The sequence below is a fragment of the Sphingobium sp. MK2 genome (genome assembly GCF_040170545.1).
Lineage (GTDB): Bacteria > Pseudomonadota > Alphaproteobacteria > Sphingomonadales > Sphingomonadaceae > Sphingobium.
Genome location: NZ_JAZDXA010000041.1, coordinates 1 through 48000, shown reverse-complemented (window position 1 = coordinate 48000; position 48000 = coordinate 1). Strand labels below are relative to the sequence as shown.

Here is a 48000-nt window from a genome sequence, read left to right as displayed (position 1 = left end):
GCTCGTCACCTCCAATGGCTACCCAATCAATGAATCACGAATAACCTAAATCCGCCAGAGTTTTTGCGGGTGTCCAGCTATGCGGGCAATGGATTCGACCTGATATTTGGCGGCTTCTATAACGATTTCTCTTTTGAGCGCGTTCCCAATGGTTCGCAGCCTTTCGTTTTCGGCGCTACCGGCGAGGCTGACCGTATCGGGTTCAGCGTATGCCGACTGAATGGCACGCCTTGCGTCAGAGCGCCCGTCTTCACCCGCGAACTAGCATCAAATCGCACTATTTCCGGATTTGTCGATGCGACTTTTGCCGTCGCCGACAACATCGATATCTTTGGCGGGTTGCGCTACGATGACTTCAAGAATAGAACCCAGATCGGCCTGAATACACTTACGCCAACACAGTCATTTACCATTACCGATAATGCCGTTTCCGGTCGTATCGGGGCGAGTTATCAGCCGTCTTCGAACAGTAATCTCTACGCTTCCTATGCGCGGGGATATAAACCACCAGCAGTCGGCACCAATCCGCTTGGCATTCTATTCGAATTGGAAGCTGAGAAATCCGACGCATTTGAGATCGGTGCGAAGATGGATATGAATGGTATCCAGCTCGCCGCGAACGCTTTTTATAACAAACTGAAGAATTTCCAGGGGCAAGCAAATGTAGCGGATCCTGCATCAGGTCAGATTATTTCAACCCCTCTCAACTATGATGAAGTAGTATCGAAAGGCCTTGAATTCACAGCTTTTGGCAATCTGTCTCGTTCGTTAAGTTTTAATTTTGGATACCAGTTCAATATTGTAAAATATCCAGATAATTTTCTAGGGGATGATGGACAGGACATAGGCGGACGTCAGTTTTTACTGGCACCAAAGCATAAAATTACACTTTCCGGCGAGTATAAGCAGCCAATATCGTCGAATCTTGAGGCCTTTTTTAACGGCAACGTCATTTACAAGAGTGCCGTGCTAATGACCAGTCGCGCTGATCCGCGCTATGTATATCCCGGCCATGAAATTATCAATGTGGGCATGGGTATCCGCGATCAAGATGGCCGATGGAATGCCTCAATCTATGTCCGTAATCTCACCAAGGAACGCGAGCCATTGGGCTTGCTGCCAACGGCCTTTGCCGGGCAACTGGATGGCGGCATATCGTCGAGGCCGGTTGGTGGCCTGACCGCCCGTGTCGTTGGCGTCAGGGCTGGCTTCGCTTTTTAAATCACCTTCACCAACCGTTTTGAAAAGGTTGAACGTCTGGGGCCTGTATATTCCAGGAATCCTAAGGCTTGGTGATCCCCTAGTCGTTCGCCACCAACATATAAGGAAGAATGAACATGTCGAATGTTGCGGGAATTTATGATTGCGTCGCCAAATCCCCGGTGGGCGATCAAAAATCCGTGTTGACCGTGATTGTCGATGGCGACATCTTCACCGGGTCAAATGCTGGTGCGATGGAATCGATGGAGATCGAAAATGGCAAGGTCGAGGGCAATCGCCTGACCTGGGACATGCGCATGACGATGCCCATGCCGATGAAACTGGAATGCCAGGCGACCGTCGATGGCGACACGCTTACAGGTACAATCAAAGCCGGAATGTTTGGAGCGATGGAAATGTCCGGCACACGGCAAGGTTGATACATAAGCCACACGCCCGTGACGACGCGATATGTAACGTCAGTTCCAATCATCGCTGTCTGTTAAGGCCTCATGCGCGATGAGCGGCAGGCTGTGCCTGCCGCCCGTCAGCCCGGTATAGACGCGCCGAAGAGCAGCATGGGGTCGCCCGGTGGCGACAGGGCGATCTCGCCACCTGCGCCGGTGACCAGTGCGCGCACCATCCAGGCCGCCGCCGTCCGCGATGCCAGTCCCTCGATCGGCAGGGTGCCCGCCAGCGCCGCGCGCAGATCAGGGTCGAGCACGACCTTTGGTCCTTCGCCGCGCACCACAATCTCGGTCACGCCCGGTCGCGCTTCCGCGCCAATGTCGAGCTGGCCGCCGCGCACCAGGGCATCGCCCGCAATCAGCGCCAAATTGAGTAGCACCTTGACCGCCAGCTTGCTGAGCATCTGTTCCTCGACCATCCAGCCGACCTTGACCCGGCCAGTGGCGACGAACATGCCTTCGATCGCGACGCGCGCTTCATGCGGCGGCACCTTGTCGCCGAATCCGCCCGCCGAACCGAAGGCCAGACGGAAAAATTTCAGCTTGTTCGCGGACGTTCGCGCGCTGTCGCCAAGCAGGTCGAGGCAACGCTGGCGCATTTCCGGGTCCGTCTCGTCCGCCATCAACTCAAGCCCATTATTGAGCGCGCCGACGGGACTGAGCAAGTCATGGCACAGGCGCGAACAGAGCAGGCTGGCAAATTCGATGCTGTCGGTCGGGTCGGTCATGCGGGGTCTGGATCGCCGGATAATGGTCAGGACAAGTTTCTCGCACGGCTAATGCGCCGCTGCGCCGCGCGATGCAAGCCCGGCTCGGCCCCTTTCCCTCACCTTATGTCGAGCATCCCCTCCTTGAAAGTCACCTGCCCGGCCTCTCCCGCCTGTGCGATCCACAGCCGCGCTTCGTTGCCCGCCACGATCAGCCACAAGCTGCCATCAGGTCTGGCGCAGGCCGCGTCGGTCGCGGAAGGAATGGCCACGCCCGATGGATGCGAATGATAATGGCCGATCACGTTGGGGCCACCCGACCGCGCCGCCCGGTGCGCGGCGATAAGCGCCGCCGGGTCCAGCTCGAAATGACGCGCAGGGTCAGCCGCGACATTGGCGGCCGGGGCGATCGCCATGATCTGCCCAGCCGCCGCCCCCAACAAGAGACCGCAAACCTCGTCTTCCGCCGCCGCCGCGAGCGCAACGATCCGGTCGAGCAGCAGGCTTGCAATCATCACTCTCATGCCTACATCCCTAGCCAATGGCCGCGGGGGTTTCCATCATCGAAGCAATTATCGACGTGGCGCAGCACGGCCAGAGACTGGACCGCGCACTGGCGGATCTGTTGCCCGATCTCTCCCGCGAACGACTCAAGGCGCTGATCGGCGAAGGCCATGTGTGCGCGCAAGGCCAGAGTTTGAAGCTGAGTGCCTCGCTGAAGGTCGCGAGCGGACAACGCTTCACCATCACCCTCCCCGCCCCCGTGGCGCTGGATGCGGTGGCGCAGAATATTCCGCTGACCATCGTTCATGAAGATGCCGACCTCATCGTCGTGGACAAACCCGCCGGGCTGGTGGTCCATCCTGCGGCAGGCAATCTCGACGGCACGCTGGTCAATGCGCTGCTGCACCATTGCGCGGGGCAATTATCAGGCATTGGCGGCGTCGCCCGTCCCGGCATCGTGCATCGCATCGACAAGGATACATCGGGCCTGTTGGTCGTTGCCAAGACAGACCGGGCGCATGAAGGCCTGGCGCTCCAGTTCAAGGATCACAGCATCGACCGACTCTATGCCGCGATCGTCTATGGGCATCCGGTGCCGCCGACCGGCACGGTGGATGCCTGGGTCGGTCGATCCGACGCTGATCGAAAGAAGATGGCGGTTCATCGGGAAGGACGCGGCAAACATGCCGTCACCCATTATCGGATGGAGGAGCGATTGCGGGGCGCGGCGATGGTCGAATGTCGGCTGGAAACCGGGCGGACGCATCAGGTTCGGGTGCATATGGCCCATATCGGCCACCCCTTGATCGGAGATCCGGTTTACGGTAGAGACAGAAAAGGTTTCAAATCAATACTGGAAACGCTGGGTTTCAGAAGGCAGGCATTGCACGCCAAAACTCTGGGGTTCATACATCCGGTAACAGGTTCGCCCCTGCTGTTCCAAAGTGCATTACCCATGGACATGCAGGAACTGTTAAGCGAGCTTAGAGTATAGGTTTCGACAAGTTTGCGACGGTGGATCGGACGCCTCTTCTGGGTCCCGCCGCGCATGAAAGGGAAAGGTGAAGCGACATGGCCAACAAGAGCAATGTCCCCGCGGTTCCGGCGCTGGGCGGTGAAGCCAGCCTCAACCGCTATCTGTCGGAGATTCGCAAATTTCCGCTGCTCACCCCTGAGCAGGAATATATGCTGGCGAAACGCTATGAAGAGCATCAGGACCCAGAGGCGGCAGCGCAACTGGTGACGTCGCATCTGCGCCTCGTGGCGAAGATTGCGATGGGCTATCGCGGCTATGGCCTGCCGGTCAGCGAACTGATCTCCGAAGGCAATATCGGCCTGATGCAGGGCGTGAAGAAGTTCGAGGCCGATCGCGGCTTTCGACTGGCCACTTATGCCATGTGGTGGATTCGCGCCTCGATCCAGGAGTTCATCCTGCGGTCCTGGTCGCTCGTGAAAATGGGCACGACCGCTGCGCAGAAGAAGTTGTTCTTCAACCTGCGCCGGATGAAGAATAATATCGAAGCGTTCGAGGATGGCGACCTTCGCCCCGAAGATGTGACCAAGATCGCCACCGATCTGGGCGTTTCGGAGGCCGACGTCATCTCGATGAACCGGCGCATGGCGATGGGGGGCGACACCTCGCTCAACGTGCCGATGCGTGAAGATGGCGAGGGCCAGTGGCAGGACTGGTTGCAGGATCATGATCCCTTGCAGGACGAGCGCGTTGCCGACGAGCAGGAGCGCCATCTGCGCCATGAGATGCTGGAAGAGGCGATGACCGACCTTAATGATCGCGAGAAGCATATCTTGGCCGAACGCCGTCTGGCCGAGGAACCCAAGACGCTGGAGGAACTGAGCCAGGTCTATGGCGTCAGCCGCGAACGGGTGCGCCAGATCGAGGTGCGGGCGTTTGAGAAGCTGCAAAAGGCGATGATGCGGATCGCCGGTGATCGTATCGGACAGATGGCGCGCTTCGCCGCCGCCTGACGGATTAGATCGCGACAATTACGAGGCTCCGGCGTTTTGCGCCGGGGCCTTTTTTATGTGCGCGGCTTGAGCGGCGCGGCGGGAGTGCGTTACGCTCCTGCCATGACCGCAAAATCCCTCCGCTCTCCCCGGCGCCGTTCGCGCTGGATCGTCCTTCCTTTCAAGATTATTCTCGGCTTCGTCGTCCTGTCGTTGCTGATGGTGGTGGTCTATCGGTTCGTGCCGCCGCCTGTCACGCTTACCATGCTGCTTGATCCCAATGGCATTACCAAGGACTGGATGCCGCTGGACGAAATGGACCCCGACATGGCACGGGCGGCGATCGCGGCGGAGGATGGCAAATTCTGTTCCCACCATGGGTTCGATGTCGATGCCATCACCAAGGCCGCGTTGAACAATGCCAGCGGCGGACGCATCCGGGGCGGATCGACGATCAGCCAGCAGACGGCAAAGAATGTGTTCCTGTGGCAGGGCGGCGGATTTGTGCGCAAGGGGCTAGAGGCCTGGTTCACGGTGCTGATCGAGGCGATCTGGGGCAAGCCGCGGATCATGGAAGTCTATCTCAACGTCGCCGAAACCGGTATCGGCACCTATGGCGCGCAGGCGGGCGCGATCCGCTATTTCAACCATGGCGCGGCCCAGTTGACGCGCGCCGAAGCCGCGCGCATCGCCGCCGTCCTTCCCCTGCCCAAGAAGCGCGCCGCCGTTGCGCCATCGGGCTTTACCCGCCGCTACGGTAACACGATCGCCGCGCGGATCGGCGTGGTGCAGCGGGATGGGCTGGATAGCTGTTTGCGGTGACGCATCCTCTTAACTTCGCACATTTCCCGCAGATTTCGACATAAAGTTGCGCAGGGCTGATCCTATCGGCAAGTGCGACCTGATGGGTGATCTCCTTTTATAGGCGGGCGTAGCCAAGTAGGACAGCGCGATTGCAGGCATAGAAAAAGGGCAGGGATTGCTCCCCGCCCTTTTCCCGATTTCTGATTGTCTGGACTTAGAAGGCCACGACCATCGATGCGCTGATCGCGCGAGGCGCACCGAAGTTGACGTTCGTGCTCGATGCGGTGGTCAGGCCGCCGCTGAACGAACCGATGTAGAATTTGTCGAACAGGTTCGACACGTTGACCTGAACGAAGGTCTTTTCCAGACCCAGGTTCGCCAGATTGTAGCGCAGGTCGAGGTCGACAATCGTGTAGCCAGCGACCTTGAACGTGTTGATGTCGTTCAGGTAGCGCGAACCCGTGCGCTTGATCTGTGCACCCAGATCCACCGGACCCAACGTACCCTGCATACGACCACCCCAGAGATAGGCAGGCGCGCCGCGTTCGCGGTTGCCCTTGGTCGCGGCGAATGTTGTCGGGCCGGTCTGCACGTCGGCACCGATTTCGGAGTCGATGTAAGAACCAAAGGCGTAGATCAGCAATTCAGGGATCGGGCGAACCGAGACGCTGCCGTCGATGCCATATTTCTTCACTGCACCCAGGTTGGTGTCGATGCTGCAGTCGCAGACATCGTTGAAGGCCGATGCGATGCGATTCTTATACTTCGCATACCAGCCGGTCAGCGAGGCCTGAACGATGCTGGTCTGATAACGCAGACCCAGATCGAAGCTGTCGGACGTTTCAGCAACCGGCTTCGACGCACTGCTGTTACCGGGCAGGTAGATCGAATTATACAGCGTGTCGGTGCCAGGAACCGAAATATTGGCGGCATAGCTACCGGCCAGGCTGATTTCCGGCGTGAGTTTGAACACCGCACCGACGTTCGGCAGCAGCTTGTCATACTTGTAGGTGCGCGACTGCGGCGGGGCAGCGCCCGACGGCGTGCCGTTGGCATTCACTGCATAGGGGTTGGCCGCAGCATAAGCCGCGACATTGCCGCCCGCAACGCAGTTCACATTGCCGTTAAGCGCGGTCGTGAAGCAATATTGGTTCAGGTCGCGCTGGAAGAAAGGTGCGCGCACACCCAGCGTAACGGTCAGCATATCCTGGAAGAACTGACCGCGATATTCACCGGCGATCTGGTTGAGCGTCGCATAGGATTTGCGATCGCGCTTTTGCAGGATGTTGCCAGCGCTATCGGTCAACGGATCGTTCATCGGGAACACGTCAAACGGCTCGCCGCTGAGTTGTAGCAGGCCACCTTCGCCGGTCTGGCGATGGCGCGCGCGATCATAGCTGTAGGACAGACGGACGCGGTTGTTGTCGTCAAAGTCATAGGCGAGGTTGGCGATGCCGATCCAGCGGTTCGTCACGGTCTGGCTGGGGTTCAGCAGCGTGAAGCGATCCGATTCAGCGCCCTGGATCAGGCCGTTGCCGTTGGTGTCCACACCGAGCGTGCCATCGCCGTTGATGTCACGACCGAAATAGGCGCTGCCGCCGAAATAGCCGGTCAGCGGCGTGGTGCCCTGATAGAAGAAGCCTTCATAAGCAGAGGTCGTGCCGCCGCCATTGGCCTTCACATATTGATAGCCGCCGTCCACCGAGAGGGTCAGCTTGTCGGTCAGCGTGAAGCGCGAGTTCAGGCGAACATTGCCGGTGTTGGACGGGTTGTAGCGACGCTCAAACTGCGTGCCGCAGGTGTTGGTCTGATCGGCTACGCCCGGATTGGCCGCCGTGCTGATCGTGCAGGGGTAGCCGACGCCGCCGATATTGTAGAAGCGCGCGCTCTTGTCGCCCGCGAAAGCCGCAGCGGAGCCAGGCGAACCGCCAAAGTTATTGCGGTTGACGTTCAGATGGCCAGCGACCGAGATGAAATCGCCGCTCGCGCCGATCGCCTGATATACCTTGGCGTTATACTGGGCCTTTTCGATCTTGCCGTAGTTGGCGAAGCTCGCTTCGTTATAGGCCCGCGACGCCGACAGCCAAGCCTTGGTGCCGTGGCCGGTCAGATCGCCGGTGTTGACCATGCCGAACACGCGATGGAAGGGACGGTCGCCCGAACCTTCAGCAACGATGTTACCATAGCTGACGCTCGCCATCGCGCCGAAATCGTCGGTCGGCATCAGCGTATTGATGTTGACGGTGCCGCCGACGGCCGCAGCCGTGGGGCTGTCAACGTCGGTCGAACCCAGGTTGACGTTCACCGACTCGATCAGTTCAGGATCGACCTGCTGGTTGGTGTAGATGGCGTAGTTGCCGGAGTCGTTCAGCGGCAGGCCGTCAAAGGTCTGCGAAATGCGGTCGGACGAAAAGCCGCGAATGGTGAAGCTACCGCCGCTCGAACCCCAGGGATCGTTGTTGGTGAAGCTGACACCCGGAACCAGGTTGATGATTTCGTTGACCGACTGACCAGGGCGCTGACGCTCGATCAGTTCCTGGGTCAGGACGACCTTCGCCTTGGGCGAGTCGGGGATGCGAACGCCGCCGACGCTCTGATTGGTCCGCGCGCCGGTGACGACGATGGAATCTTCGAAATCCTGCGAGCCGGTCGACTGCGCGAAGGCGGCGCCGGGAATGGCGACGGCGATGATCGCGGCGCTGCCCATTAGAAACTGTTTCATTTGACCCTTTTCCCTTTTTCAAAGGTGGCGCGTGGGCGCCTGTGCTGTGCTGTTCTCTCAAGCCGGGACCGCATTTGGCGGTTACTGGCGACGGCCCTGTGATGCTCTGATTGCAAATTTGTTACAATGCAGCATCACGACTGTCACATTCCTCCACCACCCCGCGCCGTTGCGCTTGGGGACGCCTCGCCTCTGGCCACAAATCATTGCATTTTAGTGACTTAGGGGCCTATTAGAGCGTTAGTTTGACAGTGGTGCAATTTTGCAACGCAGCAGGAATTTTTGTGCACTGCACCTGTGGATCATGAAAAAGGGGCCAACGATCGCGCGTCGGCCCCTTGTTATGCGGTCAGATGGAGTCGGATCGTCAGGCGGCGTCTTCGGCCCGCTTTTGCTTCTCGCTGAACACCCGCACCGGCTCTTTCTTACCCGCGACGACATCCTTGTCGACCACCACTTCGCCGACACCCTGCATCGAGGGGAGATCGAACATGGTGTCGAGCAGGATCGATTCGAGGATGGAGCGAAGGCCGCGCGCGCCGGTCTTGCGTTCGATCGCGCGCTTGGCGATCGCGGTCAGCGCGTCGTCGGTGAAGCTGAGATCGACATTCTCCATGTCGAACAGCTTGCCATATTGCTTGACCAGCGCGTTCTTCGGCTCGACCAGAATCTTGACCAGCGCGGAGACGTCGAGATCTTCGAGCGTCGCGATGACCGGCAAGCGCCCGACAAATTCGGGAATGAGACCGAACTTGAGCAGATCTTCCGGCTCGCTCGACCGCAGCAATTCGCCGGTCTTGCGCTCTTCGGGCGCAGCGACATAGGCACCAAAGCCGATCGACTTGGCTTCCAGACGGTCGCCAATGATCTTTTCCAGACCCGCGAATGCCCCGCCGCAGATGAAGAGGATGTTGGTCGTATCGACCTGGAGAAACTCCTGCTGCGGATGCTTGCGCCCGCCCTGCGGCGGCACCGACGCGGTGGTGCCCTCCATCAGCTTGAGCAGCGCCTGCTGCACGCCCTCCCCCGACACATCGCGGGTGATCGACGGGTTTTCGGCCTTGCGGCTGATCTTGTCGATTTCGTCGATATAGACGATGCCGCGCTGCGCCTTTTCGACATTATAGTCGGACGCCTGGAGCAGCTTGAGGATGATGTTCTCGACATCCTCGCCGACATAGCCCGCTTCGGTCAGCGTGGTGGCGTCGGCCATGGTGAAGGGCACGTCGAACGTCTTGGCCAGCGTCTGCGCGAGCAAGGTCTTGCCGCAGCCGGTCGGCCCGACGAGCAGGATGTTGGACTTGGCCAGTTCGACCTCGCCCGGCTTGGAGCCGTGGTTGAGGCGCTTATAATGGTTATGGACCGCGACGGAGAGAACGCGCTTCGCCCGGTTCTGGCCGATCACATAATCGTCCAGCACATCGCAGATTTCCTGCGGGGTCGGTACGCCACCATCCTTCCGCCCGACGAGACCGCCCTTGGTCTCCTCGCGAATGATGTCGTTGCACAGTTCCACGCATTCGTCGCAGATGAACACGGTCGGCCCCGCGATCAGCTTCCGCACCTCATGCTGCGACTTGCCGCAGAAGGAGCAGTAAAGCGTGCTTTTTGAATCGGAGCCGGTAAGCTTAGTCATTCGCCATTCTTTCTTCCCTGCCGCTTTGACGACCTACCTGATCGCATCGGCGAGGGATATTCTGGTCCAAAGGCCATCCTAGACCGTGGCGCGCCGTTTCCACAAGGGGAGAAGTGGCGCGCCGCGGCAAAGTCAGCCATCAACTATCCGACGGATCGGCCAGGGAAGGCCGCTGGTCGAACACTTCATCGACGAGACCGAAGGCCTTCGCCTCGTCCGCTTCGAGGAAGGTGTCGCGATCCATCGCCTTTTCGACTTCCGCCAGCGGACGGCCGGTATATTTGGCATAAAGATCGTTCAGGCGACGGCGGATGCGCAGGATTTCCTTGGCCTGGATCTCGATATCGCTGGCCATGCCCTGCGCGCCGCCGGACGGCTGATGCACCATGATGCGCGCGTTCGACAGCGCAATGCGCTTGCCCGGCTCGCCCGCAGCCAGCAGGAAGCTGCCCATCGAGGCGGCCTGGCCGATGCAGACGGTGCCGACCTGAGGCCGGATATATTTCATCGTGTCGTGGATCGCCATGCCGGACGTCACCACGCCGCCAGGCGAGTTGATATACATCCAGATGTCCTTCTTCGGATTTTCCGATTCGAGGAACAGCAGCTGGGCAACGATCAACGAGGCCATATGATCTTCGACCTGGCCGGTCACGAAGATGATCCGTTCGCGCAAAAGGCGCGAGAAAATGTCGAAGCTGCGCTCGCCACGGTTCGACTGTTCGATAACGATGGGGACCAGCGCGGCCATGGGGTTGGTCATGATATCGGTCATTATGCTCTTTCAGTCATCTGCTTCTGCCCGGCCCTACATCGTCACAAAAGGCGGCAGGTTCAAGGGGGAACAGGTACAGCGGGATCGGGCTAGTCGCGCGCGGCGTAATCGGACGGCGCGCGGTGGGCGAGATAGGCCAGACGACGCACCTCGCGGCGGCCCCGCACGACGGTATCGAGGATCAGGCCGCACATGGCCGAGAGGGTAGAGAGGATCACCAGCCCGGTCACCAAAATGGCGGTCGGAAAGCGTGGTACGAGGCCCGTTTCCATATAGGTAACGATCAGGGGCGCGGCGAGGCCGAGCGCCAGCAGCGCCAGGAAAGCGGCGATGATGCCGAAGAACAGCACCGGCCGTTCGATGCGATAGAGGGTGATGATGGTGCGCAGGATGCGAAAGCCATCGCGATAAGTGCTGAGCTTGCTGACCGATCCTTCGGGTCGCGCGCCATAGGCGGTGATGACTTCCGACACCGGCATGGCGAGTTCAAGCGCGTGGACGCTGATCTCGGTTTCGATCTCGAACCCGGCGGACAGCACCGGGAAGCTTTTGACAAAGCGGCGCGAAAAGACGCGATAGCCCGACAATATGTCGGTGAAGCTGCGCCCGAACAATTGCTTGAGCAGGCCGGTCAGCGCCCAGTTGCCGAGGCGATGGCCGGGGCGATAGGCTTCTTCGGCCTCGCTCTTGCGACAGCCGACCACCATGTCGAGATTGTCGGCCAGCATGGCGGCAACCATCGCCGGGGCGGCGGCGGCTTCGTAGGTCGCGTCGCCATCGGCCATGATGTAGATGTCGGCATCGACGTCGGCGAACATGCGGCGCACGACATGGCCCTTGCCCTGTTGCGACACGCGCCGGACGATGGCGCCCGCTTCGGCAGCGAGATCGCGGCTGCCGTCGCTGCTATTATTGTCGAAGACGTAGATGACCGCCTGCGGGAGCGCGCGCCGGAAATCGGCGACGGTCTGCACGATGGCCCCGGCCTCATTATAGCAGGGCAGAATGACCGCGATGCGCGGCGATCCGGCGGCAGTATCGCTGGCGAGAGCCATATCCACGGGCGGAAATTCCTTCATCGTCAGCCTATCCTCTGGTCGTCCGCGCGCCAAGACATGGACCGGCAGGGTTAATATTTCCTCTGCCATAATGGCCCAGACATGAAAAGCGCCCGTGCTTCACGAGGAAGCCGGGCGCTCTTTTCATCGGGCAATGGCCTTATTCGGCCTTGGCAGCGGCCTTTTTGGCGGGTGCCTTCTTCTTGGGCGCGGCCTCGGCGGCGGGGGCCTCCTCGGTTGCAACCGCATCCTCGGCGACATCCTTCTTGGCGGCAGCCTTTTTCGGTGCGGCCTTCTTGGGCGCGGCTTCTTCAGCGGCAGGCGCTTCGTCGGCTACCGGGGCGTCTTCCGCCTCGGCCTTCTTCTTGGGCGCAGCCTTCTTGGCCTTCGGCTTTTCGTCATGGTCATGACCGCAATCGGGGCCATGGACATGCGGCTTGAGGTCGCCGTCCTCGGCTTCGATCGCCGCTTCCAGCTCTTCCTTGGTCACGGTGCGTTCGGTGACTTCGGCCTTGTCGAACAGATAATCGACGACCTTGTCCTCATAGAGCGGGGCGCGCAGCTGAGCGGCGGCCATCGCGTCCTGGCGGACATATTGCACGAACCGCTCGCGATCCTGCGGGCTGTACTGCTGCGCCGCCTGCTCGATAAGACGCCGCATTTCCTGTTCCGACACGGTGACGCCATTGGCCTGGCCGATTTCCGAGAGCAGGAGGCCAAGGCGGACACGACGCACGGCGATGGCGCGATAGTCTTCCTTCTCGGCTTCCATTTCGGCAAGCGCGGCGGCGGGGTCTTCTTCATGACCCGCTTCATGCTGAAGCTGCGCCCAGATCTGCTCGAATTCGGCTTCCACCATGCTCGGCGGCACGTCGAAGTCGTGCGAGGCAGCGAGCTGATCAAGCAGCTTGCGCTTCATGTGGGTGCGGGTCAGGCCGTTATGCTCCTGCTCGATCTGCCCCTTGAGCAGGTCGTTCAGTTGCGCGAGGCCTTCCAGGCCCAGCGACTTGGCGAATTCATCGTCCAGCTTGGGCTTGTCGCCATCCAGGATCGACTTGACGGTGACGTCGAAGGTCGCCGCCTTGCCGGCCAGATGTTCCGCGCCATAATCTTCGGGGAAGGTGACCTCGATGGTCTTCTCTTCGCCCTTCTTCACGCCGGTCAACTGTTCCTCGAAACCGGGGATGAACTGGCCTGCGCCGATCTTGAGGCGGATATCTTCGGCCGAGCCACCTTCAAAGACTTCGCCATCGACCTTGCCGACGAAATCAATGACCAGCGTATCGCCGTCCTGCGCGACATGATCGTCGGCATGTTCTTCCAGCGCGCCCTGCTGCGTGGCGATACGACCGGCCGATTCCGCGACCTGCTCGTCGCTCACGGGAATGGTCAGGCGCTCCAGCTTGAGGCCATCGATGCTGGGGGCGGCGATTTCAGGCAGCACTTCCAGCGCGACCTTGATCTCGGCATCCTTGCCGAACTCGAAACCCTCGTCCAGCTCGACCGAAGGCTGCATCGCGGGGCGCAGCTTCTGGTCGGCGATCAGCTTCTGGATGCTTTCCTGGATGCTGTTGTTGAGCGCGTCGCGCTGCAAAGCCTCGCCGTGCATCTTCTTGACCAGGTTAGCGGGCACCTTGCCGGGACGGAAGCCAGGCATCCGCACCTGCGGCGCCATGGTCTTGACTTCCTTTTCCACTCGCGCGTCGATATCCTTCGACGTGATGGTTACGGTGTAGGCGCGCTTAAGGCCCTCGTTCAACGTCTCGACAGTCTGCATCTCTTCTCTCAAACGCTTTCTTCAGCTGAATTTCGGTGGCGCCTGCGATGGGCCGGGGCCTGGCGCACTGGTGCGGGCGAAGGGACTCGAACCCCCACATCTTGCGATACCAGAACCTAAATCTGGCGCGTCTACCAATTTCGCCACGCCCGCATCGGTCGCCGGTCGGCGCGGCATAGAGAAAAGCGTGGGAAGAGGCAAGGGATAGTGGAACGAACCGGGGAACCACGTCGGCGCGCCATGCGTAGCCTATCCACCAACCTATATAGGAGTGCCGCAGCCATGGCTACCCAGCCCGATCCCAATCCCGACGGCCTGCCCCCACCCGACATCATCGAGCCGCAGTCGCCCGATGAAATGCCTGCACCCGCGACTCCGGTCGAATTGCCGGTGACGGAGCCGGACGAAATCGTGCCTGTCGGCCCGGATTACGACCAGCCGGACCGCGCTCCAGCAGAATTCCCGCCGGACTGAGTAACGAACCGTGCGGTAAAAACCACATATCCACAATTTTCTTACTCAAAGACGGAACTTTTTGGTCGATCGCAAAAATATCGTCGCCGCGCCGCTGGACAGCCCCCTGCAAGCATGATTGAACCATGACAGAAAAAAGAAATCGGGAGAGGCGCGGCTGACAAAAAAAGGGGGTCGACGTGCATAAGGTTCGCGCCAAGCTGGACTGGTTCAAAACCGTGATATTGCCGCAGGAGGCCGCGCTACGCGGTCGCCTTCGCCGTATTCTTCCATCCACACACGAGTTGGAAGATATGTGCGCGGAAGTCATGGCCAGAGCCTATGCCACCGAAAATTGGGAAAATGTAACGACAGGCCGCGCCTATCTGTTCACGATCGCCCGCAACCTCGTCATCGACACGGCGCGACGCAACAAGATCGTCAGCTTTGAAACGATCGCCGATCTGGAATTGCTGGGCGGCGATAACGGCATTGAAGCCCAACTTCATGCCCGCGAAGCGCTAAGGCAGATCGAAACCATCGTCGAGTCATTGCCGACCCAATGTCGCCGTGTCTTCATTCTCCGCCGCATTCATGAAAAATCCATGATTGAAATAGCGGAGGACATGTCTCTATCCGTCTCAACTGTTGAAAAACATCTAGCCAAAGCAATCGCAATAGTTATGCGGGCCTGGGCGGAACGTGAGGAAACGGATTTCGAGCGTGCAGGCTTCGGGGCCAACTTCAAGCAGCGGTCCCAGGGACGCGATAGAAGCGGAAGCCGCGCGCCTGCTGGCTAAGCTCAATAGCGATCCGACACCGCAGGAAGAAGCGGACATTTGCGACTGGGTCGAAGCCGACCCCCGCCACGCCGTCGCCTTTGCCAGAGCCGAAGCCGCCTGGGAGGCCGCAGAACGCCTCAAGAGCGCCGCTGCCGACGTCACCCTACCCTCGCTGCCGCAAATTGTCAGCGAGGAACATCAGCGCCGCCTGTCGCGCAACATCATGATCGCCGCCGCCGTTGCGGTGCTGCTATTCATCGTCGCCGCGATCGTCACCGTGCGGACATTCAGCGGGGTGGATCATTATGAAACGGGCCTGGGCGAAATTCGCGATGTGACGCTCGAAGACGGCTCCATCCTCCATCTCAATAGCGACAGCGAAGCCGAAGTCCGCTTCACAGGCCATGGCCGCAAGGTTCGCATCGTCAAGGGCGAAGCCGCTTTCGATGTCGCCCCCGACAGTGAACGCCCTTTTGACGTCGAGGTGCGATCAGCGCTGATCCGCGCGGTTGGAACGACGTTCAATGTGCGAATCCGTCCCGCCCTGGTCGAACTTACCGTCACCAAGGGCACGGTCGCGGTTCATTGCGGGCATGATTCCGAACGGCGGGTCAGCGCGGGCAATGGCGCGGTGATCCAGCCAAGAAGCATCGCGCTCACCAGCTTGGGCGACAAGATCGTAAGCCAGCGGGTCGCCTGGCGCGATCAGATGCTGTTGCTCGATGGCGAAACCATCGAGCAGGCGACCGGAGAGTTCAACCGCTATCGCAAGGCACCGATATTGATCGGCGACACCCGCGTATCCGCCTTGCGGATCGACGGTCGCTTCCACATTGGCGACAGCCGCAAATTTCTCGCCACGCTGCAACTCCATTATCCGGTGCGCGCGGTGCAGGGCGAAGACGGATCGGTCATGCTGCTCTATCGCGACAAGGAGCCGGAGCAGGCCCTGGCCAACGCGGCGTTGTAACCGCCTTGCGCGCGGTTTTCGCTATTCCAGCAGGTGTCGGACGAGATGGGGCACCAATAGGCTGGCTGGTCCCAGCCGTGTTTCGTCGAAATAATCGCTGCCCGCCGAAGGATCGAGATTGAGTTCCAATGTCCGGGCACCGGCATGGCGCGCGGTCTGGACAAAACCCGCGGCGGGATAGACCGCGCCCGATGTGCCGATCGACACGAACAGGTCGGCGCGGCGCAAGGCTTCGTCTATCACATCCATCTGATAGGGCATTTCGCCGAAGAAGACGATGTCAGGGCGCAAGCGGGGCTGCCCGCATCCGGTGCAGACCGTCCCCGGCGGCAAGGCTTGCGTCCACGGCACCGCTTTGCCGCAGGCGGCGCAGAGCGCGGATTGCAGTTCGCCATGCATGTGGATCAGCCGTTTCGCCCCGGCGCGCTCGTGTAGATCATCGACATTCTGCGTCACGATCAGCAATTCGCCGGGCCAGGCCGCATCCAGCGCGGCTAGCGCTTCATGCGCCGGATTGGGGGAGACGGTTGCCAGCTTCGCCCGGCGCTCGTCATAGAAGCGATGGACCAACGCGGGATTGCGCGCCAGTGCCTCCGGGGTGCAGACATCCTCCACCCGATGCAAAATTGGAACACCGTTTTCGTCTGTGGTTTCCCAATAGCTGACCGCGCCCTTCGTTCTGAAGGTTGCGATGCCGGATTCGGCCGATATGCCCGCACCGGTGAGGATGACGATGTTCTGGATATCCTGCCTCACCATTCGCGCCATTCGTCTATTTCATCCACAAGCGCCTTTTGCCGCGCGCAATGAGCCATCTCCTCCAACACCGCACAGATGTCTTCACGCTCCTCGGTTTCGATCACGCCACCGGCTTTGTCGTCAGCTACATTGAACCAGATGATAGTTTTCTTGAGGATCGCCCGAACATCTGCCTTTTTCGGTTTTGGACCGAGTTCCTTGAGAGCGGCACAAGCATCGCGGATCGTTGCGCGTGCGGCTGTTGTGAATTCTTCCGGTGGAAATGGCGGTGATGGCGACCATCGCTCGAAGGGCGTTTCGGATTGAAGCTGGTCCCATGTGAGTTTGCTCAATCGTGTGCGATATCGCTCTTCCTTTGCCGCTCGGTCAGCAGCATTCTTGGCATCCTTTTTCTCATTTTCGATGATGAAGGCTTCACGATCGTTGGCCCAGCGCCATTCTCCCTCCGCTGCATGATTGGCAGCACGTAATGTGGAGAAGCGTGATCCCGCAGCATAAGTCGCAATCTCATGGGCGAACTGCTGTTCCCCACGGGATACGGCTTGCATACCTACGAAGCTGAATTCGTCCAGATCGCCTTCCCGCCGCCACCAATCATGGAGGACGCCGAATACAGCAGCCCTCCCGGTATGGGCAAAGCGATGCTCATTGATAATGGACGAACGTCCAACCTCAGCGATGCTCGGAGGCGTAGCCCAGATGCCATCCAGCACAGCGACCGCGACGTGCTTATCATCAACGCCTACCACTTTGATTGCCGCATAGCGATCAGTCGCCGGTGGAGAAAATTCCGAATCTGGCCGGGTGCGGAAGGAATATATTTGCCCGCCTACCGGCTCGTTCGGGAAAGGAGCAAATCCAGTGGCGCTCACAGGCACGGTTGACCTCTCCGCCCTGCCGTCTGAGATACCTCGGAAAAGCCGCGTCAGAAAATCCTTCATGCTACCTCGCAAAAACGGAGAAGACGGGCAGAGCATTCCTCCTCGACGCGATGCCCCTCCCAGAGGCCATCTGGTCCGCGAAAGGTGGCAAGGCCGCTTTCGGCGGAAATGCCCGCGCCGGTGAGGATGACGATGGTCTGGATGTCGGGCTTCATGGCATGACTATAGATGAAATTGCTTGGACGAGAATGGGTGGGGAGTGGAATTTCAGTCGCTGCCCATACGCCTGCAAAAGCGGGTACATATCCTAGCCGTCATACCAGCGCAGGCTGGCATCTCAGGCGGAGGCGTGGAACAGTCGGGCTTGGCACTTGCCGCAACGCCTTCGCGCCATCTCCTGAGACCCCAGCTTTCGCTGGGGTGACGATAAGGGGTGGGTGGAGGAGGATCAGATTAGCAGGCGCCAATGCCGTAGAACGGACTTAAAATCCACCGTCACCCCAGCGAAGGCTGGGGTCTCAGGCGGCGACGCGCTAGGGTAGGACATGGCGCGAGGCGGCTACACATATATCATGACCAACAAACCGAGGGGCGTTCTTTATATCGGCGTCACAGCCGATATCGCCGCGCGCGCCGAACAACATCGAAACGGCACCGGCTCCGCTTTTTGCAAGAGATACGGGCTGACCCGCCTCGTTCTGGTCGAGCCACATGATGACATCGCACTCGCCATTGCTCGCGAGAAGGCCCTCAAAGCCTGGAAACGCGAATGGAAAATCCGGCTTGTGGAAGAAGGCAATCCAGATTGGCGTGATATGACAGACGTCATCCTCTGACGCCTGAGACCCCAGCCTTCGCTGGGGTGACGATGGGAAGAATGGCCGCTTCCAAGCAATGGCACCGCATAGTCTAAAGGCAAAGCGTGGCGAGAGACCGTCTATCGCCAAGCCAATGACATCCGCGTTACGCCGCCAAGTGTCGCGCCCGGTCCCGCCATGTTTCCGCCAGGACCGGCATGTCGGCCAGTTGCGCCACCGCGTCGCGGTCGACCTTGTGCCCGCCGCCGATCAATAGGCGAAAGACCCGCGCGATGGGCCAGTCCGGCAAGGGGCGGTCGAGCAAGGTCATCCGCTCGCCTGCTTGCGCCTCGCCCTCGCGGATCACGCGGAAATATAGGCCGCTGCGGCCGGTCTTGACGATGGTGGCCATGACATCGCGCGCGCCGAAACGATGGTCGAGTTTCCAGCAGGGTTGGCGACCATGGCTGACCTCCACGATCGCGCTGCCTAGCGTGAAGCGGTCCCCTAAGCAGATCGTCTCTTCGGTCATGCCACCCGCGGCGATATTTTCGCCAAAGGCGCCGGGCGCGTCCAGTAGTGGATGGCCGGGCTTTCGGTCGCGCCACCAGGCATAATGGTCTTGCGGGTAGAGATGGATCGCCTTGTCCCAGCCGCCATGATGGATGGGGTCGGCGACCTGATCGCCCTCCAGGCCGCCCCAGCCGATCCGCACCGGGCCGGTCACGGGGGTCTTGGCGATGGCGCTATAATCAAGGCCGCGAAAGGGGGCCGGTCTGCCGACGAGCAAGGCATCGACTGTCATGAAGGGCGTATCCATGCCGCCATGTTGCCATGGCTGCGGACCGCTGGCGAGGGCCGATCGGCGGCAGGTGGCGTCAGGCCGGGCTGATTTCAGACCGCAGCTTGAGGACTTCGCCGCCATTGTCGGAATGGATCAGGAAGGCGGGATCGTTGGGCGATCCGTTGCGACGGATCAGCGACCCTTCGATCGTGCGTTCGACATGGCGGTCGAACCGTTCCGTGATGTGACCCCGGCCGACGCCCTGCCCCCAGTTCCACTTGACCCGCTTTCCCTTGCGAAATGTCTCGGTCATCAGGGCATCCTCTTCCTGTCGGGCGCATGCTGCGCCAGCCGGTTTACATGACAAGCGAAGGTCAAAATTCCCAAGGGCTTAAGCGGTTCCCTTGGGTTTTACATTCTCTTGCGCTAAGGGGGCGCGATGGATGTTTCCGGCCTTCGCGTTGCCCTGTTCAGCGGCAATTATAATTATGTCCGCGATGGTGCGAACCAGGCGCTCAACCGTTTCGTGGGCTATCTGTTGCGGCAGGGCGCGGCAGTGCGGGTCTATTCGCCGACCACCGACACGCCTGCGTTCGAGCCTGCGGGCGACCTGGTCAGCACCCCTTCCTTTCCAGTACCGGGGCGCAAGGAATATCGCGTACCCCACCGCATGTCCGCGCAGGTTCGCCGCGATCTCAAGGCGTTCCAGCCCAATCTTATCCATCTTTCCAGCCCCGATCCGCTCAACCATCGGGCGCTTAGCTGGGCGCGGGATCATGGCCTGCCGGCGGTGGCATCGGTGCATACCCGGTTTGAGACCTATCCGCGCTATTATGGCCTCGCCTTTCTGGAGCCACTGATCGAATCGATGCTGCGGCGCTTTTATCGCCGCTGCGATGCGATCGTCGCACCGTCCGATTCGATGGCGCAATTGTTACGCGAACAGCGGATGAGCTATGATGTCGGCATCTGGACGCGGGGCATTGATCGCGACATCTTCAACCCCGACCGCCGCAGCCCGGAATGGCGGCAGTCAATGGGCATCACCGACGATGCGCCGGTGATCGGCTTTATCGGGCGGCTGGTGATGGAGAAGGGACTGGACGTCTTTTCCGACGCGATCGACCAACTGGCGGCGCGGCAGGTGCGGCATCAGGTGCTGATCGTGGGCGAAGGCCCGGCGCGCGAATGGTTCCAGAACCGGTTGCCGAACGCCGTCTTCACCGGCTTTCAGGGCGGGCCGGATCTGGGGCGCGCGGTTGCCAGCATGGACATGTTGTTCAATCCGTCGGTTACGGAGACCTTCGGCAATGTGACACTGGAGGCGATGGCCTGTGGTTTGCCCACGGTCGCGGCGCGGGCGACCGGCAGCGAAAGCCTGGTGACCGACGGTGTTACCGGGCGGCTGATCCGCCCCGGGGCTATCGGCGATTTCGCCGATGCGCTGCAACAGTATTGCGACGATAGTACCGCGCGCGCACGGGCCGGCGAAGCGGCGCGCGCACGGGCGGAGCGCAATGGTTGGGATCAGGTCAACCAGGCGCTGGTCGACACCTATCTGCGCGTGATCCGCCAGCGGGCGCAGGGCATGGTGCTGCGATCCAGCCCCGTTCCCTGAGCGCCCTGCCCTCCCTATATAGACCGCATGGCTGACCTGTTCGCTTCCGACGATGCTGCGCGTGATCATGCGCCCCTGGCCGACCAGTTGCGGCCGCGCACATTGGCGGAGGTGGTCGGGCAGGAGCATCTGACCGCCGCAGATGGCGCGATCGGGCGGATGGTGACGGCAGGACGGCTGTCGTCGATCATCCTGTGGGGACCGCCCGGCACGGGCAAGACGACGATCGCGCGGCTGCTGGCCGATGCCGTAGCGATGCGGTTCGAGCCGATTTCGGCGGTGTTTTCCGGCGTGGCGGACCTCAAGAAGGTCTTTGCGGCGGCGAAAGATCATGCACGGCAGGGCGCCAAGACTTTGCTGTTCGTGGATGAGATTCACCGGTTCAATCGCGCCCAGCAGGATAGTTTCCTGCCCTTCGTCGAAGATGGCACGGTAACGCTGGTCGGCGCGACGACGGAGAATCCGAGCTTCGAATTGAACGCGGCTCTGCTGTCGCGGGCGCAGGTGTTGATCCTGCGGCGGCTGGACGCAGCGGCGCTCGAACAATTGCTTGATCGGGCGGAGGCGTTGACGCAGCGGTCCCTGCCGCTCACCGCCGCCGCACGCGATGCGCTGCTCGCCAGCGCCGATGGCGACGGGCGCTTCCTGCTCAACCAGGTCGAGACGCTTTACGCGATCGACCTGCCCGAACCGCTCGATCCGGCGGGGCTGTCCGCCCTGCTCCACCGCCGCGTCGCGGTCTATGACAAGGATCGGGAGGGGCATTATAATCTTATTTCGGCGCTGCATAAATCGCTGCGCGGTTCGGACCCGCAGGCCGCGCTCTATTATTTGGCGCGGATGCTGACGGCGGGCGAACAGCCGCTCTATGTGCTGCGTCGCCTCGTACGCTTTGCGACCGAGGATATCGGCCTCGCCGATCCGCAGGCGGTGGTCCAGTGCCTGGCGGCCAAGGATGCCTATGAATTTCTGGGCAGCCCCGAAGGCGAACTGGCGATCGTGCAGGCCTGTCTCTATTGCGCGACCGCGCCCAAATCCAATGCCACCTATGCGGCGATGAAGGCGTCGTTCAAATCGGCGCGCGATACCGGATCGCTGATGCCGCCGATGAACATCGTCAACGCGCCCACCAAGCTGATGAAGCAGGTGGGGTATGGCAAAGGCTACCAATATGACCATGATACGGCCGAAGGCTTTTCCGGGGCTAATTACTGGCCGGAGGAGATGACCCCGCAGACCTTCTACGCGCCGACCGATCGCGGTTTCGAGGCGCGGATTGCCGAGCGCATCGCGCACTGGAACCGATTGCGCGCCGAGCGGCAGGAGGGATGACGCCGCGCTTCGAGCGCTTCGTTGCCATCGACTGGTCGGGCGCGAAGGGGGTGCGGCACAAGGGCATTGCGGTGGCGGTCTGCGATGCGGGCGATGCGGCACCGCGCCTGGTCGAACCCGCCGCGCGCGTCTGGTCGCGCGAGGCGGTGGCGGATTGGCTGATCGAGGCTTGCGCGCGCGCGCCGACGCTGTTCGGCTTCGATTTCAGCTTTGCGCCACCCTATGTCGCGCGCGGCGGCTATCTGCCAGGCGACCCGGTGCCGCAGGATGCGCCCTCCTTCTGGGCCTATGTCGAATCGGTGTGCGATGACGCGGATCTGGGAGCGGCCAGCCTGTTGGAGGTTGCCCATCGCCGCCATTTCTATTTCGGCAAGGCAGACGGGGTGAAGGCCGACTATATGTACAATCGGGCCTGCGAAGCCCATTATAATGCGGGCGGCGGGGGCAAGCCGTCCACCGTCTATGACGCGATCGGCGCGGCGCAGGTCGCCAAGGCCAGTTTTGCGGGTATGCGGCTGTTGCACCATCTGCGCCCGCATGTGCCGATATGGCCGTTCGATCCCCTGCCAGCCACCGGCTCGCTGATCGTTGAAATCTACACCAGCATTGCGGCCCGCGCGGCGGGGCGGCCCAAGGGGCGGAGCAAAATGCGCGATCTGGAGGCGATCAACGCTGCGTTGGCGGTGCTGGGGTCTGCGCCCTATGCCGAATCGCTGCCCGATGACCATGGCGCGGATGCGATCGTCACGGCGGCCTGGATGCGGCGGGCGGCCATGGAGCCGTCGCTTTGGTCGCCCGCGCCCCTGACGCCGCATATCGCCGCAACAGAGGGCTGGACGTTCGGCGTCATCTGATAGTAAGGGCGTTCGGCCCGATGGGCGCGCCGGATTAGCACAGGGGTAGTGCAGCGGTTTTGTAAACCGAAGGTCGCGGGTTCAAATCCTGCATCCGGCACCATTTTCCGCCCGATCAGACCCCGAACAAAAATGGGGACCGGCATTGCTGCCGATCCCCACGTCCGTCGGGTCAAGCGATCCGCGTCCCTGGCAGGATGCGATCATCGGCCCGGCGTTTGCGATCCGACCGCCTTCCCGAAGAAAGACTGCCGCATCGGTTGCTTCGGGGTGAGCCAAGGGCTGCTTTCCCGTCGCTGGTCGTACCTGTCCCGATGCCCGACGTTCACTTTCGCGCGTACCCGGCAGCGGCCCTGACGACCGATCCGGCTATTGGCTGCGCCCTTGCGGGTTTGGCCTATCGCCGAACCATCAGCCACATATGTAAAGCCTTGATTGCTCAAGGTTTTTGAAATGGATCGCTCCGTTTCCACGTGCGCCGATAGAGAGATGGTCTCACCTCGTCCGAGTCGCTCAAAGCGAAATCGGACAAGATGATGACAGTCGAGCCTGCAAATCCGGGGATAAATCTGTGGATAACTATGGATAGATTTTCGGTTGGCGGTCAGATCGGCACCCAATCAGGAGCAGCCAGCGTAAAACCTGCGAAATCGAAGGCCGGCGTCACCGTACAACTGACCAATGTCCAGCCCCCAAGCGGTGCCGCCGCCTGCCAATGATGCGCGGGCACCCTGCCCTGCGGCATTTGCCCCGCCATGATGTCCGGGCCGAGGTGAATGATTTGCACGGGTTCGCCCTCGACCGCGAGCGATAGCCGTAATGGCGCGCCCGCATGCCAGAACCATAGTTCGTCGGCGTCCACCTTATGCCAGTGCGAGGATTGATGGGCCTCCAACAGGAACAGGATCGCTGTTCCCGCCGCCCGGTCGCCCTCTTTCGCGGCAGCGCGCCATGTTTCCCGATACCAGCCACCTTCAGGATGGGGCGTGAGGCCAAGCGCGGCAATCAGCGCCCGCCCATCCTGTTCGTCGTCCGCGCGCATCCGCTCACCTCAACTTTTATGGATTTTAATACAATCGCTTATGTCGTTGTCGAACGTTAATGCAACCTCGATCAATATGGAGGGGTTGAAGCACCAAGTCACGCAAATGGAGGAGAATTTCATGCGTAAAGCAATAATGGCCCTGGCGGCCGTCTCGATGGCGATCCCGATGTCGATGGCTATCCCGATCGAAGGCGCAGAAGCGCGCAAGAATCATCGCTATAAGGAATGGCGCGGCCGCGACGGGCGCACCTATTGCCGCAAATCCGACGGTACGACCGGCCTGATCGTAGGCGGCGTCGGTGGTGCCTTGGTGGGCCGTGCCATCGACACACGCGGCGAACGCACGACAGGCACATTGCTAGGTGCCGCTGGCGGCGCGCTGCTCGGCAAGGAAATCGACAGCAAGCGCACCTGCCGCTGATACAAAAAGGGCGGCGTCCCGTCGGACGCCGCCCTTTTTATTCGACGGATCGAAAGATCAGTTCGACGCTGCGCCGCGCGCTTCATCGACCTTGAAAGCGACATTCTGGCCGCCCGACACACCCGAAACCTTGCCGTTCTTGACGGACAGATTGAAGGCTACGGCATCGGGGAAACGACGACCGGAAATAACTTTGCCGGTTTTCGTGTCCTTCACTTCATACACATAGGTATAACCTTCGTGCGTGAAGCGCTGCTTACCGGCTTCTTCAGCCTGGGCAGGGGCAGCAAGGGCAACAAAAGCGCTCAGGGCGCTGGCGGCAACAAACTTGGACAGCATTCGCATGGGTTTTCTCCTTGTGAATGCCGATCAAACACCTCTGTATATTCTTGTTCTGTTGACGACGCTTCTATGTTGCAGCGCGGCATGACAGCAATCGCAAAAGACGCCTGTGCGGTTGCGCGGAACGCAACCTGAACAGATGTTAGCGCTTAATCCTTTGACATTGCGACAATATGTTGGAACTGCGCTTGCGTGAGCGGCGACACCGACAGGCGGGATTGGCGTAACATCACCATGTCGGCCAAGGCCGGATCGGCTTTCATGGCCTTGAGCGTCACCGGGCGATCCAGCTTTTGATGCGGCGCGACATGCACCGCGATCCATTTGCCACTATCGTCGGTGCTGTCGGGCGCGGCTTCTTCGACGATCGTCATGATGCCGACCGCTTCCACGCCGATATTGCTGTGATAGAAGAAGGCGAGGTCGCCCTTGCGCATCGCCTTCATATGCCCCTGCGCCGCGTGGTTGCGCACGCCGTCCCATTCCGCCTTCCCCTTGGCGACCAGGTCGTCATAGGAAAAGACATTGGGTTCCGATTTCATCAGCCAATAGTTCATTCTGCCTCCTTGCATCAGCGTCGCTGGCCGATCAAGGATGGCGTCATATGTTGCCGCGCCGCCATGGAGGCGCGCGCGCTCAGGATTTTTTGGAGATAATGACGTGTCGCAGACGATGATCGACCAAGTCCCGGTCCTGTCCATGGCCGAGTTGGACAAAGCCGATTTTGCCCAGGCTTTTGGCCGGTCCTTCCAGCAGTTCGGTTTCGCGATGGTGCGCGACCATGGGATGGACCAGCAGTTGATCGACGCGGGATGGGCGATGGCGCGCGAATTCTTCGCCCTGCCCGACCCCGTCAAGCGCCTTTATGACGCCAAGAATAATGGCGGGCAGCGCGGCTATACCGCGTTCGGCACGGAAATCGCCAAGGGCGCGAGCGAGAATGACCTCAAGGAATTCTGGCATGTCGGCCGTGACCTGCCTGCAGGCGACCCGCTGGCGCAAACCATGCCGCCCAATGTCTGGCCGGACGACATGCCGGAGTTCAAGGCCGTGTTCGCCCCGCTCTATCGCGAGTTCGACCGGGTGGGCGCGGAATTGCTGTCGGCGATCGCGCTCTATCTGGACTTGCCCGAACGCTGGTTCGACGGGCCGATCGACAAGGGCAATTCGATCCTGCGCTTGCTCCACTATCCGCCGGTGTCGCCCGAAGCACCAGGCATTCGCGCGGGCGCGCATGAGGATATCAACCTCATCACCCTGCTATTGGGCGCAGAGGAAGGCGGACTGGAGTTGAAAGATCGCAATGGCAACTGGCTGCCGGTGGTGCCGCCGCCCGGCGCGCTGGCGATCAATGTCGGCGACATGCTGCAGCGGCTGACCAACCATCTGCTGCCGTCGACCAGCCATCGCGTGGTCAATCCGCCGCCAGAGCGGCGCGGCCATTCGCGCTATTCGATGCCCTTCTTCTTGCATCTGCGCCCCGATTTCCTGATCGACGCGCTGCCGCAATGCGTCAGCGCCGAGAATCCGCGCCGTGATCCACCGATCACCGCGCATGATTATCTGACCGAGCGGCTGATCGAGATCGGGCTGATCAAGAAGGCCTAGAACCGGGCGGCAATTATTTCCGCCCGCGTCCGAGCGTGATGCCGATTTCTTCGCCACGCTCGGACAGCGCCAGCTTGACGATCTTGACCTCGACATGGCTGACCATCACATCCTGCAGGAAAATGGTGTCGATGATATGGTCGGCGACCGCCTCGATCAGCGTGAAATGCACGCCTTCGGGCAGCGCGGTGGACGCGGCATGTTTGAGGTCCATGTAATTTTTGGACTGGCTGAGCGGCGTATCGGGCGCATAATGATCGGCGATCTTCAGCCGCGCGCGGATGGAAATGCGCAACGGCTGGGGGAGATGCGTCTCCTCCGAATAGATGCCGGTCAGCACGTCGACATGGAGATCATTGACCTCCAACGTCAGAAAATCGTCAAATCCAGTCTGCATGGTCCGCCATATGCAGCCCGTTGCTGCTGTTGCGACGGGCCTCTTTAGTCTTTCATTTTGCGACGCGAGCGCTAAAGCCCGCCGCTTCCGGCGCGGTCCATGCGCCATTGATGGCGGATCGGCAAGACGTGTCTCAGATTGTTCCCTTGAATAGTCAGCCTGCCATGGCGATCGAGGCGCTGCTGGACGCCGCCTTCGGGCTGGATCGGCACGGTCGCACCGCCTACCGCATCAGGGATGGGATGCCCTGGCTGCCCGACTTGTCCGTCGCCACGCTGGACGCTGACGGGGCGCTGATCGGATCGCTGCAAAGCTGGCCCGTCGCGCTGACGCAGGCGGATGGCACGCAAATGCCGCTCATCATGATTGGCCCGGTTGCGGTTGAGCCAGCCCATCAGAAGGGCGGCCATGGGCGCGCGATGATGAACGCCGTGGTCGATGCCGCCCGCGCCCGGCGCAGCGAGCCGTTGATGATGATCGGCGACCCGGAATATTATGGCCGCTTCTGGGGTTTTGATGCGCAGGGCACCGGCGGCTGGGCCGCGCCCGGCCCGTTCGAGCCGCGCCGCCTGCTGGCTTTGTCGGTCGATGGTCGTCCGGTTGGTGGGATCGGGATGCTTGGCCCCAGAATCGCGGTCGCGGCCTGATTACCCCTTTGCCTTCGGGCAAGGCCGTGCCTATCTCGATCTCATGCCCATGGAGCCCCTCCCCGACCTCGCCACCCTGTCCCTCGCCGATATTGCCCGGCTGGCCGATGAAAAACGCCTGCCGCCGGTGGAGCAATGGAATCCTGCCCATTGCGGGGACAGCGAGATGCGGATCGCGCGCGACGGCACCTGGTTTCATCAGGGATCGCCGATCGGACGGGAAGCGATGGTGCGGCTATTTTCGACGATCCTGCGTCGCGAGCCGGATGGCAGCTATGTGCTGGTCACGCCGGTCGAGAAGCTCGATATCGTGGTGGAAGATGCGCCGTTCGTCGCCGTCGAATTGAAGAGCGAGGGTGAAGGACGGGACCGTGCGCTCGCCTTTCGCCTCAACACGGGCGATCTTGTCGCAGCCGGGCCGGACCATGCACTGGTGGTGCGCGAAACGGCCGATGGTCCCCACCCCTATCTCCATGTGCGGGGCGGGCTGGAAGCGCTCATCAACCGCAGCGTCTATTATGAGATGATGAACATGGCGCTGGAGGAAGCGGGCGATCGGGTCGGCTTGTGGAGTCATGGCATCTTTTTTCCGTTGGATGGGACGGCATGACGCTGGCGGAGCGATTGCGCGCTGCACTGAGGGAAGGGCATCAGCGAGACATCGAACCGTTATTGTCGGACACGCGCGATCCACGCATCGATGGAACGCTCACGCTCGCGCCGGCAGCGGTACTGGTGGCCGTCACGGATCGCCGCGAACCGGGCCTGATCCTCACACAACGGTCCGCATCGCTGCGCAAACATGCGGGACAGATTGCCTTTCCGGGCGGCCGCGTCGATGCAGAGGATGCCGACGAGATTGCCGGTGCCTTGCGGGAAGCGGAGGAGGAAATAGGCCTGCCGCGCCATGTACCGAAGGTCATTGGTACGTCGGATCGCTATCATACTTTCACGGGCTTCGACATCGTCCCGGTGCTGGCGGTAGTGCCGCCCGACCTGCCGCTGCGCGCGCAGGAAAGCGAAGTGGCCGACTGGTTCGAACTGCCGTTGGCCTATGCGCTCGATCCAGTTAACCGTAACCGCCATGTCGTGGAATTTGATGGGGTTATGCGCCATTATTATGAGATTATCTGGCAGGAGCGTCGCATCTGGGGCGTGACCGCTGCCATTCTCGCCAATCTTTCGCGCAGGCTGGGCCATGACCATCCTGCTGCCTGACGCCGAATGGCGACACCGGCCGGGCCTGGATGGCCTGCTCGACGCGCTGGGCGCAGCCCAGGGTCAGGCGCGCTTCGTCGGCGGGGCGGTGCGCGATGGGCTGCTGGGGCTTCCGGTCAACGACCTGGACATAGCCACCACGCTCGATCCGCATGACGTGGTTGATCGGCTCAAGGCGGCGGGAATCAAGGCGGTGCCGACCGGCATCGACCATGGCACCATCACCGCCGTCATATCAGGCTGGCCAGTGGAGATCACCACGTTGCGCCGGGACGTCAGCACCGACGGCCGCCGCGCGACCATCGCCTATACCGACGACTGGCGCGAAGATGCGGCCCGGCGCGATTTCACCATCAATGCGCTCTATGCCGATCCGCTGAGCCGGGAGGTGACGGATTTCTTTGGCGGTGTCGCCGATCTGGAAACCCGACGCCTGCGCTTCATCGGGGACGCAGCCGCGCGCATTGCCGAGGATCATCTGCGCATCCTGCGCTATTTCCGTTTTCTCGCCCGCTATGGCGGCGATGTCGTGGATGATGAGGCCTATGCCGCCTGCCGCGCCGCGGCCAACAGCCTGATGGCGTTGTCGCGCGAGCGGATTGCCGATGAGCTGATCAAATTGCTGGGGGTTGCCGCGCCCGTCCGTGCGCTGCGGCTGATGGTCGATGGCGGCATATTGCGGGCGGTCCTCCCCGAAGTCGATATGGCAGGCATCGACCGGGTGGAGGCGTTGATGGCGCGCGAGGCAGCTTCGGGGACGTCAGCTTCGGCGCTTCGGCGACTGGCCGCCCTGTTGCCCCCCGACCCGGCTACCGTGGAGCAGATCGGTGCCCGGCTCAAACTATCGAACAAGGCACGCAAGCGACTGGTGCTGGCGGTTGAACCGGGACCAGCGGATGAAGCGCCGCGTGCCTTGGCCTACCGTGTGGGGCCGGAAAGCGCGATCGACCGGCTCTTGCTTGATGTCGACCGGCCCTTGTCGGCGCTCGGTTCGCTTGACGGATGGACGCCGCCAACATTGCCGATCAGCGGCGGTGCGCTGATCGCGCGCGGTCTGCCCCCCGGCCCGGACGTCGCCAAGGCCTTGCACGAGGTGCAGAGAATCTGGGTGGAAGAGGGTTTTCCCGATGCAGCGCGGGTTGAGGCTATTGCCGATCAAACGGTTTCGAAATTCCAGCGCGCACGCCAATAATCAAAGGCATCCGCCTCGCTCATCGGTCGCGCGAAATAATAGCCCTGCCCCTGCCAACACCCCATCTGTTGCAGGGCAAGGGCAAGTTCCTGGGTTTCGATCCCTTCGGCCGTCACCTTGAGATTAAGTGATTCGGCCAGCGACAGGATGGTGCGGACGATGACCGCCTTGTCATGATCCTCCGCCATGGAGGATACAAAGCTCCGGTCGATCTTGAGGATATCAATCGGCAGACTGTGCAGGCTGGCCAGGTTGGAAAAGCCCGTGCCGAAATCGTCCATGGCGATCGGCATCTGCAAATCCTTGAGCGCGAATAAGAGCTTACGCGCCTTGTCCGGGTCTGCGATGATCGCGCTCTCGGTCAGTTCCGCCGTCAGCCGACTTCCGGCGATACCGGAATAGCGCAGCGCCTCCTCGAACATCGAGGCCACGTCATCGCGGGCCATCTGAATGGGAGAAAGATTGACGTTGACGCCGACCGGCAAGGGCTGGCCATAGCGCACGTCCCAGCGCGACAAGGCCTGCGCCGCCTCATAAGCCGCCCAGCGACCGAGCGAGGTGATCAGGCCACTTTCCTCGGCCACGGCGATGAATTCGACCGGCGCGACATGCCCAAGTTCCGGATCATGCCAGCGCGCCAGCGCTTCAAAGCCGGTAATCTCGCCCGTCTGAAGGTGAATGAGCGGCTGGTAGGCGAGCGTCAGCCCGCCATGGGCCAAGGCTTCGCGCAACCGGCTCTCGATCGAAAAGCGTCGTTGCGCTTCCTTGAGGACGCCATTGCGGTAGATTTCCACCTTGCCGCTACGCTTGGCGATCTTCACGGCCGCTTGCGCCTTGCGCACTATATCGTCCGGGTCGTCCTTCAGATCGATCGACAATGCGCAACCAATGGCGCAGTCCACGCGAATCTGCAGCTCACTGAGCCGAATCGGCGAACTGAGCGCTTCGCGAATCCGTTGCACGATATGCAATGCATCCGATAAACCATTGTTAAGACGTGCAAAAATGGCAAAATCATTGCCACCGATGCGCGCCAGCACATCGCCTTGCCGCAGACTGGATTTCAGCCGCTTGGCAACGGTGATGAGCAGTTCGTCACCAGCCATCGGGCCAAGCGATTCATTGACCCGGCTGAATCGACTGAGATCGATTGCAATAATGCCAAATTGGGCATTGTCGGGCCAGACCGTATTGCTGAGCCGATCGTCAATCTCTTCACCAAAGCCGGTTCGGTTAGGCAGCGCGGTGAGGCCATCGGACAGAAGTTCGCGACGCAGATTTTTCTCGATCGTCCGGTCGCTGGTGCGATCGATCGCCGTAAAGAGAATAAGCGGCGCGCCTTCCGTCGGGAGTCGGCCGATCGTACACATGAAATATTCCGGCCCCAGCGTGCCGTCGCGACGCATTTCAAAGCTTTCGCAAGAACGATCCGATTGGACAAAGGCCTTGATCCGGTCGCACCATCCGACGGCACCCCGCTCCATGATCTGAGATAGGTTATGCGATCGAAAGGATTCCATGAAAGCCGCATTGGCTTCCACAACAAAAATATCATCATCCTCGCGCATCGACAGGATAGCTGACGGCTGGGGCAGCGCAGCCAGCCATTGGCGGCCGACTGCCATCTGATCCACCTGTGCGTCATCCCCCCCGCCGAGGGGATCTTCGCTGGACCTTTTAACTGGCCAGTTGCACGCCGCAATGGATTCCATGACCCCGCGATATCGGCAACCCGTAAATTTTCAGGAAACGTCCGAGTACTCTTTGTAAAAATCAGACATTAAAAGCGATTGTCGCGGGGAAACCCGGTCGGCGGCATTCGTCCGGCCGCGCCTCGCGCCACTTTCCAGGGCGTCATGTCCGATTCGGTGCGCGTGCGGCCACTTTCGCCGCCCATCGTCCAACTCAACCCATCGGCCAGGCGGAAGGCGATGACATCGGACAGGCCACCATCGCGATAGCGTTGCATCTGCACACCCTGCCCCCGCGCCATTTTAGGCATCTCGTCCAGCGCGAAGACCAGCAATTTGCGGTTCTCACCTATGACCGCAACGCTGTCCGCTTGCGGAGCAATGGGGTGGACCACCGCCAGTTTCGCGTCTCCGCGAATATTCACGACCTGCTTGCCCTTGCGCGTTTCGGCGATGATGTCGCTGACCGCCGCGATGAAGCCGCGCCCATCGGAAGAGGCGAGCAACAATTCCTTGCTGGTCCGGGCGGGCATGAAGGCGACGATGGTGCCTTCATTATCCATATCGACAAGAGAGCGCACCGGATCGCCGAAACCACGGCCACCCGGCAACTTGTCGGACCCCAGCGTGTAGATGCGGCCGGTGCTAGTCGCCAGCAGCAACTTGTCGGTCGTATAGGCGTGGAACGCATGATGCGGGCCGTCGCCTTCCTTGAACTTGAGCGTATCGGCCGCCGCCAGATCGCGATGGCCACTCATGGCGCGAATCCAGCCGCGCTCGGACAGGATGACCGTGATCGGCTCGCGTTCGATCATCGCTTCGAGCGGAATTTCGCGGGCCGGCGCCGCTTCTTCGACCAGCGTGCGGCGGCGGCCCAGATCGGTTTCCGGCCCATAGCGTTTGCGCAGCGCCGCCAGGTCGCGCTTCAGGCGCTTGCGCTGAAGCCCCGTGTCGCCGACCAGTTTCTCCAGCTCGTCCTTTTCCTTGACCAGATCGGCATGTTCGCGCCGCAGCTCCATTTCCTCCAGCTTGCGCAAACTGCGCAGCCGCATGTTGAGGATGGCTTCGGCCTGCCGGTCGTTGAGCGCGAACTCCGCGATCATCACGGGCTTCGGCTCATCCTCCGTGCGGATGATCGCGATCACCCGGTCGAGGTTGAGATAGGCGATGATATAACCGTCGAGCAGGTCGAGCCGAGCGGCGATCTTTTCCAGTCGATGCTGGGCGCGCCGGACCAGCACCTCTATCTGATGCTTGAGCCATTCGACCAGCACCGCTTTCAGCCCCATGACGCGCGGCGTATGGCTCGCGTCCAGCACGTTGAGATTGAGCGGGAAGCGATTTTCCAGGTCGGTCAGGCGGAACAGGCTGTCCATCAACATCTGCGGGTCGACCGTGCGGGCGCGCGGTTCGATGACGATGCGGATTTCCGTGTCGCTCTCGTCGCGCACGTCGGCCAGGATCGGCAGTTTGCGATCGTTGATCAAGGTAGCGATCTGCTCGATCAGCTTGGATTTCTGCACCTGATAGGGAATTTCGGTGACGATCACGACCCAGGTGCCGCGCCCGCCCTCTTCCTTATGCCAGCGCGCCCGCGTGCGGAAACCGCCGCGTCCCGTGGCATAGGCTTCCGAAATCATCGCGCTATTATCGACCAGCACACCGCCGGTCGGGAAGTCCGGTCCGGTGACGACCTGCATCAATGTCGCATGATCGGTATCGGGATTGTCGATCAGCAGATTGGCAGCGCCGATCAGTTCAGCGACATTATGCGGCGGAATACTGGTCGCCATGCCGACCGCAATGCCGCTCGCGCCATTGGCGAGAAGATTGGGGAAGAGGCCGGGGAAAACCTCCGGCTCTTCATCCTCGCCATTATAAGTGGCGCGATAATCGACCGTGCCTTCGTCCAGACCCGCCATCAGATCGGCGGCGGCCTGGGTCAGGCGCGCTTCGGTATAGCGCATGGCGGCGGCATTATCGCCGTCGATATTGCCGAAATTGCCCTGCCCATCGACCAGCGGCATGCGCAGCGAAAAATCCTGCGCCAGCCGCACCATGGCGTCATAGACCGACGAGTCGCCATGCGGGTGATATTTGCCGATGACGTCGCCGACGACGCGGGCGCATTTCTTGTAACTGGTCGTATTGCGCGCCGGATTGGCGACCAGCACATCGGGCGATGCGCCGCCCGGCTCCATCTTCAGCAACCGCATCGCCCAGAGCAGCCGACGATGGACCGGCTTCAACCCATCGCGCAGATCGGGCAGCGATCGGGCGGTGATCGTGGACAGCGCATAGACCAGATAACGCTGCGACAGCGCCGCGTCGAACGGATGGTCCTTGATACTGTCGAAGGGATCACGAAAATCGGTCATCGCGGCGGGAATAGCAGGGCTGCGCCGCTTGGCAAACGGGGATTGCTGTTCGCGTTACGATCGGCGTCGCGCAAAATGTTGCATGACCTCGTTCCACCGCTCCGGCAGCGCAATAACGCGCTCCCCGCCAAAGGCTGGCGGATTTTCGGTCACTTCCGGCATGATGTCCGGCCCGTTATCAGACAGATGTGACGGTGCCTCAGCGCGGCGCGGCCGCTTATAAGGGCGACCATGGGCTTTGCCATATGATATGAAATGCTCCGTTGGATCGACACCTGCGTTAAGCACGTCTTGATTGAGAAGCAAATAAATAACTGGGTCAAAATCGGGAGGAATGAGATCATCATAGTTTGATTGCGGAATTTCCGAAGACAACATTTGATGCAATCGAACCAAATGATGGCGCACACTGTCATCGGATTGAATGACCGTGGCAATATATTCCATCGCATCTAGTCCGATTACAATCGGCCTCTCGTTCTCATCAGATATAGTGCCCGTACGTGGCATATCGAGATTCGGTATGGATTTCCTCAATCGCGTCAAAACGGGCCCGCAACACTTTTGTATCAACGCCATAGCGCCTGGATCAATCACCATTCCGGTTACCGCATCAGGAGATTGCTCGATCAAATAGTCCGAAATTCGTTGGCTGATGCTGGGATTCCCATTAATCCTGTTAATGCGGCGCAGAATTTCAAGCTCATCGGCGGTCATCGACCGATTGATAGTTTGTACCGAGGCCGCTTCCGTCTGGTAAAGAACGGGATCAAGACCCATTGCCTTTGCCATGTCGAACAGCAAGGCGTCGCGACTATAGGGAATGAGTGTTACCGGATCGAATATATCCAGCACTGTCGCATAGGCTTGTTCGTAGAAACCAACGGCGCGTTCCAGAAATGGAATGAACGGATCAGCCTCTCCCAATCGTTTGACGCATTGCCCCCATGCAGACCACAGCCATCCATAAGGCTCACGAACGACAAGAATGACGTCGAGTGCAAATAATGGCGCAATCCGTTCTTTTAACAGGTGAAGCCTGTTTCTGTTGACCGATGAGAATAGTTCGTTGGACAGGATCAGCGTGCTGCAATGGCTTTGGGCCAGATCATTGCGATAGGACGCCAATATCTTGTCCAGTTCCGGTGCCATATCGACATCAGACACATCAGGGGGTGCCAGCAAAATTTGAATTAGTTCACTGGCATTGCCAGAAAATGTTCCCGGCACTGACGGTTCAGGATAATCATATCCGTCATTTTTCAAAAGATCTTTGCTATCTGTCAGCCACTTTTGGATGGCGCTCGTTCCTGTTTTACCGGGGCCTGCATGCAGCACCAGCTTGGGTTGAACGGCATCACCCCCGATATTTGTCGTTCTGTCAGTTTTATCGACGATCATGAGGCTCCAACGTCATTTCATTCTTTACCTGGATCAAGATAATTTCAGACTTTGACCCGTTTTACAATTATTATTGCCTTTCGCGTGAGCAGGAGGCTTTCCTCAGGGGGCGACCGAAATCCCGCATTTTGCATAAAACAAGGCTTGCGGTTTTGGCGATAAGCGCCATTTTGCGCCGGTGTTGACCATCAAACTTCCTCCGCCGCCGCTATCGCTGCTGTCCGGTGCCGCGCTATTTCTCGATTTCGATGGGACGCTGGCACCCATTGCGGACACGCCGGACGGCGTGGTGCTGGGGGACGATCTTCTCCCCTTGCTGGACCGCCTGCGTGCGAAACTGGATGGCCGACTGGCGATCGTCAGCGGCCGTTCGATCGAAACGCTTAGGGAATTGGGATTTCGCGACTTCCTGTTGGCCGGTACGCACGGGCTTGAATTTGCCCGTCCCGGTGAAGCGGCCGAAGCTCCACCACGCCTGGCAGCCATCGACGCGGTGGAGGAGGCGTTCCATAGTTTCGCCGAAGACAAGCCCGGCGTCCTGGTGGAGCGCAAGTCGATCAGCGTCGGCTTGCATTTTCGTGGCGCGCCCGACCGCCAGAAGGCAGCCAGCGAACTGGCCGATGCGCTTGCAGCAGAGCATGGCCTGGCCGTTCAGCGCGGCAAGATGCTGTTCGAACTGCGTCCGGGCGGCGCGGACAAGGGCAGCGCCGTCGCCGCATTGATGCGACAATCTCCGATGGCAGGTGGCAAGCCTGTATTTATTGGCGATGACGTGACTGACGAGGAAGGCTTTGCCGCCGCCATCGATCATGGTGGCGCGGGCATTCTGGTCGGCCCGCCCCGATCAACATTAGCCGCCTTCTCGCTGGAACAGGTTGCCGATGTCAGGCATTATCTCGCCGAGGGGGCTGCCCGGTCTGATTGATCGGGCCTGTCCCGTGCGACCAGACAGCAAAGGGGCAGACCGATCCTAAATTCCAGCGACCCATTCATGGCCGGAGCGGCGCGTTCGCTCGATCTCTGGCCGATCGGCAATTGTCAGGCGTCTGCCCTGATCGACCGGAAGGGCCGGATGGTCTGGGGCTGCGTCCCCCGCGTCGATGGCGATCCGGTCTTTTCCGCGCTGCTGGACGACAAGGATTGGGACGATCCGCAAGCACGCGGCTTTTGGGCGATCGAACTGGAAGATTGCGTTTCGGTCGAACAGTCCTATCTGCGCAACACCCCTATACTCGTCACCCGTCAAGCCGACGCGCAGGGCAATGCGATCGAGATTTTCGATTTCTGCCCGCGCCATAAGCATAAGGGGCGGATGTATCGCCCGGTGGCGTTCATTCGCATCGTTCGTCCGGTTGCGGGCAGTCCGCGCATTCGCGTGCGCCTGCGTCCGACCACGAACTGGAACGCCGAACCCGTGCCGATCAATTACGGCTCCAACCATATCCGCATGGTCCTGTCCTATATGGCGATGCGGGTTTCGACCAACGCCCCCATCGGGCTGATCGCGCAGGAAAGCTGGTTCCGGCTTGAGCAGGACATGCATTTCTTCATGGGACCGGATGAGGGATTTTCCGACGCGCTGCGCCCAGCGATCGAGCGGATGCTGGAAGACACGATCGAGGAATGGCGGCTGTGGGTCCGTGGCCTCGCTATCCCGCCCGAATGGCAGGAGGCGGTCATTCGTTCGGCGATTACACTCAAACTGTGCCAGCATGAGGAAACCGGCGCGATCGTCGCCGCGCTGACCACCTCCATCCCGGAACATGCCGATAGCGGCCGGAACTGGGACTATCGTTATTGCTGGGTGCGCGACGCCTATTACACGGTCGAGGCGCTGAACCGGCTCGGCGCGCTTGATGTGCTGGAAAGCTATCTCGTCTATCTGCGTAACATCGTCGATGACGCGAAGGGCGGGCATATCCAGCCGCTCTATGACGTGCGCGGCAATGCGACATTGACCGAGTGGGAGGCCGAGAGCCTGCCCGGCTATCGCGGCATGGGGCCGGTGCGCGTTGGCAATGCGGCCTATGAACAGGTTCAGCATGACGCCTATGGCCAGATCGTGCTGTCCTCCGTCCAGGGTTTCATCGACCAGCGGCTGCTCCGCATGGCGGGCCACGCCGATTTCGAGGCGCTTGAAGCAGTGGGTGAACGCGCCTGGGCGGTCTATGACAAGCCCGACGCTGGCTTATGGGAGCTGCGCACGCGCGCGCATGTCCACAGCTATAGCGCCGTGATGTGCTGGGCGGCATGTGACCGGCTGGCCCATGCCGCCACCGCGCTTGGCCTGTCGGAACGCGCGGGCCTTTGGCAAAATCGCGCCGAGACGATGAAAGCCCATATTCTCGAAGCCGCATGGCGCAGCGAAAGCAACGCCATCTCCGCCAATTTCGAGGATGATTCGCGCGACGCTTCGCTCTTGCAATTGCTGGACCTGCGGTTCCTGACAGCGGACGATCCGATGTTCCAAGGTACGCTTGCCGCGCTGGAGGCGGACCTGCGCCGGGGCAACAATATGCTGCGGTATAGCGCCCCGGATGATTTCGGGGAGCCGGTCACGGCGTTCAATGTCTGCACCTTCTGGTTGATCGAAGCACTGCATCGCAGTGGACGACAGGAGGAAGCCCGTACCCTGTTCGAGGAGATGTTGACCCGACGCACCGCCGCCGGGCTGCTGTCGGAGGATATCGACCCTGTGACCGGGGAATTATGGGGAAACTATCCCCAGACCTACTCGTTGGTCGGCATTATCAACTGCGCCGTCCTGCTGAGCAAACCGTGGAGCATGATGCGATGAGCCGCCTGATAGTCATTTCCAATCGCGTGTCGCGCCCGTCCAAGGCCGGTAATCAGGGTGGCCTCGCGGTCGCGCTCGCCGAGGCGTTGCGCGAGAGCCGGGGCACCTGGATCGGCTGGTCGGGGGAAGTGACCGATCATTTCACGGGGCATATCGGGTTCGCCGAGGATGACGGGGTCAAGACCGCGACGATCGACCTGGAAGAACAGGATATCGACGAATATTATAACGGCTATGCAAACAAGACGCTGTGGCCGCTCTTTCATTTCCGCATCGACCTGGCCGAATATGCCCGCGATTTCGAAGGCGGCTATAACCGCGTCAATCAGCGGTTTGCCGATACCGCTGCGCCGCTGATCGAGCCCGAAGACATCATCTGGGTGCATGATTATCATATGATCCCGCTGGGGCAGATGCTGCGTGATCGCGGTCATCGCAACCGGATGGGGTTCTTTCTCCACATTCCCTGGCCGCCGACGCGCCTGCTCGTATCCCTGCCGCATCACAGCAAATTGGTATCCAGTCTGTTCGCTTATGATGTGGTGGGTTTCCATACCGAGGAATGGCTCGAATCCTTCCGCCATTATGTCGAGAAGGAAATGGGCGGCCGGGTCGAGGGCGATTTCGTCACCGTGGGCGATCGTACCATCCAGGCGGTGGCTTGCCCGATCGGGATCAATGCCAAGGAATTTGCCGAAGCCGCCGACAGCAAAGCCGCACGCGACATGGGCGATCGCCTGCGCGCGTCGTTGCAGGATCGCGCCATGATCGTCGGCGTCGATCGGCTGGACTATAGCAAGGGGTTGGAAGAGCGTTTTAACGGCTATGCCCGCTTCCTCAAGGACCATCCCGAACATCATCGCAAGGTGCTGCTGACCCAGATCGCGCCGCCTTCGCGCGGCGACGTGGAGAGTTACCAGCAGATTCGCGCCACCCTCGATTCGCTCGCCGGGCGGCTGAACGGCGAATATAGCGATGTGGACTGGACGCCGATCCGTTACGTCAACCAGGGCTATCCCCGCGACAAGCTGGCCGGCATCTATCGCGCCGCGAAGATCGGGCTGGTGACGCCGCTGCGCGATGGCATGAACCTGGTTGCCAAGGAATATGTCGCGGCTCAGGACCCGGAAGATCCGGGCGTGCTGATCCTCTCGCGCTTTGCGGGCGCGGCGTTGCAGCTCAAGGACGCGCTGCTCATCAACCCCTATAGCCCGGAAGAAATGTCCGACGCGATCAATCGGGCGCTCGCCATGCCGCTGGACGAGCGCAAACGGCGCTGGCGGGCGATGATGGACAGTGTGGAGCAGCAGGATATCAGTTGGTGGCGCCAGTCCTTCACCGAGCGATTGATGGCGGTCGATCGAAATACGGCGCGCGTCGGCCCGGAGCCGGTCGGGGGCTGAACGCCCCTTTCCGCAAGGCCTGCGCTCCAAGCCGTTGACGCCGCCTAATTGCGCGTTCGTGTGCTTTGCTCTATGGGCGGGGTCCAAGCAGCCCCGGCACCCGCTGATCCTTATCGATTCGCGATTGTCGGGGCGCAGTATTTTTGACCAGACAGGAACGCGCATGGCCCGTCGCCGCCAGATTTACGAAGGCAAGGCAAAGATCCTTTATGAAGGCCCGGAACCCGGCACGATCATCCAATATTTCAAGGATGACGCCACCGCCTTCAATGCCCAGAAGAAGGGCACGATTTCCGGCAAGGGCGTGCTGAACAACCGGATTTCCGAACATATTTTCACGCTGCTCGGCCAGATCGGTGTGCCGACCCACTTTATTCGCCGCCTCAACATGCGTGAGCAATTGGTGCGCCAGGTCGAAATCGTGCCGATCGAAGTCGTCGTGCGCAATGTCGCCGCCGGTTCGCTCAGCAAGAAGTTGGGGATTGAGGAAGGCACGCAACTGCCGCGCACGCTGATCGAATATTGCTACAAGGATGATGCGCTGGGCGACCCGCTGATTTCCGAAGAGCATATCGCCTGCTTTGGCTGGGCGACGCAGGAAGAGATGCACGACATTGCCGACATGGCGATCCGCATCAACGACTTCATGTGCGGGCTGTTCGCGGGCATCGGCATCCGCCTGGTGGACTTCAAGCTGGAGTTCGGTCGCTTGTATGACGGCGATTATAGCCGCGTCATCCTGGCCGACGAGATCAGCCCCGATGGTTGTCGTTTGTGGGATATGGTCACCAACGAGAAGCTGGACAAGGATCGCTTCCGCCGCGATCTGGGCGGCGAAGTCGAAGCCTATCAGGAAGTGGCGCGTCGCCTGGGCCTGCTGCCCGAAGGACTGGACACCACCGTCCTCGACCTCGACACCCATCGCAAGAAGCGCGAGAAGGAAGAAGGCTGAGCTTCAGCCTTCTTCCGACGTTCGCTACGAGCATAGTCGGGAAGCGGGAAGCGTTGCGCCGACGTTTCTCGACTTCGCTCGAAACGAACGGATAGGTGGTCAGGCCATCAGGGCGTCGGCCACCAGCTTGATGCCCAGCAAGACCATTAATCCATAGATGAGCGTATAGAAGCGCGCCGGATCGACCCGCCGCACCAATGCCACCCCGGCCAGCGTCGAGACGACCGCGACGGGCACGAGGAACGCCGTCGCCATCAGGTTCGCGCGGGTGAATTGCCCTAGCGCGGCATAGGCGGGCATCTTCATCCAGTTCATAGCAGCGAAGGCCAGGGCGGTGGTCCCGACCAGCATATCGCGCGGCAATCGCTTGGGCAGCACCCACATCTGGAACGGTGGCGATCCGGCATGCGCGATCTGGCTGGTGAAGCCACTGGCGACACCAAATAGAAGGCCAACCCATCCCGGCGAATTTGATGGCAGCACTACCGCTTTGCCGCGCTCCGCCCACAGCCGTTGCAACCCGAAGATCAGGGATATGACGCCAAGGACGCCCAGCACGGCTTTTTCCGACACTTGGACCGCGAAAAGCCAGCCCAATCCAATGCCGATCGCTGCCCCAGGCAGCATCACCTTCAATATCCCTCCGTCCCAGCTACGCCGATAGACCCAGACGCCGACCGCATCCTGCAGAATCAATATGGGTAGCAGGATCGCCGCACCGCTCACCGGGTCGACGCCCAGCGCCATGATCGGCATGGCCAATGCTCCGACCCCGGCGAAGCCGCCCTTGGCTAGGCCCGCCACAAAGACGGCGACAATCGCACAGCCATAGTAAAGATAATCAGGATTCATCCCCGCCGCTTACGCAAATTCGCGCATCTTGCAAAACGGCTTTTGCTGCCGTTGTCGGGGATAGCGCGCACGATCAACCAGGGATAATGGCTTGCCTCACCGCCGTACCGGGACTAGGGGACCGCAAAGTCGATCCTAAGGAGTTCGCCCTTCATGAAAGCCCGTATCTTCGTCACGCTCAAGGGCGGTGTCCTCGATCCGCAGGGCCGCGCGATCCATCATGCGCTCGAAGGGCTGGGGTTCGACGGCGTCAATGACGTGCGCGCGGGCAAGCTGATCGAACTCGACCTGGCCGATGGCACCAGCGACGAAGATATCGACGCCATGTGCCGCAAGCTGCTGGCCAATACGGTGATCGAAAATTACCGCATCGAAAAGGTCGCCTGAGCCATGAAGAGCGCGGTCATCGTCTTTCCCGGCAGCAATTGCGACCGCGACCTGGCGGTGGCGTTCGAGGCGGCAACGGGTGCCAAGCCGGTCATGGTATGGCATCGGGATACGGAATTGCCCGACGATATCGACCTGATCGGCGTACCGGGCGGTTTTTCCTATGGCGACTATCTGCGCTCCGGCGCGATGGCAGCGCGCTCGCCGGTCATGCAGGCAGTCGCGCAGGCGGCTGATCGCGGCGCGTTCGTGCTGGGCATCTGCAACGGGTTTCAGGTGCTGACCGAAAGCGGTTTGCTGCCCGGCGCGCTGTTGCGCAATGCCGGTGGGCATTTCGTCTGCCGCGACGTCGCCTTGACGGTGGAGAATGCGCAGAGCGCTTTCACCAGCCGCTATGAAGCGGGCGAGCGCATCAGCTATCCGGTTGCTCATCATGACGGCAATTATTTCGCGGATGAGGCGACGCTCGATCGACTGGAAGGCGAAGGTCGGGTTGCGCTGCGTTATGCCGAAGCCGTCAACGGCTCTGCCCGGAACATCGCTGGCATATTGAACGACAAGGGCAATGTGCTGGGTATGATGCCGCATCCAGAACGGGTCATCGAACCTGCCCATGGTGCGACCGACGGCAAACGGCTGTTCGAGGGGCTGGTCGAAGGGTTGATGGCGCGGGCCTGACCTCTTCGTCACACTGAAGGATAAAGAAAAAGCGCCTCCCATCGGGACGGCGCTTTTTTATTGAGCAGTAAGGGCCTTCGACAAGCTCAGCCGAACGGATGTGGGAGAATGCTACCCGCCCCGGTGATAATCATATTCCATCATGCGACCCTGCTGCTTGGTCAGGATCGCGCCGATCAGCGTGCCGCCCGCCTGCCTTAGCTGTTCGACCGCCGCGCGCAGGCCGCCATGATGATTGCGACCCCATTCGACCACGAGCAAACTCGTCTGCACCCGTGCAGCCAGCAGCGGCGTGTCACCCAGGCCCAGGATCGGGGGAGCGTCGATCAGCACCGTGTCATAGTCATTGCGCACAGCATCGAGCAGCGAATCAAGCGCCGATGTCGCCAGCAATTCGGCGGGATTGGGTGGCACCGCGCCACAGGGCAGGAGAAATACGCCCGGCACGCCACTATCCATGATTGCTTCTGCGGCGCTGGTCTGTCCGGTCAGTACCTCGCTGATACCGCGTGTTGGCACCTTACGGAACAGGCTATGCTGCACTGGACGACGCATGTCGCCATCAATCACCAGCACGCGCTTGCCCATCCGTCCCAAAGCCAGCGCCAATGCGTGAAGCGTGAGCGACTTGCCCTCCCCCTCCTGCGCGCTGGTGACCAGGATGGAGCGCGGCAATCCGGCCGCCGATGCCAGCAGGAGTGAGGCAGCGATCGGCGCAAAAATTTCAGGTGGCTGGGGATTGTCACCCGTGACGGGAACGGCCCCCAGCAGAGGCAATCCCACCCGCTCGGCCAGCGTATCAGCGGAGGTGACGGCGTCATCGAATATGTGCCGCGCGGCGACCAGCAACAGTCCCAGCAACACGCCGCCAATGGAGGCCAGCAGCAATGTCAGGCCAATGCGCGGCGAAAAGGGTTTGGTCGGAACGGCGGCGCGATCAAGCGGCTGGATGCGTCCGGCCTGAAAGCCTGCCTGAGACGCCATATCGCGATAACGCTGGAGCAGGCTGTCATGCAGCATCCGATAGGTATCGACGGAACGCTTATAAATGCCCAATTGCACGTCGCGCCCCTGCGCCGTCTGCGCCTGTCGTTCGAGATTGGCGATTTCCGCCGCAAGCTGGGTTTCGCCGTGGACCGCGACATCATAGCGTTCTTTAAGCGACGCACGGATGCTATTCGCCATGTCCTGTGCCTGATCGTCGAGCGCCGCCAGACGGGCGCGCGCCTCCCGCATTTCAGGGTGGGCGTCCTTACGAAACTGCCGCTGCTCCATCAGCGCGGCGCGGGCTTGCGCACGCTCTGTCATCAATGTCTGCATCGCACCATTGTCGAGTACTTCGGGCAAGGTCTCGGCACTGGCGCGCCGCGCACTTTCCCACGCTTTTTGCGCTGCGATGCGATCGGCCAGCGCTTGGGCGCGAAATGCGTTAAGCTGCGCCAGTCGGGTGGCGATCGAGCCGTCTGACGGCAGCGCGTCGGCGCCTGTTTCCGTTCCCTCCCGACTTGCATAAACCGCAAGTTCGCGCTCCGCCCGCGCCAGATCACGGCGGGCACCGTCAAGTTCACCCAATAGAAAACGCCGAGCCTGAACACCGGATTCGAAACCCCGCTTGAGGTCCGCGCGGATCAGGCTGTCCGCATAGCTGTTGGCAACGCGCGCGGACAGACCGGGATCGGGGCTGACGAAGCTGATCCGCAACACGCGCGACTTGCCCGGCAAATCCACTTCCAAATTATCGCGCAACAGAGCCACAACCCTGTCCAATTCGACCTGACGCTGGTTCCCACGGCCCGCAACGCCCGTTGCGCGCTTTGCTCCCATGGTGCGCAGGAAGGTTGGCGTTCCGACGAGCGCCAGATCCTTTGCCACAGCTTCTGCAAGCGCGCGGCTACGCAACACTTCCAACTGGGTCTGCATCAACGCTTCAATATTGTTCGAGCCGGCACGCGGCGTGCTGACTGCTCCAGCCGCACCGGCGGGTATATCGTCCACCTCGACCGAAGCGGTCGCACGGTAATCCGGGGTCGATATCAGGATGAAGATGACGCCTGCCAGCAGACACAACGCCATGGTGACGAACAGGATCACGCGATGGCGTCGTAGCACCAGCCATCCCCTTCGCGCCCGCGCCGTGAGGCGCGTTGCCCAGCCCTGCCCCGGTGCCGCGTCGAGATCGCGTTCGCTCAATATCGGCGTCATCATCAATTGCCATCCAGCGCGATGAAGCCGGTCGCCAACGCAGGAAGCGCGATGAGGCCGCCGCCGATAATCGCCTTTGCCCGCGACAGCCCTATGATGACATTGTCGCCGGGCAGAATTTCTGGATCGGGCGCTTCGCCCTTGCGGATCGCACCCAAATCAAACATGGCAGCAAGCCGCTGGCCTTCGACCTGCCGCACGACGACCACTTGCGACAGGTTGGCGAGTCGGCTCGGCCCCTTGCCCAGCGCGACGGCCTGGCTCAACGTCAACCGCCCCTCGACAGGGTAGAGCCCCGGTTCGCGCACTTCTCCATCCAGCGTAACGCGACGGCCGACGGCCTTCTTCACGAACAATGTGACCTGCGGCGATACCAGATATCGCTCACCCAACCGTCCGGCGATGACATCGGCGGCTTCCCCGGCAGAAAGACCGGCCACCGGCACATCGCCGATGAGCGGCATTCGCACCATGCCGCTGGCGTTTACCTGGGCATCCTCCAGCGACAGGCCCGGCTCATGATAGACCTGAATGCGCAGCACATCGTCCGGCGCAATGCGATGATCCATGCCGACCGCAGGCGCAGGTGGCACGAGCGCATAGGCCGCATCCCCGCGCGGCGCATCCTCCACGGTCGCGCATGCACCGAGCAGACCACAGGCTGTCAGCGTCATGATCGCGCGTATAATGCTGTCGTGGCGCTTCATCCGCGCTTCCATCCCGCCCTGCCCCAATTGAAACCGGGGGTTAACGAGGCAACAGGGACATGGCAACCAAAGGCGGGACGGATCGAAAGTCCACCCCGATGCTCAGAGCGCGAGACGGCCCGGCACAGGGTCAGCGATCCGGCGCGGCTGATCGGGCCACATGCCGCGCGTGTCATACACCGCCTTGTCGGCGCGTTCGTCCACGGGAACCGATTTGAACATGTCATGATCGACAAGAATGATGAATATGCCGCATTGTTCCAGGGCCGTATCGAGATCCATCAATTCAGCGCCGGTTCCGGCGAACTCCATCGGCAATGCCTGGGCATAGGGTTCGACCAGCTTGATGCGACGACCATAGCGACGCGCGAGCCGTGCTGCGACCTTGACGGCCGGGCTTTCGCGGAAATCGTCGATATTGGCTTTGAATGCGAGGCCGAGGCAGGCGACATTTTCATGCGCAAAAGCATCAATCATATCCGATGCCTTGGCCACCACATGATCGGTCTTGCTGTCATTGACTTCGCGTGCGGTGCGGATGATCCGCGCATTGTCCGGGTCGCCATGGACGATGAACCAAGGGTCAACGGCGATGCAATGGCCCCCTACGCCGGGACCGGGCGACAGGATATTGACGCGCGGGTGGCGATTGGCGAGACGAATGACTTCCCAGACATCAATGTCCATATTTTCAGCGATCACCGACAATTCATTGGCGAAGGCGATATTGACGTCACGAAAGCTGTTTTCGACAAGCTTCACCATTTCCGCCGCGCGCGCCGTCGTCGTAATGCACGCGCCGCGCACAAATTGCCGATAAAAGCCCAGCGCTTTGCGCGCGCAGCGCGGGGTGATGCCGCCGATGCAGCGGTCATTATCAATCAGTTCGACCAGTATGCGGCCGGGCAGAACCCGCTCAGGACAATAGGCAATGGCGATATCGCCCTGAACACCAGTGCCAGGCATTTTCAGATCGGGGCGCATGGTGCCGATTACGTCGCGCATCGCCTCCGTCGTTCCGACCGGGGATGTGGACTCCAGAATAACAGAGTCCCCTAGCTTCAACACGGGCGCGATGGTGCGGGCGGCTTGCAGGACATAGCTGATGTCGGGTGCATGATCCTCCGATACCGGGGTCGGCACCGCGATGATGAAAACATCGCTTTCCTCAACGGTCAGCGAAGCGCGTAGATTGCCGCGCGCCACGACACCCTGCACCAGCCCGTCAAGATCGACTTCCTCGATATGCACGCGGCCCGAATTGACTGTCTCCACCACATGGGCAGACACATCCACACCGACCACCTGGCATCCTCCGCGCGCAATCAGCGCGGCGGTTGGCAGGCCGATATACCCAAGACCGATAACGGAAACCTTTTGCTTGGTGTCGACGGGCATGGAGCGGCAATCCTTTTACGGCAAGATATTGGCCGACCTTCTGCCCGGAAATACTGAAGATTTCGGTAATGATAGGCGCTATTTGGTGCCTGCTATGACCTGGGCAATTCGCTCGGCTGCCTTGCCATCGCCAAACGGGTTATGGGCTCGCGCCATGGCATCATAGGCCTGTTGATCGTCCAGCAGCGCCAGCACTTGCTGAACAATGCGGTCCCGATCCGCGCCGACGAGCTTTGCCGTTCCGGCATCCACCCCCTCCGGCCGCTCTGTGGTTTCCCGCATGACGAGCACCGGCTTGCCCAGTGAAGGCGCTTCCTCCTGCACGCCACCGCTGTCCGTCAGCACGAGGTAGCACATATCGAGCAAACGCACGAAATGCGGATAGTCGAGTGGCTCGATCATGGCGACATTTGGCAGGTCGCCCAGCACCGCATCCATGACCGGGCGGACATGCGGGTTGGGGTGGACCGGGAAGATCACCGCGACATCCGGCCTGGCCGCAATATCCGCGATCGACCGGGCGATCGCCTCCATCCCGCCGCCGAAATTCTCGCGCCTGTGGCTGGTGACGGCGATGATCCGCTTTCCCGCAAAGCGCGCAGCCAATTCATCCAGCCCATTTGCCAGTGACGGGTCAGCCAGTACCCGTTCGCGCGTGGCCAACAGCGCGTCGATCACTGTATTCCCGGTGACATATATCGTGGTGGCATCCCGGTTTTCCGCCAACAACGCATCGGCGGCAGCCTGCGTGGGGGCGAAATTCATGTCCGCGATGCAGGCGACCACCCGGCGATTCACTTCCTCTGGCCAAGGATGGTATATGTCGCCACTGCGCAGTCCCGCTTCGACATGCGCCACCGGAATTTTGCGATAATAAGCGGCAAGGCTGGCAACCATCGTCGTCAGCGTATCGCCATGCACGACGATCCGATCAGGTTGTTCGATGTCGAAGGCCTTGCCCAGTTCAACGATCAGCTTGGCAGTCAGCCCATCCAACGTCTGGTTCGGCACCATCACGTCGAGATCAATGTCCGGCACGATACCGGCTATCGCCAGCACCTGATCCAGCAAGCCGCGATGCTGCGCGGTGACGATGACGCGCGTCTCGACGCCCGCGCAACCGCGCAGCGCATGAACGACCGGGAACATCTTGATCGCTTCGGGACGGGTCCCGAACACCATGGCGACTTTCATCTTTCATCCCTTGCGCAATGAGCTTTGCCACCCCCCTGACAGATAAAGATGTATAGGGGCTAAACGCTATGCTTGCCGCCTTGCTGCAATGCGGCGAATTGTAATATCGAAAGACTATGCTAGACCGACGTTGGATCGATCCAATTCTATGTGGAGCCTGGCTATCTCATGAAAATCACGATGATCGGCACGGGTTATGTGGGCCTTGTGTCAGGGGCCTGTTTTGCGGATTTCGGCCATGATGT

General features: G+C 60.9%; 48 protein-coding genes, 2 tRNA genes and 1 pseudogene. 26 read left to right on the top strand and 25 right to left on the bottom strand.

The genetic code is table 11. The features are described from left to right. Positions 1-69 precede the first annotated feature (69 nt). Positions 70-1221 carry a TonB-dependent receptor domain-containing protein gene (locus tag V2I08_RS16545; RefSeq protein ID WP_349636065.1) on the top strand — a complete coding sequence of 384 codons (1152 nt, stop codon included), beginning with the start codon at positions 70-72 and terminating at the stop codon, positions 1219-1221. A 116-nt stretch (positions 1222-1337) separates the two neighbouring features. After that, positions 1338-1640: a hypothetical protein gene (locus V2I08_RS16540; RefSeq protein ID WP_349636064.1), complete on the top strand. Its 303-nt coding sequence runs from the start codon at positions 1338-1340 to the stop codon at positions 1638-1640. 107 nt (positions 1641-1747) lie between these two features. On the opposite strand, the gene V2I08_RS16535 is transcribed toward V2I08_RS16540, so the two are convergent. Together V2I08_RS16535 and V2I08_RS16530 are read right to left on the bottom strand one after the other, a co-directional pair. Next, positions 1748-2395, bottom strand: coding sequence for a histidine phosphotransferase family protein (locus V2I08_RS16535; RefSeq protein ID WP_349636063.1), 648 nt, complete (start codon positions 2393-2395; stop codon positions 1748-1750). 98 nt (positions 2396-2493) lie between these two features. Continuing rightward, on the bottom strand, positions 2494-2898 hold the full coding sequence (locus V2I08_RS16530) for a M67 family metallopeptidase (protein ID WP_349636062.1): 405 nt from the start codon (positions 2896-2898) through the stop codon (positions 2494-2496). 17 nt (positions 2899-2915) lie between these two features. Here V2I08_RS16530 and V2I08_RS16525 point away from each other — a divergent pair, with 17 nt between their 5' ends. The 3 genes from V2I08_RS16525 (at position 2916) to mtgA (ending at position 5665) form a co-directional block, all read left to right on the top strand. Then, the gene (locus V2I08_RS16525; protein ID WP_349636061.1) at positions 2916-3872 is read left to right on the top strand and encodes an RluA family pseudouridine synthase; all 957 of its coding nucleotides are present in this window, start codon (positions 2916-2918) and stop codon (positions 3870-3872) included. Between the two features lie 77 nt (positions 3873-3949). After that, complete coding sequence (gene rpoH, locus V2I08_RS16520) at positions 3950-4864, top strand: RNA polymerase sigma factor RpoH (RefSeq protein WP_310224749.1); 915 nt, start codon at positions 3950-3952, stop codon at positions 4862-4864. Between the two features lie 102 nt (positions 4865-4966). Further along, positions 4967-5665 carry a monofunctional biosynthetic peptidoglycan transglycosylase gene (gene mtgA / locus V2I08_RS16515; RefSeq protein ID WP_349636060.1) on the top strand — a complete coding sequence of 233 codons (699 nt, stop codon included), beginning with the start codon at positions 4967-4969 and terminating at the stop codon, positions 5663-5665. Between the two features lie 196 nt (positions 5666-5861). Here the strand turns inward: mtgA and V2I08_RS16510 are convergent, their stop codons facing one another. The 6 genes from V2I08_RS16510 to V2I08_RS16485 form a co-directional block, all read right to left on the bottom strand. Next, entirely contained in the window at positions 5862-8369 is a 2508-nt protein-coding gene (locus tag V2I08_RS16510; protein ID WP_349636059.1) for a TonB-dependent receptor domain-containing protein, read from the bottom strand. A 367-nt stretch (positions 8370-8736) separates the two neighbouring features. Further along, positions 8737-10005 carry an ATP-dependent Clp protease ATP-binding subunit ClpX gene (gene clpX / locus V2I08_RS16505; protein WP_310224756.1) on the bottom strand — a complete coding sequence of 423 codons (1269 nt, stop codon included), beginning with the start codon at positions 10003-10005 and terminating at the stop codon, positions 8737-8739. Positions 10006-10144: 139 nt separating this feature from the next. Beyond that, positions 10145-10780 (bottom strand): ATP-dependent Clp protease proteolytic subunit, encoded by a 636-nt coding sequence (locus V2I08_RS16500; protein ID WP_310224758.1) that lies wholly within the window; start codon positions 10778-10780, stop codon positions 10145-10147. 89 nt (positions 10781-10869) lie between these two features. Next, positions 10870-11859: a glycosyltransferase family 2 protein gene (locus tag V2I08_RS16495; RefSeq protein WP_349636058.1), complete on the bottom strand. Its 990-nt coding sequence runs from the start codon at positions 11857-11859 to the stop codon at positions 10870-10872. A 139-nt stretch (positions 11860-11998) separates the two neighbouring features. Beyond that, positions 11999-13615 carry a trigger factor gene (gene tig, locus V2I08_RS16490; protein ID WP_349636057.1) on the bottom strand — a complete coding sequence of 539 codons (1617 nt, stop codon included), beginning with the start codon at positions 13613-13615 and terminating at the stop codon, positions 11999-12001. A gap of 68 nt (positions 13616-13683) precedes the next feature. After that, positions 13684-13768 (bottom strand) — tRNA-Leu (locus tag V2I08_RS16485). Between the two features lie 129 nt (positions 13769-13897). Between V2I08_RS16485 and V2I08_RS16480 the strand changes: the two genes are divergently transcribed. The 3 genes from V2I08_RS16480 (at position 13898) to V2I08_RS16470 (ending at position 15820) form a co-directional block, all read left to right on the top strand. Continuing rightward, positions 13898-14089, top strand: a complete 192-nt coding sequence (locus V2I08_RS16480; protein WP_349636056.1) for a hypothetical protein — start codon at positions 13898-13900, stop codon at positions 14087-14089. 179 nt (positions 14090-14268) lie between these two features. Continuing rightward, a complete protein-coding gene (locus tag V2I08_RS16475; protein WP_349636055.1) occupies positions 14269-14868 on the top strand; it encodes a sigma-70 family RNA polymerase sigma factor in 600 nt (199 codons plus the stop codon). Continuing rightward, positions 14792-15820, top strand: coding sequence for a FecR domain-containing protein (locus V2I08_RS16470; RefSeq protein ID WP_349636054.1), 1029 nt, complete (start codon positions 14792-14794; stop codon positions 15818-15820). Before V2I08_RS16475 ends, V2I08_RS16470 begins: the two co-directional genes overlap by 77 nt. 21 nt (positions 15821-15841) lie before the next feature. On the opposite strand, the gene V2I08_RS16465 is transcribed toward V2I08_RS16470, so the two are convergent. From V2I08_RS16465 to V2I08_RS16455, 3 genes and pseudogenes are all read right to left on the bottom strand, one after another. Then, entirely contained in the window at positions 15842-16579 is a 738-nt protein-coding gene (locus V2I08_RS16465) for an NAD-dependent deacylase (protein WP_349636053.1), read from the bottom strand. Next, entirely contained in the window at positions 16573-17520 is a 948-nt protein-coding gene (locus tag V2I08_RS16460; RefSeq protein WP_349636052.1) for a hypothetical protein, read from the bottom strand. The genes V2I08_RS16465 and V2I08_RS16460 overlap by 7 nt, the downstream gene beginning before the upstream one ends. 17 nt (positions 17521-17537) lie before the next feature. After that, positions 17538-17675 (bottom strand): annotated as a pseudogene (locus V2I08_RS16455) (Sir2 family NAD-dependent protein deacetylase); the annotation flags it as partial. 330 nt (positions 17676-18005) lie between these two features. Between V2I08_RS16455 and V2I08_RS16450 the strand changes: the two are divergent. Then, on the top strand, positions 18006-18296 hold the full coding sequence (locus V2I08_RS16450; protein ID WP_349636051.1) for a GIY-YIG nuclease family protein: 291 nt from the start codon (positions 18006-18008) through the stop codon (positions 18294-18296). Positions 18297-18423: 127 nt separating this feature from the next. Here V2I08_RS16450 and V2I08_RS16445 read toward each other — a convergent pair whose 3' ends face one another. Together V2I08_RS16445 and V2I08_RS16440 are read right to left on the bottom strand one after the other, a co-directional pair. Then, positions 18424-19077 carry an MOSC domain-containing protein gene (locus V2I08_RS16445; protein ID WP_349636050.1) on the bottom strand — a complete coding sequence of 218 codons (654 nt, stop codon included), beginning with the start codon at positions 19075-19077 and terminating at the stop codon, positions 18424-18426. A gap of 58 nt (positions 19078-19135) precedes the next feature. After that, positions 19136-19354, bottom strand: a complete 219-nt coding sequence (locus V2I08_RS16440) for a DUF2945 domain-containing protein (RefSeq protein ID WP_037473443.1) — start codon at positions 19352-19354, stop codon at positions 19136-19138. A gap of 126 nt (positions 19355-19480) precedes the next feature. On the opposite strand from V2I08_RS16440, the gene V2I08_RS16435 reads away from it, so the two are divergent. The 4 genes from V2I08_RS16435 (at position 19481) to V2I08_RS16420 (ending at position 22948) form a co-directional block, all read left to right on the top strand. Then, positions 19481-20659, top strand: a complete 1179-nt coding sequence (locus V2I08_RS16435; protein WP_349636049.1) for a glycosyltransferase family 1 protein — start codon at positions 19481-19483, stop codon at positions 20657-20659. Positions 20660-20686: 27 nt separating this feature from the next. Then, on the top strand, positions 20687-21991 hold the full coding sequence (locus tag V2I08_RS16430; protein ID WP_349636048.1) for a replication-associated recombination protein A: 1305 nt from the start codon (positions 20687-20689) through the stop codon (positions 21989-21991). Continuing rightward, positions 21988-22845, top strand: a complete 858-nt coding sequence (locus V2I08_RS16425; protein WP_349636047.1) for a hypothetical protein — start codon at positions 21988-21990, stop codon at positions 22843-22845. Before V2I08_RS16430 ends, V2I08_RS16425 begins: the two co-directional genes overlap by 4 nt. Before the next feature lie 28 nt (positions 22846-22873). Next, positions 22874-22948: transfer RNA gene (locus tag V2I08_RS16420), tRNA-Thr, on the top strand. A gap of 501 nt (positions 22949-23449) precedes the next feature. Here V2I08_RS16420 and V2I08_RS16415 read toward each other — a convergent pair. Further along, a complete protein-coding gene (locus tag V2I08_RS16415; protein ID WP_349636046.1) occupies positions 23450-23887 on the bottom strand; it encodes a cupin domain-containing protein in 438 nt (145 codons plus the stop codon). 121 nt (positions 23888-24008) lie between these two features. On the opposite strand from V2I08_RS16415, the gene V2I08_RS16410 reads away from it, so the two are divergent. Then, entirely contained in the window at positions 24009-24311 is a 303-nt protein-coding gene (locus V2I08_RS16410) for a glycine zipper 2TM domain-containing protein (RefSeq protein ID WP_349636045.1), read from the top strand. Positions 24312-24368: 57 nt separating this feature from the next. On the opposite strand, the gene V2I08_RS16405 is transcribed toward V2I08_RS16410, so the two are convergent. After that, positions 24369-24650, bottom strand: coding sequence for a hypothetical protein (locus V2I08_RS16405; protein ID WP_349636066.1), 282 nt, complete (start codon positions 24648-24650; stop codon positions 24369-24371). Between the two features lie 152 nt (positions 24651-24802). Continuing rightward, entirely contained in the window at positions 24803-25210 is a 408-nt protein-coding gene (locus V2I08_RS16400; RefSeq protein ID WP_349636044.1) for an EVE domain-containing protein, read from the bottom strand. Between the two features lie 103 nt (positions 25211-25313). On the opposite strand from V2I08_RS16400, the gene V2I08_RS16395 reads away from it, so the two are divergent. Continuing rightward, positions 25314-26261: a 2-oxoglutarate and iron-dependent oxygenase domain-containing protein gene (locus tag V2I08_RS16395; protein ID WP_349636043.1), complete on the top strand. Its 948-nt coding sequence runs from the start codon at positions 25314-25316 to the stop codon at positions 26259-26261. A 13-nt stretch (positions 26262-26274) separates the two neighbouring features. Here the strand turns inward: V2I08_RS16395 and V2I08_RS16390 are convergent, their stop codons facing one another. Further along, positions 26275-26658 carry a dihydroneopterin aldolase gene (locus V2I08_RS16390; protein WP_349636042.1) on the bottom strand — a complete coding sequence of 128 codons (384 nt, stop codon included), beginning with the start codon at positions 26656-26658 and terminating at the stop codon, positions 26275-26277. 110 nt (positions 26659-26768) lie between these two features. Here V2I08_RS16390 and V2I08_RS16385 point away from each other — a divergent pair, with 110 nt between their 5' ends. From V2I08_RS16385 to V2I08_RS16370, 4 genes are read left to right on the top strand one after another with little or no spacing between them, the layout of a single operon-like run. Continuing rightward, entirely contained in the window at positions 26769-27305 is a 537-nt protein-coding gene (locus V2I08_RS16385) for an N-acetyltransferase (RefSeq protein ID WP_349636041.1), read from the top strand. A gap of 43 nt (positions 27306-27348) precedes the next feature. Next, entirely contained in the window at positions 27349-27915 is a 567-nt protein-coding gene (locus V2I08_RS16380) for a DUF1285 domain-containing protein (protein WP_349636040.1), read from the top strand. Then, positions 27912-28523, top strand: a complete 612-nt coding sequence (locus V2I08_RS16375; protein ID WP_349636039.1) for a CoA pyrophosphatase — start codon at positions 27912-27914, stop codon at positions 28521-28523. Before V2I08_RS16380 ends, V2I08_RS16375 begins: the two co-directional genes overlap by 4 nt. Next, positions 28504-29715 carry a CCA tRNA nucleotidyltransferase gene (locus V2I08_RS16370; protein ID WP_349636038.1) on the top strand — a complete coding sequence of 404 codons (1212 nt, stop codon included), beginning with the start codon at positions 28504-28506 and terminating at the stop codon, positions 29713-29715. The genes V2I08_RS16375 and V2I08_RS16370 overlap by 20 nt, the downstream gene beginning before the upstream one ends. Here the strand turns inward: V2I08_RS16370 and V2I08_RS16365 are convergent. The 3 genes from V2I08_RS16365 to V2I08_RS16355 all read right to left on the bottom strand — a co-directional run bounded on the left by V2I08_RS16365 (position 29679) and on the right by V2I08_RS16355 (position 35185). Next, a complete protein-coding gene (locus V2I08_RS16365) occupies positions 29679-31427 on the bottom strand; it encodes an EAL domain-containing protein (RefSeq protein ID WP_349636037.1) in 1749 nt (582 codons plus the stop codon). The genes V2I08_RS16370 and V2I08_RS16365 overlap by 37 nt on opposite strands. Positions 31428-31495: 68 nt before the next feature. After that, a complete protein-coding gene (gene parC / locus V2I08_RS16360) occupies positions 31496-33784 on the bottom strand; it encodes a DNA topoisomerase IV subunit A (protein ID WP_349636036.1) in 2289 nt (762 codons plus the stop codon). Positions 33785-33838: 54 nt separating this feature from the next. Further along, positions 33839-35185 (bottom strand): hypothetical protein, encoded by a 1347-nt coding sequence (locus V2I08_RS16355; RefSeq protein ID WP_349636035.1) that lies wholly within the window; start codon positions 35183-35185, stop codon positions 33839-33841. A 181-nt stretch (positions 35186-35366) separates the two neighbouring features. Between V2I08_RS16355 and otsB the strand changes: the two genes are divergently transcribed. The 4 genes from otsB to purC all read left to right on the top strand — a co-directional run bounded on the left by otsB (position 35367) and on the right by purC (position 40337). Further along, positions 35367-36110, top strand: a complete 744-nt coding sequence (otsB, locus tag V2I08_RS16350) for a trehalose-phosphatase (RefSeq protein WP_405053659.1) — start codon at positions 35367-35369, stop codon at positions 36108-36110. 66 nt (positions 36111-36176) lie between these two features. Further along, positions 36177-37982 carry a glycoside hydrolase family 15 protein gene (locus V2I08_RS16345; protein WP_349636033.1) on the top strand — a complete coding sequence of 602 codons (1806 nt, stop codon included), beginning with the start codon at positions 36177-36179 and terminating at the stop codon, positions 37980-37982. Continuing rightward, a complete protein-coding gene (gene otsA / locus V2I08_RS16340) occupies positions 37979-39385 on the top strand; it encodes an alpha,alpha-trehalose-phosphate synthase (UDP-forming) (RefSeq protein WP_349636032.1) in 1407 nt (468 codons plus the stop codon). The genes V2I08_RS16345 and otsA overlap by 4 nt, the downstream gene beginning before the upstream one ends. Positions 39386-39548: 163 nt before the next feature. Continuing rightward, entirely contained in the window at positions 39549-40337 is a 789-nt protein-coding gene (purC, locus tag V2I08_RS16335) for a phosphoribosylaminoimidazolesuccinocarboxamide synthase (RefSeq protein WP_037477075.1), read from the top strand. 99 nt (positions 40338-40436) lie between these two features. Here the strand turns inward: purC and V2I08_RS16330 are convergent, their stop codons facing one another. Beyond that, positions 40437-41189, bottom strand: coding sequence for a sulfite exporter TauE/SafE family protein (locus V2I08_RS16330; RefSeq protein ID WP_349636031.1), 753 nt, complete (start codon positions 41187-41189; stop codon positions 40437-40439). 153 nt (positions 41190-41342) lie between these two features. Between V2I08_RS16330 and purS the strand changes: the two genes are divergently transcribed. Both purS and purQ read left to right on the top strand, forming a co-directional pair. Further along, positions 41343-41576, top strand: a complete 234-nt coding sequence (purS, locus tag V2I08_RS16325; protein ID WP_006959918.1) for a phosphoribosylformylglycinamidine synthase subunit PurS — start codon at positions 41343-41345, stop codon at positions 41574-41576. A gap of 3 nt (positions 41577-41579) precedes the next feature. Continuing rightward, positions 41580-42254 (top strand): phosphoribosylformylglycinamidine synthase subunit PurQ, encoded by a 675-nt coding sequence (gene purQ, locus V2I08_RS16320; RefSeq protein WP_349636030.1) that lies wholly within the window; start codon positions 41580-41582, stop codon positions 42252-42254. Between the two features lie 111 nt (positions 42255-42365). On the opposite strand, the gene V2I08_RS16315 is transcribed toward purQ, so the two are convergent. The 4 genes from V2I08_RS16315 to wecB all read right to left on the bottom strand — a co-directional run bounded on the left by V2I08_RS16315 (position 42366) and on the right by wecB (position 47755). Next, a complete protein-coding gene (locus V2I08_RS16315; RefSeq protein ID WP_405053660.1) occupies positions 42366-44456 on the bottom strand; it encodes a GumC family protein in 2091 nt (696 codons plus the stop codon). A 2-nt stretch (positions 44457-44458) separates the two neighbouring features. After that, on the bottom strand, positions 44459-45163 hold the full coding sequence (locus V2I08_RS16310; protein WP_349636028.1) for a polysaccharide biosynthesis/export family protein: 705 nt from the start codon (positions 45161-45163) through the stop codon (positions 44459-44461). 102 nt (positions 45164-45265) lie between these two features. Beyond that, the gene (wecC, locus tag V2I08_RS16305; protein WP_349636027.1) at positions 45266-46561 is read right to left on the bottom strand and encodes a UDP-N-acetyl-D-mannosamine dehydrogenase; all 1296 of its coding nucleotides are present in this window, start codon (positions 46559-46561) and stop codon (positions 45266-45268) included. Between the two features lie 78 nt (positions 46562-46639). Beyond that, the gene (gene wecB / locus V2I08_RS16300; protein WP_349636026.1) at positions 46640-47755 is read right to left on the bottom strand and encodes a non-hydrolyzing UDP-N-acetylglucosamine 2-epimerase; all 1116 of its coding nucleotides are present in this window, start codon (positions 47753-47755) and stop codon (positions 46640-46642) included. Positions 47756-47923: 168 nt separating this feature from the next. Here wecB and V2I08_RS16295 point away from each other — a divergent pair. Continuing rightward, positions 47924-48000, top strand: a 77-nt coding sequence (locus V2I08_RS16295; protein WP_300398391.1) for a hypothetical protein, incomplete at its 3' end; no start/stop codon positions are given.

Coding starts and splice junctions, on each gene's coding strand:
- V2I08_RS16540 (WP_349636064.1), top strand. CDS start 1,338: ATGTCGAATGTTGCGGGAATTTATGATTGCGTCGCCAAATCCCCGGTG.
- V2I08_RS16535 (WP_349636063.1), bottom strand. CDS start 2,395: ATGACCGACCCGACCGACAGCATCGAATTTGCCAGCCTGCTCTGTTCG.
- V2I08_RS16530 (WP_349636062.1), bottom strand. CDS start 2,898: ATGAGAGTGATGATTGCAAGCCTGCTGCTCGACCGGATCGTTGCGCTC.
- V2I08_RS16525 (WP_349636061.1), top strand. CDS start 2,916: ATGGCCGCGGGGGTTTCCATCATCGAAGCAATTATCGACGTGGCGCAG.
- rpoH (WP_310224749.1), top strand. CDS start 3,950: ATGGCCAACAAGAGCAATGTCCCCGCGGTTCCGGCGCTGGGCGGTGAA.
- mtgA (WP_349636060.1), top strand. CDS start 4,967: ATGACCGCAAAATCCCTCCGCTCTCCCCGGCGCCGTTCGCGCTGGATC.
- V2I08_RS16510 (WP_349636059.1), bottom strand. CDS start 8,369: ATGAAACAGTTTCTAATGGGCAGCGCCGCGATCATCGCCGTCGCCATT.
- clpX (WP_310224756.1), bottom strand. CDS start 10,005: ATGACTAAGCTTACCGGCTCCGATTCAAAAAGCACGCTTTACTGCTCC.
- V2I08_RS16500 (WP_310224758.1), bottom strand. CDS start 10,780: ATGACCGATATCATGACCAACCCCATGGCCGCGCTGGTCCCCATCGTT.
- V2I08_RS16495 (WP_349636058.1), bottom strand. CDS start 11,859: ATGAAGGAATTTCCGCCCGTGGATATGGCTCTCGCCAGCGATACTGCC.
- tig (WP_349636057.1), bottom strand. CDS start 13,615: ATGCAGACTGTCGAGACGTTGAACGAGGGCCTTAAGCGCGCCTACACC.
- V2I08_RS16480 (WP_349636056.1), top strand. CDS start 13,898: ATGGCTACCCAGCCCGATCCCAATCCCGACGGCCTGCCCCCACCCGAC.
- V2I08_RS16465 (WP_349636053.1), bottom strand. CDS start 16,579: ATGGTGAGGCAGGATATCCAGAACATCGTCATCCTCACCGGTGCGGGC.
- V2I08_RS16460 (WP_349636052.1), bottom strand. CDS start 17,520: ATGAAGGATTTTCTGACGCGGCTTTTCCGAGGTATCTCAGACGGCAGG.
- V2I08_RS16450 (WP_349636051.1), top strand. CDS start 18,006: ATGGCGCGAGGCGGCTACACATATATCATGACCAACAAACCGAGGGGC.
- V2I08_RS16445 (WP_349636050.1), bottom strand. CDS start 19,077: ATGGATACGCCCTTCATGACAGTCGATGCCTTGCTCGTCGGCAGACCG.
- V2I08_RS16440 (WP_037473443.1), bottom strand. CDS start 19,354: ATGACCGAGACATTTCGCAAGGGAAAGCGGGTCAAGTGGAACTGGGGG.
- V2I08_RS16435 (WP_349636049.1), top strand. CDS start 19,481: ATGGATGTTTCCGGCCTTCGCGTTGCCCTGTTCAGCGGCAATTATAAT.
- V2I08_RS16430 (WP_349636048.1), top strand. CDS start 20,687: ATGGCTGACCTGTTCGCTTCCGACGATGCTGCGCGTGATCATGCGCCC.
- V2I08_RS16425 (WP_349636047.1), top strand. CDS start 21,988: ATGACGCCGCGCTTCGAGCGCTTCGTTGCCATCGACTGGTCGGGCGCG.
- V2I08_RS16415 (WP_349636046.1), bottom strand. CDS start 23,887: ATGCGCGCGGACGACGAACAGGATGGGCGGGCGCTGATTGCCGCGCTT.
- V2I08_RS16410 (WP_349636045.1), top strand. CDS start 24,009: ATGCGTAAAGCAATAATGGCCCTGGCGGCCGTCTCGATGGCGATCCCG.
- V2I08_RS16405 (WP_349636066.1), bottom strand. CDS start 24,650: ATGCTGTCCAAGTTTGTTGCCGCCAGCGCCCTGAGCGCTTTTGTTGCC.
- V2I08_RS16400 (WP_349636044.1), bottom strand. CDS start 25,210: ATGAACTATTGGCTGATGAAATCGGAACCCAATGTCTTTTCCTATGAC.
- V2I08_RS16390 (WP_349636042.1), bottom strand. CDS start 26,658: ATGCAGACTGGATTTGACGATTTTCTGACGTTGGAGGTCAATGATCTC.
- V2I08_RS16385 (WP_349636041.1), top strand. CDS start 26,769: ATGGCGGATCGGCAAGACGTGTCTCAGATTGTTCCCTTGAATAGTCAG.
- V2I08_RS16380 (WP_349636040.1), top strand. CDS start 27,349: ATGCCCATGGAGCCCCTCCCCGACCTCGCCACCCTGTCCCTCGCCGAT.
- V2I08_RS16375 (WP_349636039.1), top strand. CDS start 27,912: ATGACGCTGGCGGAGCGATTGCGCGCTGCACTGAGGGAAGGGCATCAG.
- V2I08_RS16370 (WP_349636038.1), top strand. CDS start 28,504: ATGACCATCCTGCTGCCTGACGCCGAATGGCGACACCGGCCGGGCCTG.
- V2I08_RS16365 (WP_349636037.1), bottom strand. CDS start 31,427: ATGGAATCCATTGCGGCGTGCAACTGGCCAGTTAAAAGGTCCAGCGAA.
- parC (WP_349636036.1), bottom strand. CDS start 33,784: ATGACCGATTTTCGTGATCCCTTCGACAGTATCAAGGACCATCCGTTC.
- V2I08_RS16355 (WP_349636035.1), bottom strand. CDS start 35,185: ATGATCGTCGATAAAACTGACAGAACGACAAATATCGGGGGTGATGCC.
- V2I08_RS16345 (WP_349636033.1), top strand. CDS start 36,177: ATGGCCGGAGCGGCGCGTTCGCTCGATCTCTGGCCGATCGGCAATTGT.
- otsA (WP_349636032.1), top strand. CDS start 37,979: ATGAGCCGCCTGATAGTCATTTCCAATCGCGTGTCGCGCCCGTCCAAG.
- purC (WP_037477075.1), top strand. CDS start 39,549: ATGGCCCGTCGCCGCCAGATTTACGAAGGCAAGGCAAAGATCCTTTAT.
- V2I08_RS16330 (WP_349636031.1), bottom strand. CDS start 41,189: ATGAATCCTGATTATCTTTACTATGGCTGTGCGATTGTCGCCGTCTTT.
- purS (WP_006959918.1), top strand. CDS start 41,343: ATGAAAGCCCGTATCTTCGTCACGCTCAAGGGCGGTGTCCTCGATCCG.
- purQ (WP_349636030.1), top strand. CDS start 41,580: ATGAAGAGCGCGGTCATCGTCTTTCCCGGCAGCAATTGCGACCGCGAC.
- V2I08_RS16315 (WP_405053660.1), bottom strand. CDS start 44,456: ATGACGCCGATATTGAGCGAACGCGATCTCGACGCGGCACCGGGGCAG.
- V2I08_RS16310 (WP_349636028.1), bottom strand. CDS start 45,163: ATGAAGCGCCACGACAGCATTATACGCGCGATCATGACGCTGACAGCC.
- wecC (WP_349636027.1), bottom strand. CDS start 46,561: ATGCCCGTCGACACCAAGCAAAAGGTTTCCGTTATCGGTCTTGGGTAT.
- wecB (WP_349636026.1), bottom strand. CDS start 47,755: ATGAAAGTCGCCATGGTGTTCGGGACCCGTCCCGAAGCGATCAAGATG.